This is a genomic window from Aeromonas intestinalis (assembly GCF_054052485.1).
The window spans coordinates 288358-346028 of the sequence record NZ_JBSTYK010000002.1; the positions used below are offsets into that span (position 1 = coordinate 288358).

At 58.3% G+C, this 57671-nt stretch carries 46 protein-coding genes, 1 other RNA gene and 1 pseudogene (2 of these 48 only partly in view); 27 read left to right on the top strand and 21 right to left on the bottom strand.

Annotation, left to right across the window (positions count from 1 at the left end; translation table 11 throughout):
• Positions 1–545, top strand: partial view of a peptidylprolyl isomerase gene (gene ppiD / locus ACW5W7_RS03565; RefSeq protein WP_456500789.1) — the 3' end only. The gene continues 1369 nt to the left of window position 1, outside the view; only the last 545 of its 1914 coding nucleotides appear in the window; its start codon lies off the left edge, out of view; its stop codon occupies positions 543–545.
• A gap of 404 nt (positions 546–949) precedes the next feature.
• Here the strand turns inward: ppiD and ACW5W7_RS03570 are convergent, their stop codons facing one another.
• The 5 genes from ACW5W7_RS03570 to ACW5W7_RS03590 form a co-directional block, all read right to left on the bottom strand.
• Positions 950–2542, bottom strand: coding sequence for an ABC-F family ATPase (locus ACW5W7_RS03570; protein WP_456500790.1), 1593 nt, complete (start codon positions 2540–2542; stop codon positions 950–952).
• A gap of 211 nt (positions 2543–2753) precedes the next feature.
• Positions 2754–4409 (bottom strand): cation acetate symporter, encoded by a 1656-nt coding sequence (locus ACW5W7_RS03575; protein ID WP_349922448.1) that lies wholly within the window; start codon positions 4407–4409, stop codon positions 2754–2756.
• Between the two features lie 11 nt (positions 4410–4420).
• On the bottom strand, positions 4421–4732 hold the full coding sequence (locus ACW5W7_RS03580) for a DUF485 domain-containing protein (RefSeq protein ID WP_456500791.1): 312 nt from the start codon (positions 4730–4732) through the stop codon (positions 4421–4423).
• Between the two features lie 106 nt (positions 4733–4838).
• Positions 4839–5471, bottom strand: a complete 633-nt coding sequence (locus ACW5W7_RS03585; protein WP_456500792.1) for a 3'-5' exonuclease — start codon at positions 5469–5471, stop codon at positions 4839–4841.
• A gap of 7 nt (positions 5472–5478) precedes the next feature.
• Positions 5479–7263: a putative nucleotidyltransferase substrate binding domain-containing protein gene (locus ACW5W7_RS03590; RefSeq protein WP_456500793.1), complete on the bottom strand. Its 1785-nt coding sequence runs from the start codon at positions 7261–7263 to the stop codon at positions 5479–5481.
• Positions 7264–7432: 169 nt separating this feature from the next.
• Here ACW5W7_RS03590 and ACW5W7_RS03595 point away from each other — a divergent pair, with 169 nt between their 5' ends.
• The 5 genes and pseudogenes from ACW5W7_RS03595 to ACW5W7_RS03615 form a co-directional block, all read left to right on the top strand.
• Positions 7433–8239, top strand: a complete 807-nt coding sequence (locus tag ACW5W7_RS03595) for a crotonase/enoyl-CoA hydratase family protein (RefSeq protein WP_456500794.1) — start codon at positions 7433–7435, stop codon at positions 8237–8239.
• A 381-nt stretch (positions 8240–8620) separates the two neighbouring features.
• Positions 8621–9181, top strand: coding sequence for a type VI secretion system PAAR protein (locus ACW5W7_RS03600; protein WP_456500795.1), 561 nt, complete (start codon positions 8621–8623; stop codon positions 9179–9181).
• 6 nt (positions 9182–9187) lie between these two features.
• Complete coding sequence (locus ACW5W7_RS03605; protein WP_456500796.1) at positions 9188–9967, top strand: hypothetical protein; 780 nt, start codon at positions 9188–9190, stop codon at positions 9965–9967.
• Positions 9952–10317, top strand: coding sequence for a DUF7079 family protein (locus tag ACW5W7_RS03610; protein ID WP_456500797.1), 366 nt, complete (start codon positions 9952–9954; stop codon positions 10315–10317). The genes ACW5W7_RS03605 and ACW5W7_RS03610 overlap by 16 nt, the downstream gene beginning before the upstream one ends.
• Before the next feature lie 67 nt (positions 10318–10384).
• Positions 10385–10588 (top strand): annotated as a pseudogene (locus tag ACW5W7_RS03615) (tyrosine-type recombinase/integrase); the annotation flags it as partial.
• Positions 10589–10767: 179 nt separating this feature from the next.
• On the opposite strand, the gene ACW5W7_RS03620 reads toward ACW5W7_RS03615, so the two are convergent.
• The gene (locus tag ACW5W7_RS03620) at positions 10768–12261 is read right to left on the bottom strand and encodes an alanine/glycine:cation symporter family protein (RefSeq protein WP_349922096.1); all 1494 of its coding nucleotides are present in this window, start codon (positions 12259–12261) and stop codon (positions 10768–10770) included.
• 373 nt (positions 12262–12634) lie between these two features.
• On the opposite strand from ACW5W7_RS03620, the gene ACW5W7_RS03625 reads away from it, so the two are divergent.
• Both ACW5W7_RS03625 and ACW5W7_RS03630 read left to right on the top strand, forming a co-directional pair.
• Complete coding sequence (locus tag ACW5W7_RS03625) at positions 12635–13048, top strand: GNAT family N-acetyltransferase (protein ID WP_456500874.1); 414 nt, start codon at positions 12635–12637, stop codon at positions 13046–13048.
• Positions 13049–13066: 18 nt separating this feature from the next.
• Positions 13067–13876, top strand: a complete 810-nt coding sequence (locus ACW5W7_RS03630) for a M90 family metallopeptidase (RefSeq protein WP_456500798.1) — start codon at positions 13067–13069, stop codon at positions 13874–13876.
• Positions 13877–13962: 86 nt separating this feature from the next.
• Here the strand turns inward: ACW5W7_RS03630 and ACW5W7_RS03635 are convergent, their stop codons facing one another.
• The 8 genes from ACW5W7_RS03635 to ACW5W7_RS03670 all read right to left on the bottom strand — a co-directional run bounded on the left by ACW5W7_RS03635 (position 13963) and on the right by ACW5W7_RS03670 (position 25736).
• Positions 13963–14559: an acetate uptake transporter gene (locus ACW5W7_RS03635; RefSeq protein WP_349922098.1), complete on the bottom strand. Its 597-nt coding sequence runs from the start codon at positions 14557–14559 to the stop codon at positions 13963–13965.
• A gap of 914 nt (positions 14560–15473) precedes the next feature.
• Positions 15474–18413, bottom strand: coding sequence for a DUF748 domain-containing protein (locus tag ACW5W7_RS03640; RefSeq protein WP_456500799.1), 2940 nt, complete (start codon positions 18411–18413; stop codon positions 15474–15476).
• A gap of 242 nt (positions 18414–18655) precedes the next feature.
• A complete protein-coding gene (locus ACW5W7_RS03645; RefSeq protein ID WP_434667827.1) occupies positions 18656–19069 on the bottom strand; it encodes a MerR family transcriptional regulator in 414 nt (137 codons plus the stop codon).
• Complete coding sequence (locus ACW5W7_RS03650; protein WP_456500800.1) at positions 19059–20048, bottom strand: hydroxymethylglutaryl-CoA lyase; 990 nt, start codon at positions 20046–20048, stop codon at positions 19059–19061. Before ACW5W7_RS03650 ends, ACW5W7_RS03645 begins: the two co-directional genes overlap by 11 nt.
• Positions 20045–22018, bottom strand: a complete 1974-nt coding sequence (locus ACW5W7_RS03655) for an acetyl/propionyl/methylcrotonyl-CoA carboxylase subunit alpha (RefSeq protein WP_456500801.1) — start codon at positions 22016–22018, stop codon at positions 20045–20047. Before ACW5W7_RS03655 ends, ACW5W7_RS03650 begins: the two co-directional genes overlap by 4 nt.
• A gap of 106 nt (positions 22019–22124) precedes the next feature.
• The gene (locus ACW5W7_RS03660) at positions 22125–22949 is read right to left on the bottom strand and encodes an enoyl-CoA hydratase-related protein (protein WP_456500802.1); all 825 of its coding nucleotides are present in this window, start codon (positions 22947–22949) and stop codon (positions 22125–22127) included.
• Positions 22950–22959: 10 nt separating this feature from the next.
• The gene (locus tag ACW5W7_RS03665; RefSeq protein ID WP_456500803.1) at positions 22960–24591 is read right to left on the bottom strand and encodes a carboxyl transferase domain-containing protein; all 1632 of its coding nucleotides are present in this window, start codon (positions 24589–24591) and stop codon (positions 22960–22962) included.
• The gene (locus tag ACW5W7_RS03670; RefSeq protein ID WP_349922105.1) at positions 24588–25736 is read right to left on the bottom strand and encodes an isovaleryl-CoA dehydrogenase; all 1149 of its coding nucleotides are present in this window, start codon (positions 25734–25736) and stop codon (positions 24588–24590) included. Before ACW5W7_RS03670 ends, ACW5W7_RS03665 begins: the two co-directional genes overlap by 4 nt.
• Positions 25737–26017: 281 nt before the next feature.
• Between ACW5W7_RS03670 and ACW5W7_RS03675 the strand changes: the two genes are divergently transcribed.
• The 19 genes from ACW5W7_RS03675 to ACW5W7_RS03765 all read left to right on the top strand — a co-directional run bounded on the left by ACW5W7_RS03675 (position 26018) and on the right by ACW5W7_RS03765 (position 46431).
• Positions 26018–27541: a CoA-acylating methylmalonate-semialdehyde dehydrogenase gene (locus ACW5W7_RS03675; RefSeq protein ID WP_456500804.1), complete on the top strand. Its 1524-nt coding sequence runs from the start codon at positions 26018–26020 to the stop codon at positions 27539–27541.
• 37 nt (positions 27542–27578) lie between these two features.
• Positions 27579–28736, top strand: a complete 1158-nt coding sequence (locus tag ACW5W7_RS03680) for an acyl-CoA dehydrogenase family protein (RefSeq protein WP_456500805.1) — start codon at positions 27579–27581, stop codon at positions 28734–28736.
• Positions 28737–28765: 29 nt separating this feature from the next.
• Entirely contained in the window at positions 28766–29572 is an 807-nt protein-coding gene (locus ACW5W7_RS03685) for an enoyl-CoA hydratase (protein ID WP_456500806.1), read from the top strand.
• Between the two features lie 56 nt (positions 29573–29628).
• Positions 29629–30762 (top strand): enoyl-CoA hydratase/isomerase family protein, encoded by a 1134-nt coding sequence (locus tag ACW5W7_RS03690; RefSeq protein WP_456500807.1) that lies wholly within the window; start codon positions 29629–29631, stop codon positions 30760–30762.
• 35 nt (positions 30763–30797) lie between these two features.
• Positions 30798–31721 (top strand): 3-hydroxyisobutyrate dehydrogenase, encoded by a 924-nt coding sequence (mmsB, locus tag ACW5W7_RS03695; RefSeq protein WP_456500808.1) that lies wholly within the window; start codon positions 30798–30800, stop codon positions 31719–31721.
• A gap of 187 nt (positions 31722–31908) precedes the next feature.
• Positions 31909–32670, top strand: coding sequence for an SDR family oxidoreductase (locus ACW5W7_RS03700; RefSeq protein WP_456500809.1), 762 nt, complete (start codon positions 31909–31911; stop codon positions 32668–32670).
• Between the two features lie 379 nt (positions 32671–33049).
• Positions 33050–34486, top strand: a complete 1437-nt coding sequence (gene arcD / locus ACW5W7_RS03705) for an arginine-ornithine antiporter (RefSeq protein ID WP_456500810.1) — start codon at positions 33050–33052, stop codon at positions 34484–34486.
• A 92-nt stretch (positions 34487–34578) separates the two neighbouring features.
• Positions 34579–35367 (top strand): sulfite exporter TauE/SafE family protein, encoded by a 789-nt coding sequence (locus tag ACW5W7_RS03710; RefSeq protein ID WP_349922113.1) that lies wholly within the window; start codon positions 34579–34581, stop codon positions 35365–35367.
• 101 nt (positions 35368–35468) lie between these two features.
• Positions 35469–35565: signal recognition particle sRNA small type (ffs, locus tag ACW5W7_RS03715), an RNA gene on the top strand.
• Between the two features lie 228 nt (positions 35566–35793).
• The gene (locus tag ACW5W7_RS03720; RefSeq protein WP_198497311.1) at positions 35794–36348 is read left to right on the top strand and encodes a TnsA endonuclease N-terminal domain-containing protein; all 555 of its coding nucleotides are present in this window, start codon (positions 35794–35796) and stop codon (positions 36346–36348) included.
• A complete protein-coding gene (locus ACW5W7_RS03725; protein WP_279473640.1) occupies positions 36341–38215 on the top strand; it encodes a Mu transposase C-terminal domain-containing protein in 1875 nt (624 codons plus the stop codon). Before ACW5W7_RS03720 ends, ACW5W7_RS03725 begins: the two co-directional genes overlap by 8 nt.
• Positions 38215–39222 carry a TniB family NTP-binding protein gene (locus ACW5W7_RS03730; RefSeq protein WP_088821969.1) on the top strand — a complete coding sequence of 336 codons (1008 nt, stop codon included), beginning with the start codon at positions 38215–38217 and terminating at the stop codon, positions 39220–39222. The genes ACW5W7_RS03725 and ACW5W7_RS03730 overlap by 1 nt, the downstream gene beginning before the upstream one ends.
• 106 nt (positions 39223–39328) lie before the next feature.
• Positions 39329–39658 (top strand): helix-turn-helix domain-containing protein, encoded by a 330-nt coding sequence (locus ACW5W7_RS03735; protein ID WP_088821970.1) that lies wholly within the window; start codon positions 39329–39331, stop codon positions 39656–39658.
• Positions 39659–39753: 95 nt separating this feature from the next.
• Positions 39754–40041: a hypothetical protein gene (locus ACW5W7_RS03740; RefSeq protein ID WP_088821971.1), complete on the top strand. Its 288-nt coding sequence runs from the start codon at positions 39754–39756 to the stop codon at positions 40039–40041.
• Between the two features lie 162 nt (positions 40042–40203).
• Positions 40204–41436 (top strand): TniQ family protein, encoded by a 1233-nt coding sequence (locus ACW5W7_RS03745; RefSeq protein ID WP_088821972.1) that lies wholly within the window; start codon positions 40204–40206, stop codon positions 41434–41436.
• Between the two features lie 5 nt (positions 41437–41441).
• The gene (locus ACW5W7_RS03750) at positions 41442–43544 is read left to right on the top strand and encodes a hypothetical protein (protein WP_279473641.1); all 2103 of its coding nucleotides are present in this window, start codon (positions 41442–41444) and stop codon (positions 43542–43544) included.
• Between the two features lie 4 nt (positions 43545–43548).
• Positions 43549–44592 carry a type I-F CRISPR-associated protein Csy3 gene (csy3, locus tag ACW5W7_RS03755; RefSeq protein WP_157668945.1) on the top strand — a complete coding sequence of 348 codons (1044 nt, stop codon included), beginning with the start codon at positions 43549–43551 and terminating at the stop codon, positions 44590–44592.
• On the top strand, positions 44589–45209 hold the full coding sequence (gene cas6f / locus ACW5W7_RS03760) for a type I-F CRISPR-associated endoribonuclease Cas6/Csy4 (protein ID WP_088821975.1): 621 nt from the start codon (positions 44589–44591) through the stop codon (positions 45207–45209). The genes csy3 and cas6f overlap by 4 nt, the downstream gene beginning before the upstream one ends.
• A 967-nt stretch (positions 45210–46176) precedes the next feature.
• Positions 46177–46431 carry a helix-turn-helix domain-containing protein gene (locus tag ACW5W7_RS03765; RefSeq protein ID WP_113995280.1) on the top strand — a complete coding sequence of 85 codons (255 nt, stop codon included), beginning with the start codon at positions 46177–46179 and terminating at the stop codon, positions 46429–46431.
• Positions 46432–46530: 99 nt separating this feature from the next.
• Here ACW5W7_RS03765 and ACW5W7_RS03770 read toward each other — a convergent pair whose 3' ends face one another.
• The 7 genes from ACW5W7_RS03770 to ACW5W7_RS03800 all read right to left on the bottom strand — a co-directional run.
• The gene (locus ACW5W7_RS03770) at positions 46531–47301 is read right to left on the bottom strand and encodes an SMODS domain-containing nucleotidyltransferase (protein ID WP_279473804.1); all 771 of its coding nucleotides are present in this window, start codon (positions 47299–47301) and stop codon (positions 46531–46533) included.
• 13 nt (positions 47302–47314) lie between these two features.
• Positions 47315–47836, bottom strand: a complete 522-nt coding sequence (locus ACW5W7_RS03775; RefSeq protein ID WP_113995282.1) for an SLATT domain-containing protein — start codon at positions 47834–47836, stop codon at positions 47315–47317.
• A gap of 25 nt (positions 47837–47861) precedes the next feature.
• Positions 47862–50960 carry a type I restriction endonuclease subunit R gene (locus ACW5W7_RS03780; protein ID WP_279473643.1) on the bottom strand — a complete coding sequence of 1033 codons (3099 nt, stop codon included), beginning with the start codon at positions 50958–50960 and terminating at the stop codon, positions 47862–47864.
• Positions 50947–52356, bottom strand: a complete 1410-nt coding sequence (locus ACW5W7_RS03785) for a restriction endonuclease subunit S (RefSeq protein WP_279473644.1) — start codon at positions 52354–52356, stop codon at positions 50947–50949. The genes ACW5W7_RS03780 and ACW5W7_RS03785 overlap by 14 nt, the downstream gene beginning before the upstream one ends.
• The gene (locus ACW5W7_RS03790) at positions 52356–54737 is read right to left on the bottom strand and encodes a type I restriction-modification system subunit M (protein WP_279473645.1); all 2382 of its coding nucleotides are present in this window, start codon (positions 54735–54737) and stop codon (positions 52356–52358) included. The genes ACW5W7_RS03785 and ACW5W7_RS03790 overlap by 1 nt, the downstream gene beginning before the upstream one ends.
• Positions 54738–54982: 245 nt before the next feature.
• Positions 54983–55852 (bottom strand): helix-turn-helix transcriptional regulator, encoded by an 870-nt coding sequence (locus tag ACW5W7_RS03795; RefSeq protein ID WP_239991392.1) that lies wholly within the window; start codon positions 55850–55852, stop codon positions 54983–54985.
• Positions 55853–56234: 382 nt separating this feature from the next.
• Positions 56235–57671, bottom strand: the 3' portion of a protein-coding gene (locus tag ACW5W7_RS03800; RefSeq protein WP_279473646.1) for a TOTE conflict system archaeo-eukaryotic primase domain-containing protein. The gene runs 906 nt beyond the window's last position; the window shows 1437 of its 2343 coding nt (coding positions 907–2343); its start codon lies off the right edge, out of view — the gene reads right to left on this strand; the stop codon is at positions 56235–56237.

Below are 57671 nucleotides of genomic sequence, written 5' to 3' on the forward strand. Positions count from 1 at the left end.
ACAACACCAACTCCGACGTGATTGAACTCGGGGATGGCAAGGCACTGGTGCTGCACATCATGGGCCATCAGCCCAAGGCCGCCAAGCCGCTGGCTGAGGTCAAGGAGCAGGTGGTTGCGGCCATCAAGCATGACAAGGCGAGCGAAGTGGCCCGTGGCAAGGCGCAGGCCCTGCTGGACAAACTGCATGCCGGTGACGATATCCAGGCCGATCTGACCGCCCTGGGTGCCAAGGTCGAGGCCCACAAGGGTGTCGTGCGCTTCACTCAGGATCTGGATCAGAACCTGCTGGCCCAGGCGTTCCGCATGCCCCATCCGAAGGATGGCAAGCCGAGCGTCGAACTGGTTGCCGAAGCCAACGGCGATCGCGTGGTAGTGGCGCTGGACAAGGTCAATGTGACCGAGAAGCCGTCCGAGATGGTCAACCTGCTGCAAGGCCAGCTTGGCCAGGGCAAGGCCCAGGCCGACTACAAGGCGCTCATCGACGGGCTGCGCAAGTCCGCCAAGATTGAGTACTTCACTGACGTGGAAGCGACCGTCGAGTAATCCGGCATCGCAATCCATCAAAAACGGCCCCACATCGGGGCCGTTTTTTTATCTATGAAGTTTTGATTATGTAGCGTTATCTATCGATGATTTCTGGTCAATGCAGATGAAGTGCGTTGATATGAATGGCCTTGGCAGTATCTTGGTGCCCGGGGATTTGCTTCCCACGTCCTGGGCATACTGACAGTGCATCTCACTGAGGTCGGTTCGGGGTCAGGGGATGCCAGCGGCGAGGGACTCGGCGACCCGGAGCACAGGCAGACAGGCCACGCTGATAGATAGGCAATACGGATAGACAGGCACTGCGGATAGATTGGCAGCACGGGTAGGCCGGCGTACATATAAGACAATAAAAAAACCGGCGCCTGGGCGCCGGTTTGCATGATGACCTGAGCAGGGGAGGCTTACACCACACCCTGGGTGCGCAGGTAATCCTCGTAGGTACCGCCGAAGTCACGGATGCCGTTCTCGGTCAGCTCCAGGATCCGGGTCGCCAGGGAGGAGACGAACTCGCGGTCGTGGGAGACGAAGATAAGGGTGCCCTGATACATCTCCAGCGCCAGGTTCAAGGATTCGATGGATTCCATGTCCAGGTGGTTGGTCGGCTCATCCATGATAAGGATGTTGGGGCGCTGCATCATCAGCTTGCCGAACAGCATGCGGCCCTGTTCACCACCGGAGAGCACCTTGACCGGCTTCTTGATGTCGTCCTGGGAGAACAGCAGACGACCCAGCACGGAGCGCACTGCCTGTTCGTCTTCGTTGGCCTGTTTCCACTGGGCCATCCAGTCGAACACGTTGAGATCGGTGTCGAAGTCTTCCGCGTGATCCTGGGCGTAGTAGCCGATCTGGGCGTTCTCGGACCATTTGATGGTGCCGGTATCCGGTGCCAGTGAGCCGACGAGGGTCTTGATCAGGGTGGATTTACCGATGCCGTTGGTCCCCAGGATGGCGACTTTCTCGCCCACTTCCAGCATCATGTTGAGGCCCTTGAACAGGGGCGCCTCGCCATAACCCTTGGAAACGCCTTCCACTTCCAGGATGTTGCGATAGAGCTTCTTCTCCTGCTCGAAGCGGATGAAGGGGTTCTGACGGCTGGAGACCTTCACTTCTTCAATCTTGATCTTGTCGATCTGCTTGAGGCGTGAGGTCGCCTGGCTGGACTTGGAGGCGTTGGCGCTGAAACGGGAGACGAAGGATTGCAGATCGGCGATCTGAGCCTTCTTCTTGGCGTTGTCGGCGATCAGACGCTCGCGGGCCTGGGTGGCCGCGGTCATGTACTCGTCGTAGTTGCCCGGGTAGACCCGCAGCTCGCCGTAATCCAGATCCGCCATGTGGGTGCAGACGGAGTTCAGGAAGTGACGGTCGTGCGAGATGATGATCATGGTGCTCTCACGATCGTTCAGTACCTGCTCCAGCCAGCGAATGGTGTTGATGTCCAGGTTGTTGGTCGGTTCGTCCAGCAGCAGGATATCGGGGTTGGAGAACAGCGCCTGTGCCAGCAGCACCCGCAGCTTCCAGCCCGGGGCTACTTCGCTCATGGGGCCGTTGTGCTGCTCGATGGGAATGCCGGCCCCCAGCAGCAGCTCGCCCGCGCGGGCTTCGGCAGTGTAGCCGTCGTACTCGGCGACCAGGCCTTCGAGCTCGGCAGCCTTCATGTAGTCTTCGTCGGTCGCTTCCAGGTTCGCATAGATGGCGTCACGCTCGGCGATGGCGGCCCACAGCTCGGTGTGACCCATCATGACCACGTCCAGTACGCGCATCTCTTCGTAGGCGAACTGATCCTGGCGCAGCTTACCGATGCGCTCGTTGACGTCCAGGCTCACATTACCGCCAGTGGGCTCCAGATCGCCGCCGAGGATCTTCATGAAGGTGGACTTGCCACAGCCGTTTGCGCCGATGAGGCCGTAGCGGTTGCCGCCGCCAAACTTGACGCTGATGTTCTCAAACAGCGGCTTGGCGCCGAACTGCATGGTGATGTTGTTGCTTGAAAGCACTGGAATGTCCCGGTTGGTCTGTCAAATGGCGCGCATTATGGCACAGATCCCCCGAAAGTTTTAGCGAGAACTGTGATCTGGCGCTATTGCAGCGGGTCGGTGGCGGTAACCGCGAAGAGATTGACTCTGATGCCGGGCCCCAGATAGCGAAGAGGGGGAAGAGAAAAGAAAAAGCCGGCACAGGGCCGGCTTGGAAACAAAGTGACGGGGCTTAGTGGGAGCTGGCGCTGGCGGCACCGAGCCCGGTCTGGGAGCGCACGAACTGCGGGAAGAACTTCGCATGTTCGTCGCTGGCATTTTGGGACTTGTCGGTCACCGAGAAGAACCAGATCCCGATGAAAGCGATGGCCATTGAGAAGAGGGCCGGGTACTCGTACGGGTAGATGGGCTCGGCATGACCCAGCACCTTCACCCAGATGGTGGGGCCCAGGATCATCAGGGTGACCGCGCTCACCAGCCCCATCCAGCCACCGTAGACGGCACCGCGCGTCGTCAGGCGAGACCAGAACATGGAGAGGAAGAGCACCGGGAAGTTGCAGCTTGCCGCGATGGAGAAGGCCAGACCCACCATGAAGGCGATGTTCTGCTTCTCGAACAGGATGCCAAGGCCGATGGCGACCACACCCAGTACCAGGGTTGTCATCTTGGAGACCCGCAGCTCGTCCACTTCGTTGGCCTTGCCCTTCTTCAGCACGCAGGCATAGAGGTCGTGGGAGACCGCAGACGCACCCGCCAGGGTGAGGCCGGCGACCACCGCGAGGATGGTGGCGAAGGCCACGGCGCTGATGAAGCCGAGGAACAGGCTGCCACCCACGGCATCGGCCAGGTGTACGGCCGCCATGTTGGTGCCGCCGAGCAGGGCGCCGGTGGCGTCCTTGAAGGCCGGGTTGGTGCTGACCAGCAGGATGGCACCGAAGCCGATGATGAAGGTCAGGATGTAGAAGTAGCCGATGAAACCGGTGGCGTAGAATACCGACTTGCGGGCTTCCTTGGCGTCACCCACGGTGAAGAAGCGCATCAGGATGTGGGGCAGGCCGGCGGTGCCGAACATCAATGCCAGTCCCAGCGAGATGGCGGAGATGGGGTCGGAGACCAGGCCGCCCGGGCTCATGATGGCGATGCCGTTGGCGTGTACCTTGACCGCTTCGCTGAACAGGGCGCCGATGTCGAAGTTGACGGACTTCATCACCATGATGGCCATGAAGGAGGCGCCGGAGAGCAGCATCACCGCCTTGATGATCTGTACCCAGGTGGTGGCCAGCATGCCGCCAAACAGCACGTAGAGCACCATCAGGATCCCGACCAGTACCACGGCGATGTGATATTGCAGGCCGAACAGGAGCTCGATGAGCTTGCCGGCACCGACCATCTGGGCGATGAGGTAGAGGGCCACCACCACCAGGGAACCGCTGGCGGAGAGGGTACGTACCTCGGTCTGCTTGAGGCGGTAGGAGGCGACGTCGGCGAAGGTGTACTTGCCGAGGTTGCGCAGCCGCTCAGCGATGAGGAACAGGATGATGGGCCAGCCCACCAGGAAGCCGATGGAGTAGATGAGGCCGTCATAGCCCGAGGTGTAGACCAGGGCGGAGATGCCGAGGAAGGAGGCGGCGGACATGTAGTCACCGGCGATGGCCAGGCCATTCTGGAAGCCGGTGATGCGCCCGCCGGCGGCGTAGTAGTCGGAGGCCGAGCGGTTGCGCTTGGAGGCCCAGTAGGTGATGAACAGGGTGGCGGCCACGAAGGCAACGAACATGACGATGGCCGGCACGTTGAGGGGCTGGCGCTGCACCTCGCCCGTCAGCGCATCGGCCGCCAGCAGGGGGGTGGAGAGAAGGCCGCCGAGCAGCAGCAAGGCGGTCTGTTTCATGGAGATGCCGCTCATGATTGAGCTCCCTTGAGGATCTGGTTGTTCAGCTCGTCAAACTCGCCGTTGGCGCGATAGACATAGATGCCGGTCAGCACGAAGGAGGAGAGGATGAGACCCACCCCCACCGGGATGCCACGGGTGATGGCAGACCCTTCACTCAGCGGCGTGCCGAGCCAGCCGGGGGCGAAGGCGATGAGCAGGATGAATGCCAGGTAGAGCCCCAGCATCAGGATGGAGAGGGTCCAGGCGAAGCGTTGGCGTTTGCTGACCAACTCCTGGAAGATAGGATCTTGCTGGATCCTCAGATAGCGTTGCTGTTCCATTGCAGTTCTCCGTGACGGTTGTGTCGACTGTGTGTGAACTTGTCCCTACCGAGCAGGAGGCCTGCCCATGTAACTGAAATGTGAATTAAATGTTATTTGTCGACAATTAGACTTTGGGATAAGTCAGGGGGCCGCCCCGGGTGAGGCGCAGGAAGATGAGGCCCGCGGCGGCGGCATCCGCCAGGGCGTCGTGGGCGGGCAGGGGCGGCAGGGCAAGATGCTCGCAGATGGCGGCCAGGTGCAGATCGATGACGGCATCGGGGTGGCGGCGGTAGATCTTGTCGTGATAGAGGCGGCTCACCTCTATGCCGCGCTGGGGCAGGTGCAGCCCCCAGCGCTGATGGCAGGCCAGGTTGAGGATGCGAAGGTCATAGGCAATGTGGTAGCCCACCAGTTCCCGTGGCCCGATGAAGGCCAGCAGCTGGCGCAGGGCCTCTTCGAGGGGCAGCCCCTCTTGCAGATCCTGATGGCGCAGGCCGTGGATGGCGACCGACAGCCCGTTGAGGCTGGGGGGGGCCTGCACCTTGAGGGAGAGCGCCTCGCCGGTGAGCAGCCGGTTGCCCCCGATGCGTACGGCGCCGATGGCGACGATCTCGGCGCGCTTAGGATCCAGGCTGGTGGTCTCGAAGTCCAGCGCCACCCACTCATCCGTCGGGGGCGGGCCGAACAGGGGGGCGAACTCCCCCTGACGAAAGTGGCGGCCATGCCAGCGTCTGCGCCCGTGCTGCCAGAGACTCATGTTCAGCTCACTGCCTTAGACGAAAGTGGATGCCGAGCCACTGCTGGAACTTCTTCACCTGATGCAGGGCGTGGCGCAGCAGATCCCGCTCCCCGTGACCGAGCGTTTCCACTCTCACCCTGCTTTCTCCCTTGAGCTGACTGGCGAGCCGCAGGCGAATGAAGAGCCGAAATGCCTCCGCCAGGTTGGCGCCATAGTCCTGGCTGAGGCGCCCCTGGGCCACCAATGTCTCGATGCGACCCAGGGTCGAGGTCTCCAATATTCCCGCCTCCAGGGCCAGCACGCGCAAGCCATGAACCAGGGGGAAGAGGCCGCCGCGCTTGAGATCCAGCCCCTCCGGTGCCTGCTCAAGGCGCCCGAAGAGAGTCAGGGGGGTGTGAAAGGCGACCGCCGCCCTCGCCATCTCGGCCAGCAGATCGGGCCGCTCCGAGAGTGCGGTTCGCAGATGCCGGGCAAGGGGGGGCAGCAGGTTGCGATCTCCGGCGATGGCCTGGGCATCGGCCAGGGTCGCCAGCCAGAGCAGGTCGTCCTCGCTGGCCCTGTGGCAGGCTTGTTCGATGTTGTCCTGCCACTGGCCCGCCTCCCTGGTCCAGACCGGATTGCTGACCATCACACGGCCGGGGCAGGGGGGATAGCCGAGGCGAGCCAGCAGAGCGCTGAAGGCGGCGAGATCGCGCGCCCTGTCCGGCCAGTGCAGCCCGGTTTGCAGGATCAGGGCATTGTCCTGATCGCTCTTCTGGATCTGCTCGCCACGCCCCTCCGAGCCCAGCATCAGCAGGCACACCTTGTCTTGTACCTCGGCCGGGATCACCAGGGTGAAGGCCTTGGCGATCAGCTGCTCGTTGATGGTGGCGACGAGGCGCATCAGAAAGAGGGTGTGGATCCCCTGGGCATGAAGGGTGCGGATGAGCTGTTGCTGCTCCCGGGCGACAGCCTCCAGGGAGGCGGGATCATCTGCCCGGGCGATGCGCAGGGTCAGCACGTGGGAGTGGGCGGAAAAAAGGCCGAGCACCTGGGTCAGGTGCAGGATGCCCGCCACCTCGTGCCCCTGCCAGACCACCAGTCGCTTGATGCGATGACGGGTCATCAGCAGCAGGGCATCGAACAGATAGCTGCCGAGGGTCAGGCCGATGAGCGGGGCCGGGGTCAGCAGCGAGAGTGGGGCCGAGAGTGGCAGGCCGCTCAGGGTCAGGGCATGGAGCAGGGTCTTGCGGGTGGTGAGGCTCAGGCTGCCATCGGCGGCCGGGTAGAGCAGGCAATCCGTGCCCTTGGCCGCCATGGCCTCGCTGGCGGCCAGCAGGGTGCTGTGCTTGCCGAGCTGCAGGGCGGGTTGCAGATGATGCGGGTCGATGCGGGTCAGGATGAATTCCGCCAGATTCTGCTGGCCAAGCTGGCTGCGCCGCTCCTGCTCGCGCTGGCGCTCGGTCAGGGTGGCGGTGAAGTAGTGGGCAAAGTCGGGATGCCGGGCGCAGAGGTGCTGAAACACGTCCGCGGGAATGAGCTGGCAGAGGCTGTCTTCCAGGGCGTCGAAGCGATGGCGGCAATGGCCATCGAACTGGGCCCGCACATCGAACATGTCCCCCTCTCCGTAGTCGCCGAAGCGCTGGTGAGGGCCGGACTCTTCCACCGCCCCCTTGGTGATGAGGTAGAGGCCGGGCGGGGCTTCCCCTGGGCTCAGCACCGTCTGACCGGCGCGAAAATAGCAGATGCTGAGATGCTGGCCGAGATGGTCGCGCGCCTCTGTATCCAGGCAGTCAAAGGGGGGACGGGCGAAATCGAACAAGAGGGACATGGCTTGTCTCGGCCTGGGGCAGGGAACCTGGTGCCAGTCTGGCAAAGAGGGGTGACGAAAGGCCAGCCGACTTTAGTCGCAGTGGGAGCCAAGCCTCTCTATCCCCGCTGGTAACACTCTGGTAACGTTGTGGTATGACCAGTGTCGATTCACAGGGAGAAGAGAGGACATGGACAAACCAAGGGTCAAGTGGACGATCCGGGACGGCATCGCCGAGGTGCTGTTGAGCCGGGGGGACAAACTCAATGCGCTGGACAGGGCGATGTTCGGGGCCATCGACGAGACACTCATTGAGCTGAGTCAGCACAAGGGGCTGCGGGCGGTGATCCTGCACGGGGAGGGGCGCGCCTTCTGCGCAGGGCTGGATGTGAAATCCATGCTGCGTCAGCCGGTGGCGGCCCTGGACATTCTCAAGCGCGAGGCGGACGAGGCGACCAATCTGGCCCAGCGGGTGGCCTACGGTTGGCACCAGTTGCCGGTACCGGTGATCGCCGTGACGCAGGGGGTCTGCTTCGGCGGTGGCCTGCAGATAGCGCTCGGCGCCGATTTTCGCTTCAGCACGCCGGATTGCCGCTTCTCGGTGATGGAGATCAAGTGGGGCATCATTCCCGACATGAGTGGCAGCGTCACCTTGCGCAATCTGATGGGGGTGGATACCGCCATGGAGCTTGCCATGAGCGGGCGTGAGCTGCTGGCCGCGGAGGCGAAGAGCCTCGGCCTGGTGAGCCGGGTCTGCGATGATCCCCTGGAGGAGGCGCGGGCGTTTGCGCACACCCTCATCACCAAGTCACCGGATGCCCTGGCGGGGATCAAGCAGCTCTATACCCAGGCCTGGGCCCGCAGCGATGAGGCGATGCTCAAAGAAGAGACCCGCTTGCAGCGACAGATCCTGGGGCGGCCCAATCAGTGGCGCGCCACCCTCAACAGCCTGTTTCGCTGGCGCCTGCCGTTCGGACCGAGGCGCAACGCGCTCTAGGGGATGAAAGCCGCCCCATGGTGCAGCCTTAACCAAAGAAAAATGGCAGCTAGGGCTGCCATTGTCTTATTCATAAGGTGCTATTTAATAACGCTTTTATATTTCATGTGTCCACATGGTGACCACGCTTTTCAGATGTGAGCTCTCTGGCAACTCTGCTAGTTCTACCTCGAGTACTGAACTCATCGGTGAGTGTCTTCTCCGTTCACTTGGATCATGCTCTTAGGCCAACACTGTTGGTTGTATCTGACTTGATTCGTCTGTTATTGACGGAGCTTGCCGCGGTCTGTGAGAGAATTCTTATTTCAATATCTTGCTATTGACGTGAGGCGATATTGTTCATAAGTTAGCCCTCGGGTTGGATTCACTTGGGTTTTATTGATGGGCAATGCAGCAAAGGTCGGCGACATCGGTACAGATCACGACGGCTTTCGGCCGACAAAAGTGACCGCCGGTTCTCCAGATGTGTTTATAGATGGTATGCCAGCGGCAAGAGTTGGCGACCCCCTTGAACCTCATGACAAGCCAAATAATCCACCTCATCCTAGGGAGGTTGCTGCGGGTTCAAGCAGTGTTTTTGTGAATGGAAAACCACTTGCCTTCACGGGGAAAGGAATATCTTGTGGAGGCGTAATCATTGGGGGAGGCACAGTCACGGTCGGTGATTCTGGGCCAGAAGGTAGCTCATCAATTTCTTCCCTGCTTCCAAGCACAAAATGGATTGGCTTCACCATGCCTGCAATGTTTGATTACGCAGGTGTTAAGTGTCTGGCTACCTTGGACGATGGTTTTGTGGTTCAAGGGCAATTTAATCAGCAGAATGAAGTGATGTTTTCGTCGATCTCGGGTGCTACGTGCGTGAAGCTAGAAATTGAGAGCTTTGAGCGTGAACAAGTTAGCCAGAGTCTAACGGAAGTTCTACTTGGTAAAATCATCGGATAATTGTGTATGGCATACGCGCAAATAGATGGAAACTTTTCGGCAAAGCAACAGCATCCAGTTGAAGATCCCGTTTTAAGTAATGCCTTGGCTGCTTTTGAAGGTGCTGCAATCAAGTTCTCTACTGATGCAATTAGTGATGCGAATGTAAGAAGCAGCTATACCTCGAACATCAAGCGGGTTGTTTCAGAGGTCAAGCAATTGGCCGCGACGAAGAAGATATCGGTAAAAGAAGCAGCTGAATTCTGCTACGAAATGCGCAATCAGATTATGGCTGAGCATCGAAAATATACCTCTGCTCAAGGGTTGGCGCTGGCTGAACGTCACAAAAAAGCACCACCGTCTTTGGACCAGTTGTTTGATAAATACGCGAAGAAGAAATTTGGCAAAGATTTCAAAAGCCTGTCTGCCCAGCAGAAAGGAGCAATTCATTACGAGATTATTGAATCATCTGCTCGAGATAACCCCAAGTTCACGACTGCAAACCGCCGCCTTAAGGTTCTTGGTAAGGTTGGAGTAATCGTAACGGCAGCCTTGGCTACTCATGCGGTTCTCAATGCAGATAACAAGCCTAAAGAAGCTGTAAAACAGGGGATGCAGATCGGCGGTGGTGTTGCAGGAGGGTGGCTGGCCGGTTTGGCTGTTTCTTCTGTATGTGGTCCAGGTGCTCCATTTTGTGCAATAGCTCTGGTTCTGTTAGGTAGTATTGCCGGTGGTGTAGCGGGTTCTGTAGTTGCCGATAGCCTTGATGAAGAAATAGAGGAATTTACCCGTTGGCAGATCAACTGACAGATAAAGATTTATGCGAAGCCTTATCAGATATTTTCGTTGATAACGAAGTAGACTACGAATATATCGCTTCAGTTGCCAAAAACTTTCCTCTGAAGCATGTGGAATTCGTTTTGTTCGAATGGGTTGCACCTGTTTGTTATACGAATGCTCTTTCACCAGTTCCTCCTATCTGGTCTGGTTTTGAGAGTGAAACTTTGTGGCGTGATATCCAAGAGCTCATAGCTAAAGAGAAGAGTGCTGGTTTGGTTAGAAAGGGGATGGCCATCATCAGGCAGCGCTACCTTAGAAAGGAGTATGCTGATGAATGGCGCAAGTTATCGGCTTTGCTGATCCAGCAGAGATTGTAGTGTTCAACTAAATCCAGACATTGACTATCTGCTGGTGCGCGACGTGATCAAGCAAGTTGCCCCTGATTTGCCAGCAGGGCAGGTGGTTCATGTGCTGCGCCATACGTTCGCTTCTCACTTCATGATGGTGGGGGGAAATATCCTGGCGCTGCAAAAAATTCTCGGTCATCACAACATTCATCAGACGATGACCTATGCCCACTTTGCACCGGATTATCTTAATGATGCGGTCCGCTTCAACCCGCTGGAAAACCACCTTCAACCGGCTTGATTTTCCTGATAACGGGCGGGAAAAAGTGTCCAGATTTTGCCAAAAATGGTGTCTTTCCTCGTCCCACAGCGTCCCCTAGAGTGGCGCTCAACTTGTTGATTTTTATATAACTCATTGATTTTTAAAGAATGAAAATGGCAGCCAGGGCTGCCATTTTTGATCTCATTCGGTGAGCGGGATCAGGACGGTGTGCGATCCGCCTCGAACGGATGACCGGCTTGCTCCTGCTCCAGGTTTTGCTCGGAGCGACGGCCCGTCCAGTAATCGGCGTTCTTGATGCCGAGCTTTTCCGGGTGGAACACGGGATCCAGCCCTTGGGCTTTTTGTGCCTCATAGTCGCGCAGGCAGACAAAGGCGGTCTTTTGCAGCAGCAAGATGGCACCGATGTTGAGCCAGGCCATCAGGCCGACCCCGATATCCCCCAGACCCCATGCCAGATCGGCGGTCTTGACCGTGCCGTACACCGTGGCCGCCATCAGGCCGATCTTCAGGATGAAGGTGAGCCAGGGGCGGTTGATCTTGCGGTTGATGAAGGCGATGTTGGTCTCGGCGATGTAGTAGTAGGCGACGATGGTGGTGAACGCGAAGAAGAAGAGCGCGATGGCCACGAAGTAGCTACCAAAGCCCGGCATCATGCTCTCCATGGCGGTCTGCACATAGCCAGGGCCCGCGGCCACACCGGCGATACCGGTATAGAGAGCAGCGCCATCCGGACCTTGCACGTTGTAGAGGCCGGTGATGAGCAGCATGAAGCCGGTGGCGGAGCAGACAAACAGGGTGTCGATGTAGACGGAGAACGCCTGTACCAGACCCTGCTTGGCCGGGTGGCTCACGGCGGCGGCGGAGGAGGCGTGCGGGCCGGTGCCTTGACCGGCTTCGTTGGAGTAGACCCCGCGTTTGACCCCCCACATGATGGCCAGGCCCAGAATGGCACCGAAACCGGCATCCATCCCGAAGGCACTCTTCCAGATGAGCAGCAGTATGCCCGGCAGCTGACCGATGTTGAGGGCGATGATGACGCAGGCGACGATGATGTAGCCCAGCGCCATGAAGGGCACCACGGTACTGGCGAAGTGAGCGATGCGCTTCACGCCGCCGAAGATGATGAAGCCAAGCAGCATGGCCAGACCCGCGGCGGTGACGTTGGGATCGATATCAAAGGCAGTCTGCAGGCTGGCACCGATGGAGTTGGCCTGTACCCCTGGCAGCAGCACGCCGCAGGCGAAGATGGTGGCGATGGCGAAGGTCCAGGCGTACCACTTGATGCCGAGTCCTTTCTCGATGTAGAAAGCCGGGCCACCGCGGTATTCGCCGTTGATCTTCTCTTTGTAGACCTGGCCCAGGGTGGACTCCACGAAGGCGGAGCTGGCGCCAAGGAAGGCAACCATCCACATCCAGAACAGGGCGCCCGGGCCGCCGAAGGTGATGGCGGTGGCGACCCCTGCAATGTTGCCGGTACCGACCCGACCCGCCAGGGTCATGGCCAGCGCCTGGAAGGAAGAGACACCGGCATCGGTACTCTTGCCATCAAACATCAACCGGATCATCTCCTTGATATGACGCAGTTGCAAAAAACGGCTGCGCAGGGAGAAGTAGAGGCCGACTCCCAGGCACAGATAGATGAGCGCTGGGCTCCAGATCACACCATTGATGGCATTGACGATCTCATTCATGTACAACAACTCCTTTGTTGCGCTGTCTTGACGAGGTCTGCGCCTCGTTCCCTAAATTGAATAGTGGGTGACCAAGGGGGTCACACCGATTGACACGGGACTTTCGACTGCAAAGTCCGCGGGTTTTAACATATCGACTTGTGCCAGTGCTTCCTAGCGAAATATGTTGCCAGGCTGTTAATTTGTGAATTGACAGTAACAATTGGCAGTGAGTGGTGGACAAGATACGGCGCTTACCCATAGGGCGGAATTTCCCCCAGTGGCCCAGCCATCATGAGGGTGGCTTCCGACATGACCCTGAGTGCCCCTGATAAGGAGAGCAAGTTTGAGGCCAGAAGTGAGATCTCGCGTCATCAAGGATGGAAATGGTTGCATCGTTCGTCTTGCCGAGCAGGGGGATGGTGCCGCCCTCGCGTCCCTGTTCGTCCAGCTGGGTTACCCGGCCCTCGAAGCCGGGGTGAGCCAGGGGTTGATGCAGCCGGATCCGGCGCGGGAGGTGCTGGTGGCCTGCATGGCGGAGGCCGTGGTCGGGGTGCTGGTGTGGCATCGCCTGCAACCGCTGCACGTTGCACCCGCCTGGGGCCTCATCTCGGCGCTGGTCGTCGATGATAGTGCAAGGAGCCTCGGGGTCGGGGCCAGGCTGCTGGCGACAGTGGAGGAGCGGGCCCGGGTGGCCGGTTGCATGCAGCTGGAGCTCTCCAGCAGTCTCAAGCGGGAGGGGGCGCACCGCTTCTATCTGGGACAGGGTTATCTCGAGCGCCCCAAGCGATTCGTCAAGGTCATCTGAAGTGAAACGGGAGAGTCTGTGTTCTGGTCGAGGTTAAGAAGTGTATTCGGTGTACCAGCCCGGTCGGCGGACAATGCCCCCCAGGCGCTTGAATGGCAGCAGGCGCTGGCCGCCATCCCCATCTTGCAGGGATTCACTCCCGCCGAAGAGCAGCGGCTGACGGCGCTGGCCACCCAGTTTCTGGCCCGCAAGACCCTGACCCAGATCGGGGTCGAGCTCACGGCGCGCCAGCAGGCGGTGCTGGCCCTGCAGGCGGTGTTGCCCATCCTGCATCTGGGGATGGACTGGTATCGCGGTTTTCATGAGGTGATCATCATCCCCGAGCCTGTCACCCGTCGTCAGGAGGTGCAGGACGAGTTCGGGCTGGTGAGCGAGTGGGAAGAGGAGAACGCGGGCGAATCCTGGCCCCAGGGGCCGCTGGTGCTGGCCTGGAGCGAGTTGCAGCAGGACGGGGACTGGGATGGTTTCAACCTGGTGATCCACGAGCTGGCCCACAAGCTCGACATGCTGGGAGGCGATGCGGACGGGGCGCCCCCTTTGCCGAGCGGCATGGAGCAACAATCCTGGACCCGTGCCCTGCAAAGCGCCTTCGATGAGATGAATGAGCAGCTGGCCCGGGACGAAGTGACCCAGATAGACCCTTATGCGGCCTCGCATCCCGCGGAGTTCTTTGCGGTGTGCAGCGAGAGCTTCTTCACCGATCCCCTGCGGCTGCGGGCCGTCTATCCCGCCGTCTACGAGCAGTTCGAGCATTTCTATGGTCAGCAGCCGGCGGCGCGCTTCCCGGCCACCCGTTTGCTGGCGGGGGAGGAGTCCTTGCCCAGCTAGCGGGCTGCTTTTGCAGGCAAACAAAAAGGCACCCCTCGGGGTGCCTTTTTCATCATGGGCGCGTCATCGCGAGCCATGTCTGCGGCTTAGGCGGCAGCCTTGAGCTGGACGGCTGCGGCTTTCTTGTGATCACCGATGGGCAGCACGGTGCGGCCGAACTGCTCGTTGATCACGGTGGCCATGGCCAGGTAGATGGCGCTGGCACCACAGATGATGCCTTCGAAACCGGCGATGGTACCGATCAGGGTGCTGCCGGTGAAGTCACGGGCGGCCAGCAGGAAGAAGAGCACTGTCAGGGAGGCGAACACGAACTGCTTCACGCGGGGGAAGTTGACGGTGCCAACCAGCATGAACAGGGTGAACATGCCCCACATCAGCAGATACCAGCCCATGAAGGCGTGGGGGGTGGCTTCAGCCAGGCCCATGCCAGGCATCATCAGCAGGAACACCAGGCTCCACCAGAAGGTGCCGTAGGAGATGAAAGCGGTGACACCGAAGGTGTTGCCACGCTTGTACTCCATGATGCCGGCGATGATCTGGGCGAGACCGCCATAGCACAGGCCCATGGCCAGGATCATGGCACTGATGGGGAAGAAGCCTGCGTTATGGATGTTCAGCAGAATGGTGGTCATACCGAAACCCATCAGACCCAGAGGGGCAGGGTTGGCCAATTTTTCGCTCACGTGTGTTCTCCAACGATAGAGGTGGGGGTTGATAAAAGACGCGCGATTTTAGGCAGCCGCCGACCCCCGGGCAAGGGGGATGAGCGAATAAATAGTAAAAAAACGACACGGGATATTACCCGGCTCATCATTCGTGTCTGGGAGGTAGAAAACAGGTAAATGAATCACGCCTGTCAGGTTGGTTTTTTGTGTAAATGACGGGGCAGTGAAAGTAAATGACGAGGCGGCAGGAGACAACGATGACACCTTGTTCATGCAGCCGGACGAGCCGCGCAGGAGACTCGTCGGCCGAGGTCGCGATGGCCTGCACGACGGCATGGTTTAAAAATATCCTCATATGCCATCAGACAAGGCTATTTTATCCCGGCTTGAGGTCCACTTATCGACACCTGTCTGCATCGCGTTGAATCCTGTGGATGATTCCACTGCTCGTCTTCAAGCAGGCAGTGAAAACGGCTGTGAATCGAGAAGAAGCCTTGCCAGGGCGAGTGTCCGGGCGAAGGTCCCATCGTTCGGGACGAGTCAGGGGATCATCCTGGCATGGCGGGGATGCCTCCGCGTGATGAGGCGAGTCGGAATGCCGATACCCAGAGACGCGTAGAGCTGGTCGGGGACGCGGCGCGGGAGAGAGCTAGAGTCGCAGGATCAAAGGCAGGGGCAGATAAAGACCATAAAGACGGTTGCAGTCAGCACGACAGTCACAGGCGAAAGAGACGCCAATGTACGGCGGCGGAGTCGCGTGATGGAGGACTGGAAGAACAGGGAGAGCAGGGAGAGCAGGGAGAGCAGGGAGAGCAGGGAGGGTGGGGAGGATGGGAAAGTGAGGGCGCCGGAAGGCAAGACTGGCAAGATGCAGGAGAGGGAAGGGAGCCAGGGTTGCTCGAAAACGGGGCGGCCAGGGCCGCCCCTCGGGCTCAGTTGTCCAGAGTCAGCACCACCTTGGCCTCTTTGTCCGTCTCCTTGACCAGGCTGTCGAGGACGAACAGCCGCTCCGGCGCTATGCCCTGGTTTTCGACCAGGAATGCCTTGGTATTCTGGGCGCGGCGCATGGCCAGGCTGCGCAGGGACTTGGCGGTGATCAGCTGCTGGTCTCGCAGCAGGATCACGGCCTGGCTGCGCAGGGCCGGGCTCTGCTCGGCGAGTCTCAGCCTGTCCGCCAGATCCCCGAGATCTTCGTTGAATTTCGCCTCATAGGCATCGGCCAGGGCGGATTGCATGGTGCTGTCTTGCTCCAGCAGGTTGAGATCCACCGGCGAGCCGGTGATCTTGGCCAGCACCCGCTCCAGTTTCTGGCGCTGCAAGATGGGCCTCTCCTCGTTGAAATTGACCTTGCCGCGGATGTTCATGCTGAGCTTGGGGCGCTCCTTGAGGGCCTGGGCCAGCTTGTCCAGCTTGGTCTGCTGGCTCGGGCTGAGATCCGGGCTGCCTGGCAGGAAGGGCAGTTCGTCGAGATCCTGGGTGCCGCCGGTCAGGGAGGCCAGCAGGGAGAAGGGAGAGCTGATGGCCTTGGTCAGGGTATTGCCGAGCACGTCCCAGAAGATGTTGCCCAGACTGAAGTTCGGCTGATCCAGATCGCCTTTCACCTTGAGGTTCATTTTGATGACGCCATTGGAATCGCTCAGCAGGGCGATGGCAAGGCCCAAGGGCAGATCCCTGGCCTGCTCGCTCTTGACCTTCTCACCGAGTTGCAGCTTCTTGATGGTGATGTCGTTGTCCCCCTCCAGCCGGTTGCCCTGCAACTTGTAGTTGAGCTTCATGGAGAGCTGCCCCTTGTCGATGGCATAGCCCGCGTAGGTGCTGGAGTAGGGGGTGAAGGTGGTGAGCTCCAGGTTGTTGAAGGCCACGGCGACGTCGAGCACGGGATCATCGATGAGCAGGTTGGTTCCCCCCCTGATGGTGACGGGGGCGTAGCGGTCCACCTTGCCATTGAAGGCGAGCTCGGAGCGCTGGCCCGGTACGTTGCTGATATGGCGGCTCTGGCCCGCGAGGGAGGCGATATCGACCACGAATTCCGGACTCAGGCTGCGATCGGCAAAGCGCAGGTTGCCCTGCTCGGTGCGCACCTGATCGATGTGGATATGGGGAGTGGGCGTGCTGGCCCCCTGTGGGTTGTCCGGCTGGGGCAAAAGCAGTTGCTGCACGTTGGTGATCCCCGTTTCGCTGATCTCGATGCGGGCGAAGGGTTGGCGCAGCAGGATGTCGGCGATCTTCAACTGCTGGCTCATGCCATCGTACTGCAGCCCGGTGAGCTCCAGGCGGGAGATCTGCAGTAGGCGCTGGTTGTCGGCCCTGTCCAGTACATAGAGCTTGTCGACATCGAGCCCCCCTTCCAGATCCAGCCGGCTCAGGACCCCGTTGGCATCGGTGGCCAGGGTCAGTCTGGTGCGGCTGCTAAGCAGGCCATCCTGAACCTTGATGCGCAGCAGATCCTGCAGATAGGGCTGGGCCCAGGCAAGGGGCAACGCCTGCTGCTTGATGGTACCGCTCAAGGCAAAAGGCGCAGGCGTGAGATTGCCATCGAAACTGACGGGGCTCTGCTGGTTGAGGGTGGCGTTCAGGAGCAGGGGACTGGGCGCCTGGGTATGGCTGCCGAGGGCCCCGAGGCTGAGGGTGAGCCCCGATAACTCGCGCAGCAGCGGCTTGCCCGAGCTGGATTCGGTCAGCTTGAGATGACCCTCGCTGATACGGGACTGCTTGAGCTGCCAACGCCAGGGCTGGCTGGTCTGGGCCGGTTTGGTTTTCTTGGCGGGCTTTGCCGCAGCCTTGGTAGCGGGCTGAGCGACCAACAAGGCGGCGAGATCCAGCTGTTGCTTCTCATCAAGCACGGCGCTGAGGGTGGGGGCCTTGAGGGTAGCGCTGCCGATGGTGAGGGATTGCTTGGCCCCATCCACGCTGATCCCGGTCAGGGCCAGCTGGTTGAAGCGGGCAAACTCGCTGCCCTTGGCACGCTTGAGCTGCCAGTTGTTCAGCAGCAGTTTGCCGTTGGAGAGTTGCCACCCCAGTCCCTGCTTGCCCTGGGTCAGGCGATAGCTGAGTTCGGCACTGGCGTCCCCCCGGGCCAGCTCCGCCTTGAGATAAGGCGTCCAGAGGGGGGCGAAGGGGGCGAGAGCCAGTTTGCCGAGACTGACGCTTCCCTTGCCGGAGCCGGTCAGAATGTCGAGTTCACCCCGGGCCTTGAGAGGGCTCTTCTGGTTGAGGGTGGCGCTCAGCTGATACGGGCTCTGATGCCCCTTGGCGGTGGATACACCGGGCAGTTGCAGCTCGAGCTTGTCGAGGGCAAGGTTCGGCACCCAGCCCGGGCTGCCAGGCTTGCGGCTGTCTTGATAGCGGACTTGCCCCTGCACCAGGGTCAGCTTGTCGATCTGTACCGGCAGCATCTCTTGCGTCGGCTTGGCAGGGGTGACCGGGTCGGCCGCCAGCAAGGTGGCGAGTGCCTCGGTCAGGTTGAATCTGGCCTCGGGCTGCTTGTCCGGGCCCTTGCCATCGGCGAGGCGTACCAGGTTGGCGACGGGCTTGCTGAGACTGGCCTCGGCCAGCACCACTCCTCGCTGCTGCCAGCTCTCTTTGAGCTTGGGGACTATCAGGAGTTGCTCGAAGGCCAGTATGGGTTGTTGCTGGGCATCGAGCAGCGTCGTGGGGCCCAGGGTGAGGGAGGGGGTCTGCAGGCTGACCCGGATCTCCCCCAGAGTGAGCTGCAGTCCATAGTGCTTGGCCAGCCAGCCGGGAAGATGGCGCTGGGCGAGGCCAGGGGCTTGCCACAGCAGAATGACGAAGGCGATGAGCAGGGCGACGCAAAGGTAGAGGGCATAGCGCAACAGGCGAGTGGGCAGAGGATTGGGCATGGCGGTCTCCATTTGATGCGCACATGGTAGCAATTAATCACCGCCCGAGCATGATCTCTCCTTGAAGCTGCGCCGGACTCTGACCGGCATTGGTGGTCATGTGTGCAATTGGCTGCCCTTGACACCAGGGAGGCTCCGACATGGCGGGGCGGGCGTGGAGCACCGCTGCCTCCGGTCTCGAACCTTGGTGCCCGTCATCGTCGCCGATCGTTCGTCGGAGCAGCCTCATGAGCCGGATTGTCGCCCAGCGCCGGTCAATCCGCCCCGGTTGTAAGCGCGTTGAGGGAGTGGATGCAGCGCTGCTCGGCGACCTCCAGTTCAGCCATCACCATCTGGATATCTTCAAGCTGCTGGCGCAGGGAGTGGCGTCTTGCCTCGATGATCTGGATCATCGAGTGCAACTGGGTTCGGCTGGTCTTGTCGGTATCGTAGAGATCGAACAGCTCGCGGATCTCCGCCAGACTGAAGCCAAGCCGCTTGCCCCGCAGGGTGAGCTTGAGGCGGATCTTGTCCTTGTGACTGTAGATCCGGGTCTGCCCTTCCCGGGTCGGGGTGATCAGCCCCTCATCCTCGTAGTAACGGATGGTGCGCGGGGTGACGTCAAACTCCTGGGCCAGCTCCGAGATGCTGTAGGTCACCTCTTTGCTGGCGAAACGGTTAGGGACCATGGCAGGCTCCTTGTGGGATCTCATCCTTTGTTGCCCGCTGGCGGGCGAGGGCCTTGGCATGCATTGCCTGACCGACCCGGGAGCCGTTGGCCCGCCCCAGCTGTTCGCTCACCCACTGGCCGGTGGCGGCGAGGGTGTCCAGGTTCACCCCTGTGCTCATGCCAAGGCCGTGCAGCAGGTAGACCACCTCTTCCGAAGCGACGTTGCCGGAGGCACCGGGGGCATAGGGGCAGCCACCGAGCCCGGCCACCGAACAGTCGATGGTGCGGATCCCGCGCTCGAGCGCCGGCAGTAAATTGGCCAGCCCCTGGCCATAGGTGTCGTGAAAATGGACCGCGAGCCGCCCCGCCGGCACCTCGTGCAAGACGGCGTCCAGCATGGGCGCGACGGTGCCCGGGGTGCCGACCCCTATGGTGTCGCCAAGGGAGATCTCGTGACAACCCAGATCCAGCAGCCGCTCGGCGAGCGCCGCCACCCGTTTCGGCCGGGTCAGGCCCTCGTAGGGGCAGGCGATGACGGTGGAGAGATAGCCCCGCACCCGGATGCCAAGGCTGCGGGCCTCGGCCACCAGGGGGGCGAAGCGCACCAGGGACTCCTCCACGCCGATGCCGATATTGGCGCGGGTAAAGCCATCGGAGCAGGCGGTGAAGAGGCCTATCTCATCCACCTGGGCACTGATGGCGGCTTTGAGCCCCTGCAAGTTGGGCACCAGGGCGCCGTAGCGTACCCGCGGATGACCCGCCTCGGCGCGCCGGGGCAGGGCTGCCAGCAGGGCGCCGGAGTCCGCCATCTGGGGAACCCGTTTGGGGGAGACAAAGGCCCCCACCTCGATGCGTTGCAGGCCGCTCTCGGTGAGGCGCGCGATTAACTCGAGCCGCTGGACCAGGGGCAGTATGTGCAGTTCGTTTTGCAGCCCGTCCCGCGGCCCCATCTCCACCAGGCTCACCCGACCCACGGGTCTTCCCTGTTCCTTGTTCATGCTCCATCCGCCTGTGTCTGTTCATCCTTGCCCGGGGCGAGTTGCACCAGGACGTTACCCTGGCTCACCTGCTCCCCCTGCTGGCAGTGCAGGGCCGCAATCACGCCATCCTGTTCGGCCCTGAGGTTGTGTTCCATCTTCATGGCCTCCAGCACCAGCAAGGCTTGCCCCTTGCTGACTCGTTGTCCCGTCTCCACCAGCAAGGCCACGACGATGCCGTGCATGGGGGCGTGTATCTCCCCCGTGCTGCCGCCATGCTGGTGATCAGGACGGGCTTGGTGCCGTGGATCATCTTCACAAAATGGCAGGCTTCGGCCCTGCAGGGTCAGCACGAAATGCTGCCCCTGTGTCTTGACGGGGTAGCGTTGCCAGGTGTCTCCCGCTTTGATGCGCAGATAATCTGTCCCGGACTCGTAGGGCAGTCGGATCCCCTGCCATTCAATGGCGCCGGCGGTCTCGATGAGGGTCGATGTGCGACTCTCGTCGCCAATTCGCACCGCCGCCGTCCAGTGCCTGTGAGCGCCGAGGCGAAAGCCGTCAGCCTGCTGCCAGGGGTCCGGGGCCTGAACCTTGCGCTGCCTGCTGGCAAGCCAGAGGGTGGCGAGTGGCCAGGCGAGCTCTGGCACGGGCAGTGGGTCGGTGGGGATGGGCCATTGGGTGTGATGACGCATGGCGAGCACATCCGGCTCCTGGCACAGGCGCAGCAGCAGGGCACCGTTGTGCACCAGGGGGCCCAGCGTCAGTGCCGCCAGCGCCTCGGCCAGTCTGGCAAAGGCCTCGGCGCGGCTCTGGCCGTGCACGATGAGTTTGGCAATCATGGGGTCGTAATAGGGGCTCACGGCATCTCCGGCGCCCACCCCGGTGTCGATGCGGATCCCGTCCGGCCAGTGCAGCCAGTCGATGGGCCCGCTGGCGGGCAGGAAACCCGCTCCCACGTCCTCGGCGTAGAGCCGCGCCTCCACCGCGTGGCCGCGCAGCACGACCGCATCCTGCGTCAGTGGCAGGGGCTTGCCTTGGGCGACCGCGAGTTGCCAGGCCACCAGATCCTGACCCGTGATGCATTCGGTAACCGGGTGTTCCACCTGCAGCCGGGTGTTCATCTCCATGAAGAAGAATTCCCCACCACACAACAGAAACTCGATGGTACCGGCGCCGCGATAGTCGATGGCGCGGGCGGCGGCCACGGCTGCCTCCCCCATGGCCTGGCGCAGGGGGGGCGGGATGTCGGGGGCGGGGGCCTCTTCAATCACCTTCTGGTGGCGGCGCTGCAAGGAGCAGTCGCGGTCCCCGAGATAGATGGCGTTGCCGAGCTCATCGGCAAACACTTGCACCTCCACGTGGCGGGCGCGGGGCAGGTAGCGCTCCAGCAGCACATGATCGTCGCCGAAGGCGGCCCTGGCTTCCCGTTTGACCGCGGCCAGGGCATCGTCGAAATCGGCCAGCTGATCGACCCGGCGCATCCCCTTGCCACCACCACCGCTGGCGGCCTTGATGAGCAGCGGGAAGCCGACGAGACTCGCCTGATCGCGCAAAAAGCCGGCTTCCTGATCCGGCCCGTGATAGCCGGGCAACACGGGCACCCCCGCGGCCTGCATCAGGGCCTTGGCGCCGGATTTGTCCCCCATGGCAAGGATGGCGGCGCCGCTCGGGCCGATGAAGCGAATGCCTGCCGCCTCACAGGCGCTGGCGAAATCGCTGTTCTCGGACAGGAAACCGTAGCCTGGGTGAATGGCATCGGCTTTGGTCTCAAGGGCGATAGCGAGGACTTTGGCGGCGTCGAGGTAGCTCTCCCGAGCAGGCGCCGGCCCCAGATGCCAGGCTTCGTCGGCGTCGCGCACATGCATGGCGCCAGCATCGACGTCGGAGTAGAGGGCGATGGTGTGGATGCCGAGGCGGCGGGCGGTCTTGATGATCCGCACCGCGATCTCGCCCCGGTTGGCGATCAGCAGGCGTTTGATGGGAGCCGTCATATCTGCGCCTCACGGATTGCAATGGTGTGGGAGTGCGGTGCGGGATAAGCCGTCCATCGACCAGATCCGTAGTAATGGGTGATCACCAGATGCTTGATGGGTTTGATCATGCTTCGTCCTTGAAACGGGGGCGCCAGCTGGGGGGGCGTTTGTCGAAGAAGGCTTGCATCCCTTCCTGGGCTTCCAGACCGACCCGCACCCGGGCTATGGTCTCGACCGTGTGTTCTTCATGGTGGCGGCCGCCGTGTGCGTCGAGTTCTGCCAGCAGCCGCTTGGTCTCTTTCATCGCCTGCGGGCCGTTGCGACACAGGCGCAGTGCCTGGCGACGTCCCTCGGTCAGCAATTCGGCCGGGGTGGTCATCAGGTGAGCCACGTTGAGGCGACAGGCAGTGATGGCATCGAAGGGGTCGGCGCTCAGCATGTAGCGGCGTGCCTGACGCATGCCCATGGCGCGCACCACGTAGGGACTGATCACCGCCGGGACCAGCCCGAGGCTCACCTCGGAGAGGCAGAAGCGAGCGTTGTCGGCGGCAATCGCGATATCGCAGGCACAGACGAGGCCAAGCGCTCCCCCATAGGCGGCTCCCTGCACCAGGGCCAGGGTGGGGAAGGGGAGCTCGTCCAGGGTTTGCATCAGCCGCGCCAGCAGTCGGGCATCCTCCCGGTTCTGCTCGAAATCCGCGTGGGCCAGGCTGCGCATCCAGTCGAGATCGGCCCCGGCGCAAAAATGCTTTCCCTCGGCCCGCAGGATCAGCGCATGGGGGCGGGACGGGCGGTGAACCAGCTCGTGGAGACAGTCGAGCAACCCCTGCATCAAGGCGGCGTCAAAGGCGTTGTGTCGAGCCGGGCGCGCCAGGATGAGTTCCGCCAGGGGGCCGTGGCATTCCAGCCGGTAACTGGCCGGAGGATCGTCAAAGAGAGGGTCAGTCATGATGCGCTCCTTACATCCGGAAGATGCCGTACTGCTCGGGGCCAATCTCGGCTCCCTGACAGGCGGCCAGGGCCAGGGCCAGCACGGTGCGACTCTGGGCGGGGTCGATGACGCCGTCATCCCACAGCCTTGCACTGGCGTAGTAGGGGTGCCCCTGCCGTTCATACTGTTCTATCACGGGGGAACGGATGGCCGCAGCCTCCTGTTCACTCAATGTCTTTCCCTCGCCCGCCAGCTTGTCACGACGCACCTGCACCAGGACGCCGGCGGCCTGCTCACCTCCCATCACCGAGATGCGGCTGTTGGGCCAGCTGAACAGAAAGTCGGGCTCATAGGCGCGGCCACACATGCCGTAGTTGCCGGCACCGAAGCTGCCGCCGACGATCAGGGTGATCTTCGGCACCCGGCTGCAGGCCACGGCGGTGACCAGTTTGGCACCGTGCTTGGCAATCCCCTCCTTCTCCGCCGCACTGCCCACCATGAAGCCGGTGATGTTCTGCAAGAAGAGAAGCGGGATCGCGCGCTTGTTGCACAGCTGGATGAAGTGGGCGCCCTTCTGGGCGCTGTCGCTGTGCAGCACTCCGTTGTTGGCGAGGATCCCCACCGCCATGCCCTGGATGCGGGCAAAGCCGGTGACCAGGGTGGTACCGAACAGCGCTTTGAACTCGTCAAACACTGAACCATCCACCAGGCGGGCGATGAGCTCCCGGGCATCGTAGGGGCGCTTGAGATTGGTGCCCACCAGGCCGTAGAGATCCTCGATGGGGTAGCGGGGCTCTTCGAAGGCCGGTTGGGTGTCCTGATTACCAGTCCCCGGGTCGCTCATCCCCAGGTTGCTGACCCCCAAGTTGCTAACCAAGGTGCGGGCGATGGCCAGCGCATGGGCATCGTCCTCGGCCAGGTGATCCGCGACCCCGGAGTGGGCACAGTGGACCTGGGCGCCGCCGAGGGCCTCGGCGCTGATGGTTTCCCCCGTGGCCGCTTTGACCAGAGGGGGGCCCGCCAGGAAGATGGTGGCCTGGTTCTTGACCATGATGGATTCGTCCGCCATGGCGGGCACATAGGCGCCGCCGGCGGTGCACAGGCCCATCACCACGGCGAGCTGGGGGATGCCCTGGGCCGACATTCGGGCCTGGTTGTAGAAGATGCGGCCAAAATGCTCCCGATCCGGGAAGACCTCGTCCTGCATGGGCAGGAAGGCGCCGCCGGAATCCACCAGATAGAGGCAGGGCAGGTGCAGCCGCGCGGCGATGGCCTGGGCCCGCAGGTGTTTTTTCACCGTGAGGGGGTAGTAGGTGCCCCCCTTGACGGTGGCATCGTTCACCACCAGCAGGCAGAGCCGACCCGAGATACGGCCAAGCCCGGTGATGATGCCAGCGGCGGGCACGGCCTCGTCATAGACCTGCCAGGCGGCCAGCGCCGAGAGCTCAAGGAAGGGGGAGCCGGGGTCGAGCAGCCGATCGATGCGCTCGCGGGGCAGCAGCTTGCCGCGCACCCGGTGGCGGGCCTGATTGGCGGCGCCGCCGCCAAGGGCAATTTCGTCCAGGCGGGCATGCAGATCCTGGACCTGGGCCGCCATGGCCGCGTGGTTTTCGGCAAATTCAGGGCTGGCCCTGTCGAGGCGAGAGAAGAGGCGGCTCATGCTTGCTCCCCCATCAGCTCGCGGCCGATGAGCCAGCGACGGATCTCCGAGGTGCCGGCGCCTATCTCGTAGAGCTTGGCGTCCCGCAGCAGGCGGCCGGTGGGGTATTCGTTGATGTAGCCGTTGCCGCCGAGCAGCTGGATGGCATCCAGTGCCATCTGGGTGGCATTCTCGGCGGCGAGCAGGATGGCGGCGGCGCAATCCTTGCGACTGGTGTGACCCAAGTCGCAGGCCGTGGCCACCGAATAGACCAGGGCGCGGCTGCTGGCGAGGCGCGTGTACATGTCGGCCAGCTTGCCCTGCACTAGCTGGAATTCGCCGATGGCCTGGCCGAACTGTTTGCGCTCGCGCACATAGGGCAGCACCACATCCATGCAGGCCTGCATGATGCCGAGGGGTCCCGCCGCCAGCACCACGCGCTCGTAATCGAGCCCGCTCATCAGCACCTTGACTCCGCCGTGCAATGGGCCGAGCAGATTCTCCTTGGGCACCTTGCAATCCTCGAACACCAGCTCGCAGGTGCTGGAGCCGCGCATGCCGAGCTTGTCGAGCTTCTGGGCCGTGGTGAATCCCGGCGTGCCCGCCTCGACGATAAAGGCCGATATCCCCTTGGGGCCGGCTGATGCGTCCGTCTTGGCGTAGATGACGAAGGTGTCCGCATCCGGCCCATTGGTGATCCACATCTTGTTGCCGTTCAGCAGAAAGTGATCACCCTTGTCTTCTGCGATGAGACGCATGGCGACCACGTCGGAGCCGGCACCGGGTTCGCTCATGGCCAGTGCCCCCACGTGCTTGCCGCTGACCAGATCAGGCAGGTAGCGCGCCTTCTGATCAGGGGTGCCGTGACGGTGGATCTGGTTGATGCAGAGATTGGAGTGGGCGCCGTAGGAGAGGCCGACCGAGGCGCTGGCGCGGCTCACCTGCTCCATCACCAGCACATGGGCGAGATAGCCGAGGTCCACGCCGTCATAGGCTTCCGCCACCGTGATGCCATGCAAGCCCAGCGCCCCCATCTGGGGCCAGAGATCCCGGGGAAAGGCGTTGCTTCTGTCTATTTCCTCGGCGCGGGGGGCGATCACTTTCTGGCAGAAGGCCTCGACCTGTTCGGTCAGGGCCTGGAGGGTTTCATCCATCAGGGCATGCATCCTTGCTCTCCTTATCAAGCGGTCATGGGCGGACCGTGTTCCCCGGGGTCATCTCAGAAGAGGGAAATACTGGTCAGTCCATCAATGAATCAAGTTTACGTTAGCGTAAACGTAAATGAATTGTTAGTCTAAGGTAAATTCGTTGGCCGCCAACCGCAAGGGGATATCCAGGGAGACGGTCGAATCCAGGGAGTGAGGAAGATGATCAACAACTGCAATCGGCAGGGAGCCCATGGAACCAGGCTTCACATCCAGATCGCCGTCAACGGGAGGAGGGCGTCATGAGTCAGCACAGCGGTCACCCGCAGACCCGGTACGGGGATCTGCCCCTTCATATCGGTGGAGAGGCTTATGCTTCCGCCAGCGAGCAATGGATAGAGGTCACCAATCCGGCAGATCAGAGCCTGCTCGCGCGGGTGCCCAAGGCCACCCCGGCCGAGCTGGAGTTGGCAGTGCGTACAGCCCACGATGCCTATCTGCTGTGGCGAGAGGTGCCAGCCTCCGAGCGGGCGCGCGTCATGTTCAACTACCAACATCTTCTCAAAGTCCATCACGACGAGCTGGCGGAGCTGCTGGCGCAGGAGACCGGCAAGAATCTGGCGGATGCCAAGGGGGATGTGTGGCGCGGCATCGAAGTGGTGGAGCAGGCCTGCGCCATCGCGAGCCAGACTCTGGGTGAGACCATGGGCAACGTGGCGCGCCGGGTCGACGGCCACTCCTGGGTGCAACCCCTCGGTGTGTGCGTCGGGATCACCCCGTTCAACTTCCCGGCCATGATCCCGCTCTGGATGTTCCCGCTGGCGGTGGCCTGCGGCAATGGCTTCGTGCTCAAGCCTTCGGAGCAGGATCCCCTCACCCCCATGCGGCTGGCGGAGCTGTTCGCCGAGGCAGGGGCACCCAGGGGCATCCTCTCCGTGGTGCACGGCGGTGCCGAGCAGGTGGATGCACTGCTCGCCCACCCGGATGTGAAGGCGGTGAGCTTCGTGGGGTCGGCCCGGGTCGGCGCCCATGTCTATCGCACCGCCACCTCCCAGCTCAAGCGGGCACAATGCTTCGTCGGCGCCAAGAACCACATGGTGATCATGCCGGATGCCAACAAGGCGCAGGTGCTCGGCAACCTGGTGGGCGCCGGAGTGGGCGCCGCTGGCCAGCGTTGCATGGCCATCAGCGTGGCGGTGTTCGTCGGGAGCGCGCGGGAGTGGATCCCGGAGCTCGCCGCCGAGTTTGCCAAGGTGAAACCGGGGATCTGGCACGATCCAGAGGCCGCCTATGGCCCCTTGATCAGCCCGGAGGCGAAAGTAAGGGTCGAGGGCTTGATCGAGGCGGGGATCGCCGAGGGGGCCGAGTGCCTGCTGGACGGGCGTTTTTGCGACGTGCCGGGTTACCCGGTGGGCAACTGGGTGGGGCCCACCCTGTTTCGCGGCGTGACCCCAGAGATGCGTATCTATCAAGAAGAGATCTTCGGCCCGGTGCTGGTGTGCCTCGAGGTGGCGAGCCTGGACGAGGCGCTCGCTCTCATCAACGACAATCCCTATGGCAACGGCACCTCCATCTTCACCGGTTGCGCCGCCGCGGCCCGCAAGTTCCGCCACGAGGTGGCGGTAGGCCAGGTGGGGATCAACGTCCCCATCCCGGTGCCGCTGCCGTTTTTCTCCTTCACCGGCTGGCGCGGCTCCTTCTACGGGGATCTGCACGCCTACGGCAAGCAGGCGGTGCGTTTCTACACCGAGACCAAGACGGTGACCGAACGCTGGTTCGATGAAGACATCCCGAGCGGCCCCAACATGACCATTCACCTGCGTTGAGCGGTGTCACGACCAAGACAAGAAGGAAGCAAACAAGATGGATTTTACGCTGACCGCGGATCAACAGGCCTACATGGAGGCTGCCAGCGCCTTCGCCGAGGAGGCACTCAAGCCCCATGCCGCGCGCTGGGACAGGGAGCATGAGTTCCCCGTCGCCACCATCAAGGAGGCGGCGGCGCTCGGTTTTTGCGGTCTCTATACCCCTGAGCAATTCGGTGGACTGGCCCTGCCGAGGCTGGATGCCAGCCTCATCTTCGAGCGCCTCGCCATGGGGTGCACCTCCACCACGGCTTATTTGACCATCCACAACATGGTGAGCTGGATGCTGGGCTCCTGGCTGCCTGCCGAAGTGGCCGAGGAGTGGGTGCCGAGGCTCGCCAGCGGTGAGCTGCTGGGCTCTTACTGTCTCACCGAGCCGGGAGCAGGATCGGACGCGGCGGCCCTCAAGACCCGGGCCGTGCGCGATGGCGAGGATTACCTCATAGATGGCAGCAAGGTCTTCATCTCCGGGGCGGGCAGTACGGATGTGCTGGTGGTGATGGCCCGCACCGGCGGCGAGGGGGCCAGGGGGATCTCCGCTTTCATGGTGCCAGCCGACATGCCTGGGGTGAGTTATGGCAAGGCGGAGGAGAAGATGGGCTGGAACAGCCAGCCCACCCGGGAGGTGAATTTTGGCGGGGTACGCATTCCCGCTCGTTACCGACTGGGGGAGGAGGGGGAAGGCTTCAAGTTTGCCATGCAGGCCCTGGACGGGGGGCGCATCAACATCGCCACCTGTTCGGTCGGGACCGCCCAGCAGGCGCTGAATGATGCCCTGGCCCATGTGCAACAGCGTCAGCAGTTTGGCCGCCCCATCGGCGAGTTCCAGAGCGTGCAGTTTCGCCTTGCCGACATGGCCACTGAGCTTGCCGCCGCGCGGCTGCTGGTACGCCAGGCCGCCGACAAGCTGGACAGGGGCAGTCCTGACAAGAGTGCCTGGTGCGCCATGGCCAAGCGCCTGGCCACGGATGTGGGTCACAAGGTCTGTGACGAGGCACTGCAACTCTTTGGCGGCTATGGTTATATCCGCGAATATCCGCTGGAGCGTTACCTTCGCGATACCCGGGTGCATCGCATCCTGGAGGGGACCAACGAGGTCATGCGACTCATCATCGCTCGCCGCCTGCTGGCCGATCCCGGCCTGACGCTGGAGTGACGGGCACTGTGACTGACAAGGACAAGACAATGACAAGGATCAGGCTCGAGTATCACGGTCATGTGGCTTACATCACCTTCGATCATCCCCCTGCCAACACCTGGACCCTCGCCAGTTTGCAGGCCCTGCTGCAGATGATGGTGGAGCTGGACAGCCGTCCCGACGTGGTGGCCCTGGTGATCCGCGGGGCGGGGGAGAAGTTCTTCTGCGCAGGCGCTGATCTCAAGATGTTTGCCGACGGCAACCCGGATCACGCCCGCGAAGTGGCGGAGGCCTTTGGCCGCGCCTTCGAGGCCCTTGCCCGCTTCCACGGTGTCAGCATCGCCGCCATCAATGGTTATGCCATGGGAGGCGGACTGGAAGTGGCGCTGGCCTGTGACATCCGTATTGCGGAGGAGCAGGCAAGGATGGGACTGCCGGAGGCCTCGGTGGGGCTCTTGCCCTGCGCCGGCGGCACCCAGCGTCTCACCGAACTGGTGGGGCCGGGCTGGGCCAAACGGCTCATCCTCTGCGGGGAGAAGGTCACGGCCAGCCGGGCGCGGGAGATAGGGCTGGTGGAGGAGGTGGTTCCCCAGGGGCAGGCCTGGGCGGCGGCGGCCCAGATGGCCCAGCAGGTGGAGCGCCAGAGCCCGAGCGCCCTGCGTGCCTGCAAGAATCTCATCAATCAGGGCCGCCTCGGCCCGCGGGATGCGGCCTTGCCACTCGAGCGCAGTCTCTTCCTCGAACTGTTTGCGGATGTGAACCAGCGCGAGGGGGTGGCTGCCTTCCTGGAGAAACGTCCGGCCCGCTGGCACTATGGGCCTTCAACCAAGCCAAATGGAGCCGTGCATGAGTGAGTTAGTCCCGCTGTTTTGCCGCCCCGCGAATGCGTCATTGAATGGGGATGTCTGCCATGGATGAGCCGGTCGACATCACCCTGTATCCCACCCTGGACGGTTATCAGATCGGGGTATTGACCCTCAACAGCCCCGCTTCCCTCAATGCCCTGAGTCTGCCGATGATTGAGCGACTGCAGGTCGCACTCAACGAATGGGAGCAGGATCCCGCCGTGGTCTGCGTCCTGCTGCAGGGGGCGGGGGAGAAGGCATTCTGTGCAGGGGGCGATATTCGCTCCTTCTATTACCAGAAGCAGGCGGCCTGCGAGTCTGAATTGTTTGCCTATGCCCGGGACTTCTTCGAGCAGGAGTATCGGCTCGATCACCGGATCCACGGCTACAAGAAGCCCCTCATCTGCGTGGCGGATGGCATCTGCATGGGGGGCGGGATCGGCCTCTTTGCCGGCGCCGAGTACCGGGTGGTGACCGAGAAGAGCCTGTTTGCCATGCCGGAGGTGACCATAGGCCTCTACCCGGATGTGGGGGCCAGCTGGTTTCTGAGCCGTATGCCGGGGCGGCTCGGCCTCTGGCTCGGTCTCACCGGTGCCCGCTTCAACGGGGCGGACGCTCTGGGCCTTGGACTCGCGGATCACGCCATGGGGAGCCAGGAGCGGGCCACCCTCCTGCCCCGTCTCGCCCGCATCGACTGGGGCAAGGCACCCAAGGATCAGCTGGACACGCTGTTTTCCAACACCCAGGCCGCAGTGGTGTCAGATCTTCCCGCCCCCGTGGTGCTGCCTCACAAAGAACGGATCGATGCTCTGCTGGCGGGGCGCTCCCTGGAAGGCGTGCTGGCCCGGCTCGATAGTGCCCGATTCGAGATTGAGCAGGGGGAAGCAAGTCTGACCCTGGCCAGGGAGACCTGCCAGCGCGGCAGCTCCATCAGTCGTGCCATCCTCTGGCGCCAATATTGGCAGGCCCGCCGCCAATCCCTCGCCGAGGTGTTCGCCGATGAACTGACCCTGTCGGTGAACTGTGTCCTCAGGGGGGATTTCGTGGAAGGGGTGAGGGCGCTGCTCATCGACAAGGACAAGTCCCCTCGCTGGCAGGCACCCCAGTCCGGTACCGAGTGGCTGGATGCCTACTATCGCTGGCCGGAGGGTATCCACCCCTTGCGGGGAAGGCTCGGCGTCGGGAGTGCTGAGCAATAGGAAAGCTGGCGCAATAAAAAATGGAGGAGCAAACAATGACAAGGATTGGGTTTATCGGGCTCGGCAACATGGGGGGGCCCATGGCGGCCAACCTGGCCAGGGCAGGCCACGGGGTGCAGGTCTTTGATCTGGTGCCTGAGAACATGGAGAAGGCGATTGCAGCCGGTTGTATCGCCACCGGCGATGCCCGGGAGGCAGTGAGTGGCAGCGAGGTGGTGATCAGCATGTTGCCGGCGGGGGAGCATGTGCGCGGACTCTGGCTCGGGGAGAGCGCAGGGGAAAAAGGTGGCCAGGATCTGCTGGCCACCCTGCCGGTGGGGGCTCTGCTCATCGACAGCTCCACCATAGACGTGGCCTCGGCCCGTCAGGTGGGCAGGGCGGCGAAGGCGCGAGGCATTCGTTTCATCGACGCACCGGTGTCGGGGGGCGTGGCCGGGGCCACGGCGGGAACCCTCACCTTCATCATCGGCGGCGAGCCGGCGGATTTCGAGGCGGCCAAACCCATCCTGGCCCTGATGGGCCAGAACCTGTTCCATGCCGGCCCTCTGGGGGCGGGGCAGATCGCCAAGATGTGCAACAACATGCTGCTCGCCATCCACATGGCCGGCACCGCCGAGGCGCTGGCGCTCGGAGTCAAGGAGGGGCTGGATCCAGGCGTCCTCTCCACCATCATGGGCAAGAGCTCGGGCAACAACTGGAGTCTCGAGCGCTACAACCCCTGGCCCGGAGTGATGGAGAATACACCGGCCTCCCGTGGCTATCAGGGGGGCTTCATGACCCGGTTGATGGTGAAGGATCTGGGGCTGGCCATGGGGCTGGCCGAACACGCCCACAGCGCCGTGCCCATGGGGGCGCTCGCCCGCAACCTCTTCAACCTGCATGCACAGCAGGGCCAGGGGGGGCTGGATTTCTCCAGCATTCTGACCCTGTATCGGGGCAAAGAAGCGGGTAAAGAGTAAGGGCCTGGGGCGCTCGCCCGCAATCTGTTCAACCTGCATGCGCAGCTGGATTAGGGAAGGTTGGGTTTATTCAGCATCCTCAAACGCGACGTGAACCCGTAGCAGGAGCCAACAGTCGGGCCTCATCGTCCATTCCATCGTTTTCATAACACTGTGCCGTATCGAGCCCCAATTTTGAGGAGTATTCATGGATATCAACAACAGGGTCATCGCCATCACCGGCGCCGGGCGGGGTCTTGGCCGCGCCATCGCCCTCTGCCTCGCGGCCGAGGGCGCCGTGCTGGCGCTTGTCGACGTCAACCGCATGGATCTGGAGGTGACGGAGGCGGAAATACGCAGCCGGGACGGGCGCTGCGCCCTCTTCGTCTGCAACGTGGCCAGTGAAGCCGAGGTGGAGGCGACCTTTGCCGCCATCGAGGAACAGTGCGGCGTCCTGCACGGTCTTATCAACTGCGCCGGCATACTGCGGGACGGCATGTTGATCAAGGTCAAGGAGGGGGAATTAGTGGAGAAGATGAGCCTGGCCCAGTGGCAGTCCGTCATCGACGTCAACCTCACCGGGACCTTCCTGTGCGGGCGCGAGGGGGCGGCCCTGATGGCCCGAAGCGGGCAGGGGGGGGTCATCGTCAACATCTCTTCCATCGCCCGGGCCGGCAATATCGGCCAGAGCAACTATGCCGCCAGCAAGGCGGGGGTGGCCTCCCTGGTGGTGACCTGGGCACGGGAGCTGGCGCGCCATCGGATCCGGGTGATGGGCATTGCCCCCGGAGTGTTCGCCACCGATATGACCGCGGCGATGAAGCCCGAGGCCATGGCGCGTATGCAGCAGGCCATCCCGGTCGGCACCCTGGGGCAGGCCGAGCAACTGGCCCAGACGGTGCAGTTCATCCTCGCCAACAACTATCTTTCCGGGCGGGTGATCGAGCTGGATGGAGGCCTTCGGATCTGACCTGACGGCATGAATGATGTGGACACGCCCCGCCAGTCGGGGCGTTTTTTATGGGGAGCGTTCGGGGGCTTGAGCGCCCGCTTATCGGCGTGAATAGCCATGCAGGTCAGCTTGTTAAAAGGGGGATGAAGTCATGGAAAAGCGTGAAATATCAATGGGTCTCTCTTAATTTGAACCAGCTCACAGGCACCCCGAGTGAGTGCTGTAGAATTGCGCGCGGTCAAGGCGGTGCATGATTGGCGCTACGAAGGATTGCGGTCGGAATAGTCATGCAATATAGTTGCCGCCTTTTTCACGGGGTACGGACTCTTTGCCCCTCCCATGTCGCGCGTCGCATGAATACGGATGCTCTGCCACCGCCTAATCAAACAGGATTGAGATGGACAAGAAACTGGGGCTAGGTGCCCTCATCTCGCTGGTGATCGGCTCCATGGTCGGCGCCGGGGTCTTCAGCCTGCCACAAAACATCGCCGCGCACGCCAGCGCCGGGGCCGTCGCCCTGGGATGGGCCATCACGGGGCTGGGCATGATCTGCCTCGCACTGGTTTATCAGAATCTCTCCATGCGCCGCCCGGATCTCGACGGCGGTATTTTCAGCTACGCCAAGGCAGGTTTTGGCGATTTTATCGGTTTCAACGCCGCCTGGGGTTACTGGTTGTGCCAGCTGCTGGCCAACGTCTCCTACGCCATCGTGGTGTTCAGCGCCCTGAGCTACTTCTTCGACACGCCGGACAACGTCATCTTCGGTGACGGCAACACCCCGGTGGCCATCGTGCTCGCCTCCCTGCTCATCTGGTCGGTGCATGCCCTGGTGCTGCGCGGGATCCAGGTCGCGGCCCTGGTGAACATCGTCACCACCATCGCCAAGATGGTGCCCCTCATCGTGTTCTGCGTCGCCATCCTGCTCGCCTTCAACCTGCAGACCTTCACCCTGGACTTCTGGGGGCAGGGCAACGGTGAACTGGGTTCGGTGATGGATCAGGTCAAGTCCACCATGAAGGTGACCCTCTGGGTCTTCATCGGCATCGAGGGGGCCGTGGTGGTTTCCGCCCGTGCCCGTCATCGCAAGGACGTGGGACGCGCCACCGTGCTGGCCCTGCTCGGTGCCTTGGCGCTCTATGTCATGGTGACCCTGTTCTCCCTCGGGGTCATGAACCAACCGCAACTGGCGGCCTTGAAGAACCCGTCCACCGCCATGATCCTGGAAGCCGTGGTCGGCCCCTGGGGCGCCTGGCTCATCAACATCGGCCTGGTGATCTCCGTGATGGGAGCCCTCTTGAGCTGGACTGTGCTGGCGGCGGAAGTGCCCTACATCGCAGGCAAAACCGGGGTCTTCCCCGAGTGGTTTGCCAAGGAGAACAAGAACGGCTCCCCCAAGGTGTCCCTCTGGTGCTCCACCTGTCTGGTGCAAATCTTCCTCATCATCATCTACTTCCAGAACAGTACCTACCTGGCGCTGGTGAACATCGCCACCTCGGCGGCCCTGGTGCCCTATGTCTTCTCCGGCGCCTATGGCCTCAAACTGGCGCTGAAAGGGGAAACCTACGAGGGCCAACCCCACCAGCGCAGGCGCGATCTGATGCTGGCACTGGTGGCTACCATTTATGGCTGCTGGCTGGTCTATGCCGCCGGGGTGGAATACCTGCTGCTGGTGGCGCTGCTCTACAGCCCCGGCATCTTCATCTACTGGAAGGCGCGCCAGCATCACGGTCTGCGCAGCCTGAACCGGCTGGAGCAGGGGATGACGGCGGTCCTGCTCGGTTGCGCCGTGCTGGCGTTTTACAAGGTGATGGACGGTACCATTCCCTTGCATTAATCGGCACAATGAAGAGATGGCCTGGCGCCATCTCTTTTTTTATGTGCGCGGCGAGATAAAAACGCTGCAGCGCAGACCGATAAGGAATTTTTATGCTGTTCTTGGGATATCTGGTGTTGGGGGCCTTCGCGGGCATGTTGGCCGGTCTGTTCGGTATCGGTGGCGGGCTCATCATCGTCCCCGTACTGGTGCTGAGCTTCCATGCGCAGGGAGTCTCTCCCGACATCATCACCCATCTGGCGCTGGGCACCTCCCTGCCCACCATGATTTTCACCGGGATAAGCTCCCTGCGGGCGCACCGGGAAGCGGGGGCGGTGGACTGGACCTTGATCCGCCGGCTGGGAGCGGGCATGCTGATCGGCGCCTGGCTCGGCGGCATGACCGCCAACCTGCTGAGCGCCAGCACCCTCAATATCATCATCGGCTGCTTTGCCTGGACCATGGCCCTGCAGATGGGGCTCAACCTCAAGCCCAAATCGGAACGCACCTTGCCCGGCCCGGTCGGCACCGGCATTGCGGGCACCATCATCGGCTGGCTGTCGGCGCTCTTTGGCATCGGGGGGGGCTCCATGACGGTGCCTTACCTGACCTGGAACAGCGTACCGATGCGCAATGCCGTGGCGGCGTCCGCCGCCTGCAGCATCCCCATCGCGCTGGCGGGGAGTCTCAGCTACCTCTACGCCGGTTGGGGTCATGCCGACTTGCCCGAGTGGAGTCTGGGCTTCATCTACCTGCCGGCTCTGCTCGGCATCATACTCACCAGTACCCAGTTTGCCCGGATCGGTGCCCGCCTGGCCCACCGCCTCCCGCCTAAGCGGCTCAAGCAGGCCTTCGCCTTGCTGATGCTGCTGATTGGGACAAAGTTCATGCTATTTAGCTGATTTATTGGCAAATTGCCGAAAAAGCAGGCGAACGGTTCAGCCATGGGCAGAAAGCCGTTGCATTGGCAGGCCAGTTTGCCTATTCTCCTCGCCGGTGGTCCTATTGGTCCTCTCGCATTGATAACCCGTCGACCTGGTCAGGACCGGAAGGTAGCAGCCAAGGTGGGGGACTCGAGTGCCGGGATGTGGCTGGTAGGGCCACCACTTTTGTTTGTAGTTCATGTCGTCTAAACCATAAGTTGACATATCTAAACCATAAGTTGACATGATCTTGCATCATAAGCTGACATAGCCTAAACCTGTAGTAAAGTAACAACAGGTTGGTGGTGTGTTATGTACCGTCGGCATCTCAAGCACTCCCGCGTAAAAAACCTCTTCAAGTTTGTCAGCGCTAAAATGAACACTGTATTTACAGTGGAATCGGCTTTGGAGTTCGATACCTGCTTTCATCTTGAGTACTCTCCTTCTGTCAAATTTTATGAGGCCCAGCCAGAAGGCTTCTATTACGAATTCGCTGGAAGGCAATGTCCCTATACTCCAGATTTTCGTTTAGTCGACCAGAATGACAGTGTCAGTTTTCTTGAAATAAAACCTTCAGATAAAGTCGCTGATCCTGATTTTCTCCATCGATTTCCGCTTAAGCAGCAGAGAGCCATTGAGCTTTCCTCCCCGTTAAAACTCGTTACAGAAAAGCAGATCAGAATTGACCCTATTCTGGGAAATTTGAAATTGTTGCATCGTTACTCCGGCTTTCAGAGCTTTACTCCCCTGCACATGCAGCTTCTTGGGCTAGTGCAGAAGCTTGGTCGTGTATCATTGTTACGGTTATCTGATTCTATAGATGCGCCACCAGAAGAAGTCCTGGCATCAGCCTTGTCATTGATTGCCCGAGGGATCATGCAGAGTGATCTGACGGTACAGAAAATTGGTATTTCCAGTTTTGTGTGGGCTGGCGGTCATTCAGGCATTGACCATGGATAAGCATAATGGTGGATTGTTTGAGGATGAGTTCGTCATTCCTCAACCGTCGACCTCCACTTCCCCCATTGACGCCATTCAAGCTGTTTTACCTGCTACAGTGGATAGTTTTCCTTATGTTCTCAAGGTAGAGGCTCTGCATCGGCGCGACTATATTCTTTGGGTTGAAAAAAATTTGGCAGGAGGCTGGACAGAGAAAAACCTGACGCCATTGCTTGCTGACGCGGCCTTAGTCTTACCGCCTCCCACCCCTAATTGGCGAACACTTGCGCGTTGGAGAAAGATCTATATCCAGCATGGTAGGAAGCTGGTTTCTCTTATTCCTAAACACCAAGCGAAAGGTAACACTCGAAGTCGGCTTCCACCTAGTGATGAGCTGTTTTTTGAGCAAGCTGTCCATCGTTATCTGGTGGGAGAGCAACCTTCAATCGCATCCGCATTTCAACTCTACAGCGATTCTATTCGAATAGAGAATCTCGGTGTTGTCGAAAACTCTATAAAAACTATATCTTATATGGCTTTTTATAACAGAATAAAAAAGCTGCCAGCTTATCAAGTAATGAAAAGTCGAAAGGGTTCATATATAGCCGATGTTGAATTTAAGGCCATCGCTAGTCATAAACCGCCTAGCCGGATTATGGAGAGGGTAGAAATAGACCATACACCATTGGATCTACTTTTACTCGATGATGATTTATTAGTTCCCTTAGGGCGTCCTAGTTTGACATTGCTAATTGATGCTTATAGCCATTGTGTTGTAGGTTTTAATCTGAATTTCAATCAGCCTAGTTATGAATCTGTTCGTAACGCATTGCTCAGTAGCATTTCTAAAAAGGACTATGTAAAAAATAAATATCCATCGATTGAACATGAATGGCCATGCTATGGCAAACCAGAGACTTTGGTTGTTGATAATGGAGTTGAGTTTTGGAGTGCTAGCCTTGCACAGTCTTGTTTGGAACTTGGGATCAATATCCAATACAACCCAGTCAGAAAGCCATGGCTGAAACCTATGATCGAACGGATGTTTGGCATCATTAATCGCAAGCTTCTGGAGCCGATCCCTGGTAAAACCTTTTCCAATATTCAGGAAAAAGGAGATTACGACCCTCAGAAAGATGCAGTCATGCGCTTTTCCACCTTCCTAGAGATTTTTCATCATTGGGTCATCGATGTCTACCATTATGAGCCAGATAGTAGATATCGCTATATTCCAATTATATCTTGGCAACATGGAAACAAAGATGCACCTCCGGCACCTATCATCGGTGATGATCTGACGAAGCTTGAAGTAATCCTGAGCCTCAGCTTGCATTGTACGCACAGGCGAGGCGGCATTCAGCGCTATCATCTCCGCTACGATTCAGATGAGCTGGCTTCTTACCGTATGAATTATCCTGACCAGACAAGGGGAAAACGGAAAGTCCTCGTAAAACTCAACCCAAGGGATATATCTTATGTATATGTTTTTCTTGAGGACCTTGGCAGTTACATCCGTGTCCCATGTATTGACCCTATAGGTTATACAAAAGGCTTGAGCCTACAGGAACATCAAATTAATGTGAAATTACACCGAGATTTCATTAATGAACAAATGGATGTTGTCAGCTTATCCAAAGCACGAATCTATCTAAATGATAGAATAAAAAATGAATTAATTGAGGTCAGGCAGAATATTAGGCAGAGAAATGTCAAAGGAGTCAACAAAATTGCGAAATATCGTAATGTTGGCAGCCATGCAGAAACCAGTATTGTTCACGAACCCAATCATCCGGCCACAAATGAAGTGATTTCGAAAATGGAGAGCGCAAGTCAGCCAGAACACTGTGATGATTGGGATAATTTCACTTCTGGCTTGGAGCCCTACTGATGGATCTATCCTGTCATGATGCAGATAAGCTCAGGTCGTTTATCGAGTGTTATGTCGAGACCCCATTACTGCGGGCAATCCAAGAGGATTTTGATCGTCTTCGCTTTAACAAACAGTTTGCTGGTGAACCACAATGTATGCTGCTAACGGGTGATACCGGGACGGGTAAATCTTCCCTAATCCGTCATTATGCAGCCAAACATCCAGAGCAAGTCAGACATGGCTTTATTCATAAACCACTGCTCGTCAGCAGGATCCCCAGTAGACCGACTTTGGAATCTACCATGGTTGAGCTACTAAAGGATCTTGGTCAATTTGGTAGTTCGGACCGAATCCACAAGAGTTCTGCTGAAAGTCTGACCGAGGCATTGATTAAGTGTCTGAAACGCTGCGAGACAGAATTGATCATTATCGATGAGTTTCAGGAGCTCATCGAAAACAAGACCCGTGAAAAACGCAATCAGATTGCCAATCGGCTCAAATACATCAGCGAAACAGCCAAAATCCCGATTGTGCTGGTTGGTATGCCGTGGGCTACCAAAATCGCTGAAGAGCCACAATGGTCTTCGAGGCTATTGATACGCAGATCCATTCCATATTTCAAATTGTCGGATGATAGAGAAAATTTTATTCGCCTTATTATGGGATTAGCCAATCGTATGCCTTTTGAGACTCAGGCCAGGCTGGAGACCAAGCATACAATTTACGCACTGTTCGCTGCCTGTTACGGTAGCCTACGTGCACTTAAACAGCTGCTGGATGAGTCAGTCAAACAGGCACTGGCTGCTCATGCCGAGACGCTGAAACATGAGCACATTGCAGTGGCATACGCGCTGTTTTATCCCGACCAAGTGAATCCGTTTTTGCAACCGATTGATGAGATCAAGGCTTGTGAAGTGAAACAATACTCGCGTTATGAAATTGATGCAGCAGGCAAAGAAGAGGTTCTAAACCCGCTGCAATTCACCGATAAGATCCCTATCAGTCAGTTACTAAAAAAGCGATAACGTGAAAATTTCCGCTGAGCATTAAAAACTAAGTATTGCTTAGTACACTTGTTCGTATAAGACTAAGAGAATCTTAGCTACCTGATCCTCAGCTAGCAGAGACCCCATGACAAACCCATTACCCATCAGACTCAAAGCAGCAAGAAAGGCGACGGGTCTGACTCAACAGCAGTTGGGGATACGATTAGGTATGGAACAGAGCACAGCTAGCGCCAGGATGAACCAGTACGAGAAGGGGAAACATGCCCCAGACTACCAGACCATGCAACGCATTGCTCAGGAGTTGGGTTATCCGGTGGCCTACTTCTACTGTGATGACGAACTGCTTGCTGAATTGATCTGCATGATGGCAAAGCTGTCAGAGGAGAAACAACGAGAGTTGCTACAGCAGTTGTCTGTCACCGAATATGCGGAATCACGAGATTCTGCGGAGTGACTCGGCCCTGTCGTTTGGTCGGCGAGCCTCCGTTTCGCCCATCAGCCATTCCTATGCTGGGATCGTATAGACAACACTGAGGTTAAGGAGTGCACATGCTGGTGAAAGCGGTGGTTCCAACCGAGCAGGTGGTAGATGTACGCTGCGATATCTGTGGCGAGAGCACGATGATGGCGGGGGAGCAGAACCATGCCACCTTGTCTGCCAACTGGGGGTATGGTTCCCGGCATGACGGGGAGCGGTATGAAGTGCATCTCTGCGAGAGCTGCTTCTTTGAAACCCTTGCGAATTTGCGCCAGTCCCATCGGCAAAACAATATGTTTGCGGATGATTACGAGCCAGCAGATCCCGAGCACTTTGGCCGAGTTGATAACTTGTTCTAGAAACATCGGCGTAATGTCTCCAAGGAGTAGACTGTAAGTGCCACGGGTAGAGGGAAGAGAGTCGGGGTGTGCTGCTGAGCTAAAAGTGTGTCTGCTCGAATGGTGATACCAAGGATATGTGCTACACCTAAAAACTAAGCAATATTTAGTTTTGGTGATCTTATGCATCTTCTTGTTCGACCTGAACCCTTCGCTGACGAGGCATTGGAGAGCTATTTTTTACGCTTGTCCCAAGAAAATGGTTTTGAGCGCTATCGCATCTTCAGCGGCTCAGTTCAGGACTGGCTTCACACGACGGATCATGCGGCAGCCGGGGCATTTCCATTGGAGCTATCAAGGCTCAACATTTTTCATGCAAGCCGATCTAGTGGTTTACGGGTCAGGGCCTTGCAACTTGTGGATAGATTGACTGACGGAGCTCCATTTCGTTTACTCCAGTTGGCACTATGCCATTCGGCCATCAGTTTTGGTAATCACTACAAAGCTGTACACAGGTCGGGCGTCGATATCCCGCTCAGTTTCATTCGGGTTCATCAAATCCCCTGTTGTCCAGATTGTTTGCGCGAGTCAGCGTATGTGCGTCAATGCTGGCACTTCAAACCCTATGTTGGATGCCATCGTCATGGTGGGAGATTGATTTATAGTTGCCCAGCCTGTGGTGAATCCCTTAATTACCTGGCCAGCGAATCGATAAATCATTGCCAGTGTGGCTTTGATTTACGTACAGCATCAACGGTCCCGGCCCAGCCCGATGAAATCCAATTGTCGGCATTGGCCTATGGTTGTTCATTTGAATCGTCCAATCCGCTGTTAGCCATAGGCTCCCTGAGTGCGCGATTTGGAGCTCTGTATTGGTATCAGCAGCGTTACCTCAGTGATCATGAGGCAGTGCGTGACGACAGGGCCCTTACAAAAGCCATCGGCCACTTTACTGCATGGCCTGACGCTTTCTGGCGGGAGTTACAGCAGATGGTGGATGATGCATTGGTCAGGCAAACCAAGCCGCTGAATCATACCGATTTTGTGGATGTTTTCGGGAGCGTAGTGGCTGATTGCCGTCAGATCCCAATGCGCAATACGGGGCAGAATTTTATACTCAAAAATCTGATCGGTTTTTTGACCGACTTGGTCGCCCGCCATCCTCAGTGCAGGGTCGCAAATGTAGGAGATCTTCTGCTCTCAGCAGTAGACGCCGCAACGTTGTTATCCACCTCTGTTGAGCAGGTTCGCCGTTTACACCATGAGGGATTTTTGCCGCTGTCTATCAGACCGGCTAGCCGAAATACGGTATCGCCTCATCGGGCAGTGTTTCACCTCCGACACGTAGTCGAGTTACGCCAGGCGCGTATGCAGTCCCATCATGATCACAGTTCAACCTATCTACCTGCATGGTGACGATAATGCATATCGAGGAGCTATTGGACATTGAGGATCATGGTGAGCGCGACAGACAGTTAAGACGCTATCTTGCTCCCTATTCTGCGGAGATAGGTGTCGATGGTGCAGAGAAAATGGCATTGGTTGTGCTGCTGAATCTGACGCTCAAACGCGATAGGGTAGAAAGTCTGTGTGATGAGGGTCTCGCCAGGCAACTTTTGAGCGATGAGGGGCACATCACGAATTGCCTACATACGGTTCGCTGGCTGCACACTCACAATCTGAAATATCCTGATGCTCGGGTCAGTGGTGAGCGGCTCATAATAAATGCACCACCGCTGATCCCGGGTGTTATCAGCAGCGCAGGTTTACCCATGAGAATGGGCTGGGCCCATGATAGTTCTGATATAAACCTTGCCAAGCTTTTTGGCACTTCGTTTCGATACCGCGATGACAGCACTAATCTGGCATTACAGCTAGTAGCCAGGAGTAAGACGTGGGAGCAGGCGTTGATAGGGTTAGGGTTGACGCAACAGCAACTTGATATCTGGTGCCAGTTGTTAGCGAGTAATTTGGAGAACAACACGTTCCCGACTGTAGTGAGTCCCTTTTCAAAACAGGTGCGTTTTCTGTACCAGGGTAATTACTGCGTAGTCACACCCGTCGTCAGCCATGCACTGCTTGCCCAGCTACAAAATGTGGTTCATGAAAAGAAATTGCAGTGTACCTATATACATCATGATCATCCGGCCAGCGTAGGGAGTCTGGTCGGTGCCCTTGGTGGCAAGGTAGCTGTACTCGATTACCCTCCGCCAGTTAGTCCGGACAAAGCCCGCAGTTTCTCACAGGCCCGCAAACATCGGCTGGCAAATGGCCAGAGTCTGTTTGATCGCTCGGTTTTCAATGACCATGTGTTTATTGATGCGCTGAAGCATGTGATATCTAGGCCAGGGTTGACCCGAAAACAGCAGCGGCAATTGCGGCTATCGGCCCTTCGCTACCTGCGGCGCCAATTGGCGTTATGGTTAGGACCAATAATAGAGTGGCGGGATGAGATAGTGAGCAGTGGGCGTGGGGAGCCTGGTAACCTGCCATCAGGGGGGTTGGAGCTGGAGCTCATCACCCAGCCCAAAAAAATGCTACCTGAGCTCATGCTACAAGTGGCAGGCAGATTTCATCTTGAACTGCAAAACCATTCAGCAGGTAGGCGCTTTGCGTTTCATCCCGCGTTGATGGCACCGATTAAAAGTCAGATTTTATGGTTGCTCAGGCAGTTAGCGGACGATGAGGAAAAGGATGAGCCACACCCTCCAACATCTTGTTACTACCTGCATTTGTCAGGCTTAACCGTTTACGATGCCTCAGCTCTGGCAAATCCCTATCTGTGCGGTATTCCGTCGCTCTCAGCGTTGGCTGGATTTTGTCATGACTATGAACGTCGATTGCAGTCATTGATCGGCCAATCGGTTTATTTTCGAGGGCTGGCTTGGTACCTAGGTCGTTACAGCCTGGTGACTGGGAAGCATCTACCTGAGCCTAGCAAATCGGCGGATCCTAAGTCTGTTTCAGCCATCCGTCGTCCCGGCCTACTTGATGGGAGATACTGTGATTTGGGCATGGACTTGATTATCGAGGTACATATCCCAACTGGTGGATCCTTGCCATTCACAACTTGCCTTGATTTGCTGCGAGTGGCGCTGCCTGCTCGCTTCGCAGGAGGGTGTTTACATCCACCATCGCTGTATGAAGAGTACAACTGGTGCACTGTTTACCAAGATAAAAGTACGCTGTTTACCGTGTTATCTCGATTGCCACGATATGGGTGTTGGATATACCCGTCTGATGCCGATCTACGCAGTTTTGAGGAACTCAGTGAAGCATTAGCACTAGACCGTCGATTACGTCCGGTTGCGACTGGTTTTGTCTTTCTTGAAGAACCCGTTGAGCGGGCTGGAAGTATCGAAGGCCAGCATGTCTACGCAGAATCTGCAATTGGTACGGCACTCTGTATCAACCCCGTTGAAATGAGGCTAGCAGGCAAAAAACGGTTCTTTGGCGCTGGCTTTTGGCAGTTGAATGATGCGAAGGGGGCTATCCTGATGAATGGTTCAGCAAACACGGGGTAAATGCATGGAACTGTGCACTCATCTCAGCTATAGCCGCTCGCTATCTCCCGGCAAGGCGGTGTTTTTCTACAAAACAGCAGAATCTGATTTTGTACCGCTGCGGATCGAAGTGGCAAAGATTAGCGGGCAAAAATGTGGCTACACGGAGGGGTTTGACGCCAATTTAAAGCCGAAAAATATTGAGCGATATGAACTGGCATACAGCAACCCCCAAACGATCGAAGCGTGTTATGTTCCCCCGAACGTTGATGAGCTGTATTGCCGTTTTTCGCTCAGGGTAGAGGCCAATTCAATGCGGCCGTATGTTTGCTCCAACCCTGATGTTTTGCGCGTGATGATCGGGCTGGCGCAGGCCTACCAGCGACTCGGTGGATACAATGAATTGGCCCGCCGCTACAGCGCTAACGTGCTGAGGGGAATCTGGTTGTGGCGCAATCAATATACCCAAGGAACCAAAATCGAGATCAAAACTTCGCTGGGTTCCACATACCATATCCCAGATGCTCGTAGGCTGAGTTGGTCGGGCGATTGGCCAGAATTGGAACAAAAACAACTAGAGCAGTTGACTAGCGAGATGGCGAAAGCTTTGAGTCAGCCCGATATTTTCTGGTTTGCCGATGTAACAGCCTCCCTGAAAACGGGTTTTTGCCAAGAAATCTTCCCCAGTCAAAAATTTACCGAACGACCAGATGATCACAGCGTGGCAAGCCGCCAGCTAGCTACTGTCGAATGTAGCGATGGTCAGCTAGCGGCCTGTATCAATCCGCAGAAAATTGGTGCTGCACTGCAAAAAATTGATGATTGGTGGGCAAATGACGCAGACCTGCCGTTGCGAGTACATGAGTATGGAGCCAATCACGAGGCGCTAACAGCATTGCGTCATCCTGCAACCGGCCAGGATTTTTATCACTTGCTAACAAAAGCAGAGCAGTTTGTCACCGTTCTGGAGTCGTCTGAAGGGGGTGGGGTTGAGCTACCTGGAGAAGTTCACTATTTGATGGCTGTCTTAGTGAAAGGTGGATTGTTTCAGAAAGGGAAGGGGAGATGACCGAAAACCGTTATTTTTTTGCTATCCGTTACCTATCTGATGATGTTGATTGTGGCCTGTTGGCAGGCCGTTGTATATCAATACTCCATGGTTTTCGCCAAGCCCATCCTGGTATCCAGATCGGTGTAGCCTTCCCAGAGTGGAGTGATAGAGATCTCGGTCGTTCTATCGCCTTCGTCAGTACGAACAAATCCTTGTTGGAACGGTTTAGAGAGCGGTCCTATTTTCAAGTGATGCAGGCGGATAATTTTTTTGCGCTCAGTCTTGTGCTGGAGGTGCCAGATACCTGCCAGAATGTCAGGTTTATTCGTAACCAGAATCTGGCAAAACTGTTTGTAGGAGAGCGGAGGCGACGACTAGCCAGAGCTAAACGTCGGGCAAAGGCACGAGGCGAAGCATTCCAACCCCATATGCCAGACGAGACTAAGGTGGTTGGGGTTTTTCATTCAGTTTTTATGCAAAGTGCCAGCAGTGGACAAAGTTACATTCTGCACATCCAGAAGCATCGGTACGAGCGAAGCGAAGACAGCGGGTATAGCAGTTATGGACTGGCATCCAATGATCTCTACACGGGATACGTTCCAGACCTGGGAGCGATTTTTTCAACTCTTTTTTAGAATGGTCTATCCTTAGCAAGGTAAAACAAGCAGTTAGAGAAACACGCAGAATGATGGTCAAATTACAGCGATGCTATTTTTCCCTTTTCATTCAAAGTATTACGTTTGCATGCGCACAGTGAACTGCCGTATAGGCAGCCAAGAAACGGAAGGGGAGGGCACCCTGCTTATTGATAATGTGAACTGCCGTATAGGCAGCCAAGATTAGGACTGGAAGAAATCATCCAAGTTGGGGACTATATTCTGCCGTAGAGGCAGATATTATTATGTAGCCCAGCCTTATGGCTGGGCGTTTTAATTTTGGGGAAGGAGTAAAAGTTATCAAATATGCAGAGCAATAGCTGAAACTGGTACAGTTTTCCGAGGCCCCGTAGTTACTCAATGAGGGTCTAAATTCATTGGGTCAAAGTGATTCTTGGTTGGCGATTCTGTAAGTTTTGATTTCTTAAGTTTTTGTCTCTCTAGAAACAGGTAGAGGGAGGCTATACCGAACAAAGTCATAAACGCGTAAAATAAGGCAAGAATGACAATGCTATTCATGTGTACCCTCGGCATTTAGTTGCTATCACCGAACAGTTCAAGACTGGTACAAAGTGATTTTCTAGGTTCAGTTCATTCTTCTTCACTTTGAGTCATTTGGCAATACTGCTATACTGTCCTTGCAGCCCTAGATTCAGTCCTCTCCCAGCAACCATACTGGTGATGACACTAGGTTCGTTCTAGCCCTGTTATGCAGGGCTACCTCAATTTAACGACAAACCCGCCACTAGGCGGGTTTGTCGTTTCAATGTGAGAGAGATTGCTGTTGCTCTGTACCTAGTGGGTCAATTTTTAGTCGGCATTGATAGTTCGATAAAATACCTCCTTTAACGTGTAAAGAGTGATTACCTGCCAAAGCGTGTAATTATTGAAATACCTGTTATAGCGTGTACATTGAGAGGGTGTCAGCAATCGGGTATGTCGAATCATGAAAGTAACCAGCGCTAAGCAACTAAGCGCCTATCTCAAGGATGCTAGGTGTTTGCAAAAACAGTCTCAGGGCAAAGTGGCCGACAAGGTCGGTATCAGGCAAGACACTGTCTCCAGTTTTGAGCTCAATCCCGAGTCAACCAAGCTGGGTACCTTGTTTAAGATCCTCGCAGCACTGGAGTTATCCCTCGATATCAAACCCCGCACCGATCCACCAGAGAGCCCTTCGTCAGGCTGGAAAGGGGAGTGGTAAGCCTGTGGGTGTACATGAATGGATACCATGTGAGCTCCTTTACCAAGACAACTATCGGTGCCCGCCAATTCCAATACGATGAAAGGCATGTATTCCTCCTCAAAGTCGGAACAGCTTTTTGATTTCGTTCTCTGCCGTCACCGGCATCTCATCCTTTTCATACTGACGAACATTGGCCACGATGGTTTTCGCGCGCGTGATTTCGTTGTTCACCCTCTGAGGGTATGAGGGGCTCGTATTCAGATTGTCGATGACTGCGAAGAAATAGTCCTTCTGGTTTGTCTGAAACCAGAAGCTCAGGCCGCAGACCCATTTCTCCATTTCGAAGGAGGAGCGAAACGGAAAACCTGCGGTCGCATTCCAGTACTTGAACAGCCGAATGGACGGCTTGATCAGCGATTTGTTCTCTTTGTTCTTTGTCTCAAGCGTTGCATTGAAATCATTCGGGTTGGTCGTCATCCAGCCGCCATAGCCATCCGGAATCTGCAACTCGCCAAGCCACGTCATTGTAGCGGGCACGAGGTCGAACTTGATGTGGTTCAGTTCCAAGACGATTGTTGGACTGGACTGGCGGATCTCCGAAGAGTGGTAGTACTTTTCAACGAAAGCCTTTAGCCGGTTCAGATAGGTCTGTGGCGTGGCGTTGTTCTCGCTGAACACGATCATGTAATCGATATCCGAACGCTCGTCCATAGAGCGCGGTAAAATGGTCCCCCGCGTCGATGAGCCGAAGCGGAAGTGCTGTTTGAACACACCGTTGGCGAAATGCTGACCAATTCGAGTTTGCAGCGTAGAAATCGAGGTCGTGATAGACGACTGCTCGGTAGCAGACAGCACAGCACTGCTGGCTGTGTCCGTCAGAAAACTCAATACCGATATTCTGTCATTTCTCCTTGTCCACTTTGTGGGTAGCTTCGCCTTCCTCGATGCCTTTGCGTGCAGCGACAAATGCGCGCCGTGGAATACTCGGGCTCTTCTGGTTCAGCTCATTGCGTGCAGAGGAGAGAGCCTTCAATCTCTCAGGAAACTCTCCCAGCCGATCGATCTCAAGTAGTTCGATCTCACGAAAAAAACGGGCTTCATTCCGAAGAGCCAAAAATTGTCCGGCAGCTGCCCGATGCATTGCTGCGCGCTCGTTGGGCTTGAGAAAGGTCATCAACCCCGTCAGTAGCGACGCCAGCAAGGTGAAAGCACTGGCCCACTCAGGTTGGCTTTTGACTAGCGCGGCACCTGCAATTGCACCTAGAGCGGTTGCTGGCACACCGAGCCAGTAGTTGCGCTGAACCCATGTGTCTTCGGCATTGAAATGTCCCTTGCTCGAATACATGGCGTCTTCTTCTAGTCGCTCAGCCTCTCTGTAAAGCGCAGAAATTTTGATTTGATCCTCTGTAGATATTTCGGTCATCGCGCCCTCCCATACCAGTTCCTTCTCATGCCGACGCCCCAGGCTGTGGCGGTACCTTCGGCGGCATAGCACCCCGGTGGTAGGTCGCATCGAACACAGTGTCCGTCAGCCAACGCTTGAAATTTGGGTTGTCACTGAACTGCTTGAACAGTTCGGTGTGGTCGGACAGTAACTCCAACACCACGCGGTTGAGCGCCTTGTCGTGCTCCAGTTTGGCGTTTTGCTTGTCGGAGTTCGCCTGCGCGTTCTGATAAGCCTTGTCCTGCGCCACCCGCGCCGGAATTTCCTCTGCAATGACCTTGCGGATCTTGTCCTCGTCCTTCCACTCAATGTTGCCGAACAGATCGTTGAAGGTTTTGATGATCGCAGAGAGCTTGTCGATTTCTGCCTCGCCCTTACCGCCACCGCCGCCCTGTGGCACTGGCTCAACAGTGGCATCGGCGTCGGCCATTCCCATCTTCAGTGCCGCTTTGGCCTCCACCCTGTAGCTGTCCATGTCGATGGTCTCCAGCACCCCCTTGGAAAGGTCTTCTTCTTTGGGGGCAGGCAGTTTGGGGATGAGGAAGTTCAAGAAAATCGACAGTTTCTCCCACGTCGGATGGCCGTAGCTCAGGATTGCGGCGAGAAAGCCGTAGCTGCGAACAAAGGCCTTGGCTGTGCCCTTGAACTTGACCTGTTCATCCTCGCCGAGCGTGTCGGTGTATTCGGCCACGCAAGTATCGAGGATGGGGTCGAGCTTGTCCCGGTCTGCACCGCCCAAGTACAGCGCCACCAAGTCTTCTACCTGCTGCCAGCTATACACCTGCTGCCCGTCGAGTTCAGCCTTCAGATCGTGCAGCTTGTTGGCATCGGTTTCGCCGGTCTGGATAGTGGCGCGGTAGTAGTCCTGGAACGCCGCCTTCACTGCCTCGGCGTTGTCGGCGAAGTCGAGCACGAAAGTGTCGTGCTTCTGGGGATGTGCCCGGTTTAAGCGTGATAGGGTCTGAACCGCGAGCACGCCCGCCAGCGGCTTGTCCACGTACATCGTGTGCAACAAGGGCTCATCGAAGCCGGTGACGAACTTGTTGGCGACAATGAGGAACCGATAAGGATCCTGCTTGAATTTCTCCGGGATGTCCTTGCTAGGGAATTCGTTCAAGTCAGCTTCGTTCTTCTTCTCGCCAGCGATCTCGAAGTCACCCGAGTACGCCACGATGGCCTTGTACGGGCTCTTGATCTGTGCGAGGTAGCCCGACACCTCACGCCAGTAGTCGATAGCTCGCGCGATGCCGTTGCACACGATCATTGCCCGCGCCTTGCCACCGATCTTCTGTTTGCCCGCAACCTGTGCGATGAAGTGATCGACCATGATCTCGGCCTTGCGGCGGATGGCCTTGTCGTGCGATTCAACGTAGTGGCGGATTTTCTTCAGTGCCTTCACCTTGTCGAATTCCGGGTCGTCCGCCACCGTCTTGGCCACTTGGTAGAAGCTGTTATAGGTGGTGTAGTTCTCAACCACGTCGAGGATGAACTTCTCTTGGATGGCCTGCTTGGTGGTGTAGGTCAGCTCCTCCGGCGAGCGGAACTGCACCTTGTCGCCGACCAGCGTCTTCTCGCCGAACAACTCCAGCGTCTTGTTCTTGGGGGTGGCTGTGAACGCGAAGTAACTGGCGTTGGCCAGCAGCTTGCGAGAGGCGATGCGCTTCTCGATTTCCGCGTTAACCGCATCCTGCGTGCTGTCTTCCTCGAATTCCTCCTCGGAAATCTTGCCAGTCGTGTCGGTATCGGCTGCTTTGCCGCCGAGGGCTTCGTGCATCCGCGCCGTGGTCTTGCCGCCTTGACTGGAATGCGCCTCGTCGATCAACAGCGCGAAGCGCTTGCCGGACAGGTCGCCCAGCTCATCAAGGATGAATGGGAACTTCTGCACCGTGGTGACGATGATCTTCTTGCCCTTCTGCAAGAATCCTCGCAGCTCCTGCGCGTTGTCGGAGTGGCCGAAGATCGCCGCCACGTGGTCATAACCCTTGATGGTGCGGGCGATCTGCGTGTCCAGCGCACGTCGGTCGGTGATAACAATGATGGAGTCGAATTGCACCGCCAGTGGGTCATCTTTGCGACGCAATTCCACCAACTGGTGTGCCAGCCAGGCAATGGTATTGCTCTTGCCACTGCCCGCCGAATGTTGGATCAGATAACGCTTGCCCACGCCGTCGTTGTGGGCGCGGCGCAGCAGGGCACGTACCGTGCGCAACTGGTGGAAACGCGGGAAGATCTGTTTGCGCTTCTTGCGTTTCTTGCCGCTGGCGCCGGTTTCCTCTTCCTCAACCACCTGCGCGTAACTCTCGATGATGTTGGCCAGTGACTCGCGGGTCAGTACCTGCTTCCACAGGTAATCGGTCTTCAGACCATCCGGGTTGGGCGGGTTACCCGCGCCACTGTTCCAGCCCTGGTTGAACGGCAGGAACCACGACGCCTTGCCCTTCAGCTCGGTGCAGAACGCGGCCTCCACGTCATCGACCGCGATGTGCGCCACACAACGTCCCAACTGGAACAGTAGCTCCTGCGGGCTGCGCGTGGTCTGGTACTGAACGATGGCGTCGGCGAGGGTCTGCTTGGTCAGCGAGTTCTTCAACTCGAAGGTCAGCACCGGCAGGCCGTTGATGAAGATGGCCAAGTCCAGTTCGTTGCCGGAAGCGTTGCTGTAGCGCACCTGCCGGGTGACGCTGAAGATGTTCTTGGCAAAGTTTTCCGCAGCGGTGGCATTGCCCGGCGTGGGCAGCAGCTTGTAGAGGTCAACGTGTATCGGTCCGTGGCTCACTCCCTTGCGCAGCACGTCCACCACGCCGCGCTTGGTGATCTCGCCTTGCAGCCGGTGCAGGAACTGGGTGCGCTTGATGCCATCCGCCGCCAGCTCCAGCGTATCCACCGCCTTGGGCTGGGTGGCCTGCAAGAAGGCGAGCAACTGTGCCACATCCAGCGCCACATCGCGGTTGTAGTCGGTGGGCTTGCCCTGCACATAGCCGTTGTGGGTAGCGGCGAAGTCAGTGGGAGCCAGATCATGGCTGTACTCGGGCTGCGGCACACCGGTCAAGCCGCGTACCACGCGCGCCTCGAACCAGCGCTCGCTGGTGTCACTCTTCGCCATTGCCATCCTCCTCTTCTGTCACGTCTTCCTGTTCATCGCCCAGCGAGGCCAGCGCCGCGTCGTCCACCACGTCCTCCGGGCCGGGTTGCCAGCCCCGCACGTCCACTTGGCCGGTGACCACATCGGCAATCAGGCGGTCGCGGTATTCGCGGATGAGGGCGATTTCACTACGAATTTTCTCGATGGCAACGTCTTGCTCTGCCGTCGCAGTTTGAAGCTCGTTCAGAATCTGATCCTGCTCGTCCAACGGCGGCAGAGCAATTCCGAAGTTCTTGACGAAACCGAGCGGCACGCGCTGCTGGCCCGCAGCTCCCGTCATCGCATCGGCTCCCAGTACGCGGAACGTCCTAAGCGACAACAGCTTCGCTAGGAACGCTGGTCGAATTCGCTGCTCTGCCGCCCGGAGCACGATGAACTCCGTTGTGCCAAAACCGATCTCAGTCGGTAGCGTATCGAGCAACCCACCTTTCCCGTTCTCGAAGCACGGCGTGATCTTCGCCATCACCACATCGTTGCGGCGGAAGTAGGTGTAGCCCTCCCAAACTTCCGAGGTCTTTCTGTTCTCAACGCTTTGTAGCTTTCCATCCGTCGTGATGCATTCCATCGGCAGGAACGACACCGAGACGTCGCTGAGTCGAAATGCGGCACTCTCCGAGCGAGACGGATTGAACGCTGCAACGTGTTTGATCTTGCATGTTTCCCAATGTGCGGGGATGTTCGGAATCCAGTCGATACCTGAATCGCGCTTCTCTGTAGCGGCATTAAGACCTTGTGTTACCGCCCCCTCGATGATGGTTTGCTTCTGCTCAATCAACAGCGAAATGAGATCGCGCTTGGCCTTGATAAAGCGAGCGATGTGGGCATCTTGCGCACGGAGATAGGCAACTATTTGATCTTGCTCGGGGCGCGGAGGGACAGGAATTGGAATTTGTCCAAATTGGTCAAAATACAGCCTAAGACGCATATCCATAATGCCCCTTGATCTTATTTTGAACTGTTGGAGATATTCTTTTGTCCTGAATAGAAAATGATAGTAGTCAGTGTTACATGACTTGATTGGTCTCAATATATCGTAGGCTGGACTGGTAACGCCTTGATAGTGGGAGGCGCCAATAGCCCCCATCCAAGCGAGGAGCTTGTTGCAAATTATGTCCCCCTCTTTTACAACCCAGTATCCATCGGTTGTAGAGGCTTTATTGCCGCGTTGCTCAAGACTTTTTCTCGGCCTGACGCCAATATGGGTGTAAACAGATAGCAACTCCATCTGGTTATTTGCTGGCGCTTTTTCAATGACCAGGCGAAACATTTGCTTGGTACGCAGGATGGCCCACGACTCAGGTAAATATTCAAACCACTTCAAATCAGTTCGTCTGTAATCCGGATAAGGGCGAAACATTATTTCTCTACCCCTACGATTTTGTGCAGCAAACCTTCGCTTTGCTGCTCCAGCGCGAGGATGTCGGCACGGATCTCCGCCAGCGTGCGCAGCGCCACGGGCTTGTAGAAGTAGCGGGCGAAGGAAATCTCGTAGCCGATCTGGGTCTTGTCCAAGGCGATCCAGGCGTCCGGCGCGTGCGGAAGTACTTCACGCTCGAAAAAGGCGTCAATACCGCCCGCCTCCTTCAATGGCACCTGCTCGGTGTCGCGCAGCTCGCTGTCTGGCTCGTACTCGACAATGAAGCGATCCTTGCCCACGGTCTCTAAGTATGCTCCGTCGAAGCTGGGTTCAAAGAAGTCGCTCGATTTGAGTTTGGTGCGTTTAGCCAGAACCGGCGGCGCAGCGTCATCTCTCCAGCTCACCGCCTTGTAAATGACCTTTTTCTCGGGCGCGCTGAGTTTCTCACCCTCTGCCTTCAACGCAGCGTCGAAGCGGGTGCGGAACTCGTTATGGTCGTCGAATATGGCGCTACCTAGCGTCTTTTGCACCCGTTGCGCCATTTCCATCAAAGACTTGTCGCGCAGCCAGGTCGCTGCATCGAGCAGCTTCTTGCGGCGCTTGGCGGGTACTGCCTTACGCGCAGCGGGAGCTTCGCTCTCATCGTCACTGTCTTGGCTGTCGTCATCTTCGTTCTCGTCTTCGCCTTTCAACCATGCCTCAATGGCCGGTTTGTGCTTGGCGAACTCGGTATAGAGTGCCTCGCCGTGGGTGGCGTAGATCTCGGCTCGCAGCGCCTCGTCACCAGACGCAAAGCGCAGGGGCTCGATGCGTTTGTCAGAGAGCTGGCTTTTCAGGCGCAGCGGGCGCTCGACGGTGATCTTCCAGTAGCCGAAGTCCTGGGTGTCGAACCACTTTGATTCAGCCGTTTCCTGCTCGCTGTGCAGATACAGGTCAAGGATGCGGGCAATGTCGGCCTCGCCCAGTTCGCAGTTCTTCTTGCCGAGGTTGCGGCGCAGCGGCTGGAACCAGCCACTTGCGTCGATCAATTGCACTTTGCCACGACGCGCTTCAGCCTTCTTGTTGGCCAGTACCCAGATGTAGGTGGCGATGCCGGTGTTGTAGAAAATGTTGAGCGGCAGGGCGATGATGGCTTCCAGCCAGTCGTTTTCCAGCACCCAGCGGCGGATGTTGCTCTCGCCCTGGCCCGCGTCGCCGGTAAACAGCGCGGAGCCGTTATGCACCAGCGCGATGCGGCTGCCCAACGGCGTGTTGTGCTTCATCTTTTGCAGCTTGTTCACCAGGAACATGAGTTGCCCGTCGCTGGAGCGGGTAATGAGCTTGAACTCAGGATTGCCCGCGTGGTTGACGATGAAGCGCGGGTCGTTGAATTCCTTCTTGCCGCCCATGCGATCCAGATCGGTCTTCCAGCTCTTGCCATAGGGCGGATTGGAGATCATGAAATCAAATTCGCGCGAACGGAACTGGTCGGCGGACAGGGTGGATTTGTCAGCGCCACCGACGATATTCTCGGCCTCTTCGCCTTCGCCCTTCAAGAGCAGGTCGGCCTTGCAGATGGCGTAGGTTTCGTCGCTGATCTCTTGCCCGAACAGATGGATGGACACTTCCTTGCCATGCTGCTCGGCCAGTTCGTGTAGCACCTCCTCGGCCACCGTGAGCATACCGCCGGTGCCGCAGGAGCCGTCGTAGAGCGAATAGGTGCTGGATTCGATGCGCTCGGCTACCGGCAGGAACAGCATCTTGGCCATGAGCTGCACCACATCGCGCGGAGTAAAGTGCTCGCCAGCCTCTTCGTTGTTGTCTTCGTTGAAACGGCGGATCAGCTCCTCGAACACCGTGCCCATACCGTGGTTATCCAGTGCGGGCAGTTTGATGCGGCCATCAGCATCCTTCACTGGCAGCGGCGCGAGATTGACCTCTGGGTCGAGGAAGTCCTCGATCAGGTAGCCGAGAACATGGGAATCCACCAGTTTCTGAATCTGGTTGCGGAAGTTGAACTTGGTGAGGATCTCCTGCACGTTGGGCGAGAAGCCGTCCAGATACGCAATGAAGTTATCGCGCAGCCGTTGCCCCGCCGCGCTTGCTTTCAGCTTGGCCAGAGTGAATTCCGAGACGTTGTAGAAGGCTTGGCCTGCCGCCATGCGCAGCGCGCCGTCCTGTTCGGCCACCTTGTGGGTGTCGAGGAATTTCTTGCGCTCCAGCACAGTTTCCTTGGTGGCCTCCAGTACGGCATCGAGCCGTCGCAGTACGATGAAGGGCAGGATCACGTCGCGGTATTTGCCGCGTACATAGACGTCGCGCAGGCGGTCGTCGGCAATGTTCCAGATGAAGTCGGAAATCCACTTGATCTGGCTTTGGTCTTGTTGTTGTTTCTTCTGCATCGATACGTTCCTCAATTCGCCGCAGCGCCGGTGGCATTTGTCAGTGGCGACGGCGAGACTTCATGATCTTTGAGTTCGCCCACAAGGCGTTCTTGGCGCTCTGCCAGAAGCGTGGGCCTCCACGCGTTTTCTGAGCTGACTTCCTGCGTTAGCACGAAGGGCGACACCTTGCCCTTACCCTTGAAGTTGGCATCCTTCAGTTTGTCGTGGGCTACAAAGTGCCTTGGTCATTGGTTTTCTTCTTTCTATCGTTTCTTGACGTTGCTCGGGGCTTGGTAGCCCGGAGCCAGCTTGGCGTTCTCGACGCCGTACAGCGCCAGTGGATCGCTAAGCCATAGGCGGTACTGCTCTTCTTTGAGGTGATGGTCGGGCGAGCAGTCCACACTCCAGCGCAGCAACATGTAACCCGCAACAGCTGCTCGCACTCGCATTCGTATCGAGCAGCCAACCATCCCGTAGTCCATCTTGATGATTTCGGGGCGGGCGAGACGCGGGTGTGGCACCAAGTCCAGCTCCACGATCCGCGTCCACTGAATATCGTTATCCGGGCGCTCATTGGCTTTGGGTTCTTCATCGACCAACACGGGCGCTTCCATTCGAGTGACAGCAAAATCGCGGAACTCACCACTCTTTCGATCAAAAGCCCGGACATGCCAACGCAGGCCTGAATCAACCAAGGCAAACGGCACGATGATCCGGTCGGACTCACCGTTGCTCATCGAGTGGTAGCGGATGGAGACTGGCCGCTTGGCGTGGATCGCCCGGCATACTGGCGCCAAGACATCCATTCTGGGGTTGCTCAGGGCGGTGGGCGACTCGCACGGCAGCAGTGGTTGCGTTGCGCCGTTTGCGCCCTCGCCGAAGCCCTGCGCCAGCGCCGACAGCACGCGTTGAGATAGGTGGTCGAACAGAGGGGAGAACGTCTGCGCGATGCGGTAGATCTTGTTGCTACTGTCAAAGATGATGTTATGCGGTGCAATTTCCCGGTACAGGGCAAAGTCGCGTGTCGCCCCTGCCGGAGCCACACCGAAGCGCTCAATCAGGTCTGGGCGACCGATTTCACCGAAGAAGTAGAGTCGGAAGTCGATGTAGGCCAGCCGCTCACGCTGGACCAAGCTCAAATCATCGAGCCGCTTAGCGGAGGAACTAGGCATGAACTACCACTACAGGGGGAAATGAAAATTGAATGCTGTAATCCATACGGCGCTATCGTTATAATCAAATTGATGACCATCATGCGCCAATGTTTGTATAACAGCAAGATGTGAAGTCTCAAACGTAGACAGTTCTCGTATTGTCCGATGTTTTTTTATACCGTTAAATTGATGCCATCCAACGATGAAATCTGGCTGCCCAATGCCTTATTGACTCTTCATGCCACTTGTCCTTATCCACTTACTTGGTTTGCGTAAGGATGTCGGTAACTTTAAAAAAGGAGTCATCTATGGAGGCAGGGGTTACTCCTTCCTGTGGACTGGTGCTTATTGAAAAACGGACTCAGGTTTTAATTCTGTATCCCATCGTCCTATACCCCCGCTGCCGTTTGTCCCACATTCGCAGCAATGCAGGATGACCGGTATCCACGAAGTCGAAAATTTGCACATCGGTCTTGCCTGCATGTTCCCGATGCAGACGCCCAGCATATTGCTGTAGCGTCCCTTTCCATGAAACCGGCATCGCCAGGATCAGCGTATCGAGGGGTGGGTGATCAAAGCCTTCACCGACCAATTTACCTGTCGCCAACAAGATCCTCGGCGCATCGGATGGCAACGCATCCAAGTCGGCGATCAGCGTTGACCGCTGTTTCTTGGACATTCTACCGTGCAGCACAAACGGCGGAAGCGTCAGATTTTCGAGGGCAGATTTGATTGCATCAAGGTGCTCGGTGCGTTCCGTCAGAACCAGTACCTTCCGGCCCTCCTCATAGGCATCGCGCACCTGGGCTGCGATGGCTTCAGTTCGGGCCGTATCATTGGCCAGATGTCTAAAGACGTCTTGGATGCCCGCCTCGGCAGGCAGTTCAATGTGGGGAGACCATGAGCAGGGCACTACCTCCAGGTTATGAGGGGCATTGACCGGTTTTTCCGCTGTGTATCTGATGGGGCCACACTGCATGAAGATAATCGGTTGCAAGCCGTCACGACGGATAGGGGTGGCGGTCAGGCCGAGTACGAATTTCGCTTTGGTTCGCTTCAATACGGCATCAAAAGACGCTGCGCCAATATGGTGGCATTCGTCCACGATCACCTGACCATAGTTCTCTACCAGCGGATTGACTTCACCTTGACGAGAGATGGACTGCATTACTGCGATATCGATCTTCCCGGTTGGCTTAGCCTTGCCACCACCAATGGTGCCGACCAACCCCTTACTGTTCTCCAGGAATGCCTGCAAGCGGTCTTGCCACTGCTTAAGCAACTCGGTGCGATGTACTAGCACCAGAGTGCTAACGCCTCGGCGTGCGATCATTGTGGCAGCGGTGACAGTTTTACCAAAAGCAGTCGGAGCGCATAGCACACCGACATCGTGGGACAGCATCGCTGCGACGGCATTTTCTTGATCCCGCCGCAAGGTGCCGATGAAGGCGGTTTCTATGGGTTCACCGGCAATGCGCTCGTCGCACAGATGGCAACCGATGCCGTTTTCCCGGAGCAGATCCATTGCCGCATCAAGGCAGCCACGAGGTAAGGCGATGTGCTGCGGAAAGTTCTCCGCATTGCCGATGACACGGGGTTTATTCCATACCGACATTCGCATGGCCTGTGCCTTGTAGAACTCAGGGTTCTGGAACGCGGCTAGCCGGATAAGGCTATTGGCCAACGCCTGCGGTAACTGCGCTTTCTCAAAATAGATCAAGTTGGCCATTGTCACGTTCAGCAAGGTAGGCATCGGCCCGGACAGTTTCTTGGTCGCGGTATTCTCCCGCTTCCAGGG

Bases quoted from the DNA above. Each gene is read 5' to 3' on its own strand.
- ACW5W7_RS03655 (WP_456500801.1), bottom strand. From the start codon at position 22,018: ATGACGGCTCCCATCAAACGCCTGCTGATCGCCAACCGGGGCGAGATC.
- ACW5W7_RS03575 (WP_349922448.1), bottom strand. From the start codon at position 4,409: ATGAAACAGACCGCCTTGCTGCTGCTCGGCGGCCTTCTCTCCACCCCC.
- ACW5W7_RS03680 (WP_456500805.1), top strand. From the start codon at position 27,579: ATGGATTTTACGCTGACCGCGGATCAACAGGCCTACATGGAGGCTGCC.
- ACW5W7_RS03700 (WP_456500809.1), top strand. From the start codon at position 31,909: ATGGATATCAACAACAGGGTCATCGCCATCACCGGCGCCGGGCGGGGT.
- cas6f (WP_088821975.1), top strand. From the start codon at position 44,589: ATGACCGAAAACCGTTATTTTTTTGCTATCCGTTACCTATCTGATGAT.
- ACW5W7_RS03595 (WP_456500794.1), top strand. From the start codon at position 7,433: ATGGACAAACCAAGGGTCAAGTGGACGATCCGGGACGGCATCGCCGAG.
- ACW5W7_RS03740 (WP_088821971.1), top strand. From the start codon at position 39,754: ATGCTGGTGAAAGCGGTGGTTCCAACCGAGCAGGTGGTAGATGTACGC.
- ACW5W7_RS03785 (WP_279473644.1), bottom strand. From the start codon at position 52,356: ATGTTTCGCCCTTATCCGGATTACAGACGAACTGATTTGAAGTGGTTT.
- ACW5W7_RS03780 (WP_279473643.1), bottom strand. From the start codon at position 50,960: ATGGCGAAGAGTGACACCAGCGAGCGCTGGTTCGAGGCGCGCGTGGTA.
- ACW5W7_RS03585 (WP_456500792.1), bottom strand. From the start codon at position 5,471: ATGAGTCTCTGGCAGCACGGGCGCAGACGCTGGCATGGCCGCCACTTT.
- ACW5W7_RS03675 (WP_456500804.1), top strand. From the start codon at position 26,018: ATGAGTCAGCACAGCGGTCACCCGCAGACCCGGTACGGGGATCTGCCC.
- ACW5W7_RS03685 (WP_456500806.1), top strand. From the start codon at position 28,766: ATGACAAGGATCAGGCTCGAGTATCACGGTCATGTGGCTTACATCACC.
- ACW5W7_RS03690 (WP_456500807.1), top strand. From the start codon at position 29,629: ATGGATGAGCCGGTCGACATCACCCTGTATCCCACCCTGGACGGTTAT.
- ACW5W7_RS03620 (WP_349922096.1), bottom strand. From the start codon at position 12,261: ATGAATGAGATCGTCAATGCCATCAATGGTGTGATCTGGAGCCCAGCG.
- ACW5W7_RS03710 (WP_349922113.1), top strand. From the start codon at position 34,579: ATGCTGTTCTTGGGATATCTGGTGTTGGGGGCCTTCGCGGGCATGTTG.
- csy3 (WP_157668945.1), top strand. From the start codon at position 43,549: ATGGAACTGTGCACTCATCTCAGCTATAGCCGCTCGCTATCTCCCGGC.
- ACW5W7_RS03775 (WP_113995282.1), bottom strand. From the start codon at position 47,836: ATGACCGAAATATCTACAGAGGATCAAATCAAAATTTCTGCGCTTTAC.
- ACW5W7_RS03600 (WP_456500795.1), top strand. From the start codon at position 8,621: ATGGGCAATGCAGCAAAGGTCGGCGACATCGGTACAGATCACGACGGC.
- ACW5W7_RS03725 (WP_279473640.1), top strand. From the start codon at position 36,341: ATGGATAAGCATAATGGTGGATTGTTTGAGGATGAGTTCGTCATTCCT.
- ACW5W7_RS03765 (WP_113995280.1), top strand. From the start codon at position 46,177: ATGAAAGTAACCAGCGCTAAGCAACTAAGCGCCTATCTCAAGGATGCT.
- ACW5W7_RS03645 (WP_434667827.1), bottom strand. From the start codon at position 19,069: ATGGTCCCTAACCGTTTCGCCAGCAAAGAGGTGACCTACAGCATCTCG.
- ACW5W7_RS03735 (WP_088821970.1), top strand. From the start codon at position 39,329: ATGACAAACCCATTACCCATCAGACTCAAAGCAGCAAGAAAGGCGACG.
- ACW5W7_RS03650 (WP_456500800.1), bottom strand. From the start codon at position 20,048: ATGAACAAGGAACAGGGAAGACCCGTGGGTCGGGTGAGCCTGGTGGAG.
- ACW5W7_RS03640 (WP_456500799.1), bottom strand. From the start codon at position 18,413: ATGGAGACCGCCATGCCCAATCCTCTGCCCACTCGCCTGTTGCGCTAT.
- ACW5W7_RS03670 (WP_349922105.1), bottom strand. From the start codon at position 25,736: ATGCATGCCCTGATGGATGAAACCCTCCAGGCCCTGACCGAACAGGTC.
- mmsB (WP_456500808.1), top strand. From the start codon at position 30,798: ATGACAAGGATTGGGTTTATCGGGCTCGGCAACATGGGGGGGCCCATG.
- ACW5W7_RS03745 (WP_088821972.1), top strand. From the start codon at position 40,204: ATGCATCTTCTTGTTCGACCTGAACCCTTCGCTGACGAGGCATTGGAG.
- ACW5W7_RS03605 (WP_456500796.1), top strand. From the start codon at position 9,188: ATGGCATACGCGCAAATAGATGGAAACTTTTCGGCAAAGCAACAGCAT.
- ACW5W7_RS03730 (WP_088821969.1), top strand. From the start codon at position 38,215: ATGGATCTATCCTGTCATGATGCAGATAAGCTCAGGTCGTTTATCGAG.
- ACW5W7_RS03660 (WP_456500802.1), bottom strand. From the start codon at position 22,949: ATGACTGACCCTCTCTTTGACGATCCTCCGGCCAGTTACCGGCTGGAA.
- ACW5W7_RS03750 (WP_279473641.1), top strand. From the start codon at position 41,442: ATGCATATCGAGGAGCTATTGGACATTGAGGATCATGGTGAGCGCGAC.
- ACW5W7_RS03790 (WP_279473645.1), bottom strand. From the start codon at position 54,737: ATGCAGAAGAAACAACAACAAGACCAAAGCCAGATCAAGTGGATTTCC.
- arcD (WP_456500810.1), top strand. From the start codon at position 33,050: ATGGACAAGAAACTGGGGCTAGGTGCCCTCATCTCGCTGGTGATCGGC.
- ACW5W7_RS03590 (WP_456500793.1), bottom strand. From the start codon at position 7,263: ATGTCCCTCTTGTTCGATTTCGCCCGTCCCCCCTTTGACTGCCTGGAT.
- ACW5W7_RS03580 (WP_456500791.1), bottom strand. From the start codon at position 4,732: ATGGAACAGCAACGCTATCTGAGGATCCAGCAAGATCCTATCTTCCAG.
- ACW5W7_RS03665 (WP_456500803.1), bottom strand. From the start codon at position 24,591: ATGAGCCGCCTCTTCTCTCGCCTCGACAGGGCCAGCCCTGAATTTGCC.